This is a genomic window from Actinomadura roseirufa (assembly GCF_900659635.1).
In the GTDB taxonomy this organism is placed as follows: Bacteria; Actinomycetota; Actinomycetes; order Streptosporangiales; family Streptosporangiaceae; genus Spirillospora; species Spirillospora roseirufa.
On the sequence record NZ_CAACVB010000047.1, the window covers coordinates 1 to 40,580 of the forward strand.

A 40,580-nucleotide genomic window follows, 5' to 3' on the forward strand; every position below is an offset into this window, starting at 1 on the left:
CCGTGCAGGCGCGCCCGCGGGCGCAGCAGCGGCGGCAGCCGCCCGACTGCGCGCGGCTCAGGTGCGTGGCGCTGACGTTCGACGACGGGCCCGCCGAGAGCACCGGCCGGCTGCTCGACGTGCTCGCGGCCCGGCAGGTGCGGGCCACGTTCTTCCTGATCGGGGAGAACGCCGCGGCCCACCCCGAGATGGTGCGCCGCGAGGTCGCGGCCGGGCACGAGGTCGCCAACCACAGCTACACGCACGCCGACCTGGGACGGGCGTCCCAGAAGAAGATCATGTCAGAGCTGACCCGGACGCAGGACGCGGTGCGGCGGGCGTCCGGGGTGACGCCGGTGCTGCTGCGGCCGCCCTACGGGTCCACGAGCCGGCGGCTGACGAGGGACGCCCGGCGGCTGGGGCTGTCCCAGATCCTGTGGACGGTGGACCCACTCGACTGGGAGATCCGCGACACCGGCTCGGTGGAGCGGCGAGTGATGAAGGAGGTGCGGCCGGGGAACGTGGTGCTGATGCACGATATCCATCCGACGACGGTGGCGGCCGTTCCCCGGATCCTGGACCGGCTGTCGGCCAAGGGGTACGTGTTCGTCACCGTGACGGAGCTGTTCGGCGGCGAACTCGTCCCTGGGGAGCAGTACGTCCAGCGCTAACTCAGGGGCGCCTCAGGGTCATCCCGGATGGTTCCGGGGCGCGGGGCGGCGCACCATGAGGCCATGGACAGTTATGCGGTGGGGGATCTCCGGGTCTCGGACGCCGAGCGCGACCAGGTCGTCCAGCGACTCCAGGACGCGTACGCCGAGGGCCGCATCGACAACGACGAACTCGACATGCGCAGCCATCTGGCCATGACGGCCAAGACGCGCAGCGATCTGGGCGTGGTGACCCGGGACCTGGTGCCCGTCACGACCGGCGCCGTGACCCGTTCTGAGGAGCCGACCGGTGAGGACCGGATGCTCGCGGCGGCCGCGCACGCGGTCGCGGTGCCGACGCTGTTCGTCGGGCCCCTCCTGCTGATGCTGCTGAGCGGCAAGCGGTCGGAGTACATCCGGCGGCAGGCGCGGGAGGCGGTGAACTTCCAGATCACGCTGCTGCTGGTCACGATCGTGACGTTCGGGGTCGGCGGGCTGCTGTACGCGGTGGCGTGGATCCTGGCGGCGGTCGCGGCGGTGTTCGCGCTGACCGGCCAGACGTTCCGCTACCCCTGGATCCTGCGCCTGGTGAAGTAACGGCGCCCGCCCTCCGCATGTTTCGCCGCGCCGACGGCGCGGCGAACGTTTGTTTCCGCGGGTCCACGGGGAAAAGTCGACGTGGCCGCATTCGCGGTGCGGTCGCGACCTGGAGGGCCTCCGGTGCTGGACGAACGCTCTGTTGCTTTATTCCCTTCCCTGCCTGTGATGACCCTAACGTCCGACTTATATGGAACGTACATGGGATGATCGCTTAACTGTGTGAGGGAGGGGCAGATGACGGAGCTTGCGATCAAGGGCGATCACCAGCGGGCGGTGGAGACGCTCAGGAGGTCCTACGAGGCGATCCCGGCGGGCGCGCCGGTACGGCTGGCCAAGCGGACCTCGAACCTGTTCCGGTGGCGGGACCCCTCGGACGCGCCGGGCCTGGACGTGTCGGGCTTCGACCGGGTCCTGGAGGTGGACCCCGGGGAGCGGACGGCCCTGGTCCAGGGCATGACGACCTATGAGGACCTCGTCGACGCGACGCTCGCGCACGGGCTGATGCCCACGGTCGTCCCGCAGCTGAAGACGATCACGCTGGGCGGGGCGGTGACGGGCCTCGGCATCGAGTCGACGTCGTTCCGCGACGGGCTGCCGCACGAGGCCGTCCTGGAGATGGAGGTCCTCACCGGCGACGGGGAGATCGTCACCGCGACGCGCGACAACGAGCACGCCGATCTGTTCTACGGGTTTCCCAACTCGTACGGGACGCTCGGTTACGGCCTGCGATTGAAGATCGAACTGCGTCCGGTGCGCCCGTTCGTGCGGTTGCGGCATCTGCGGTTCGGGGACGCGGCGGAACTGGCCCGCGCGATGGCCGAGATCACCGAGTCGGGCCGTTTCGAGGGTGAGACCGTCGACTTCATGGACGGCACGGTCTTCGGCGCGCGCGAGCAGTACATCACGCTCGGCTTCTTCGCCGACTCGGCGCCCTACACCTCGGACTACACGGGTCAGAAGATCTATTACAGGTCGATTCAGGAGCGGTCCGTCGACTTCCTGACGATCCGCGACTATCTGTGGCGCTGGGACACCGACTGGTTCTGGTGCTCGGGCGCGTTCGGCGTCCAGAACCCCACGGTGCGGCGGCTCTGGCCCGACAAGGCCAAGCGATCCGACGTGTACCGCAAGCTGGTCGCCTACGACCGCCGGTATCACGTCTTGGCGCGCGTGGAGCGGTGGCGGGGCCTGCGGCCGCGCGAGGACGTCATCCAGGACATCGAGGTGCCGGTCGAGCGGCTTTCCGAGTTCCTGGACTTCTTCCACGAGAAGGTCGGCATGAGCCCGGTCTGGCTGTGCCCCCTGCGTGCGAAGGAGGAGTGGCCGCTCTACCCGCTGGAGACGGGGCGGACGTACGTGAACGTCGGCTTCTGGGGGACGGTCCGGCTGCCACCGGGGCAGATCCCCGAGTACCACAACCGTCTCATCGAGCGCAGGGTCGCGGCCCTTGACGGGCACAAGTCCCTCTACTCGACTGCTTTTTACAGCAGGGACGAGTTCTGGCGGTACTACGACGGGGAGACCTACCGGCGGCTCAAGGGGGCCTACGACCCCGGCGGGCGGCTGCTGGACCTCTACGACAAGTGCGTGCGCGGGCGCTGATCGGCGTCCGTCGCGATCGGGGGGGGAGGACCCCGGAAGGGGGACGGGCGGCCGACCATGCCCGTCCCGCCCGGGGGCGAGAGACAGGAGGGATCAAGATGACGCTGGCCAGGGTCTTCGAGCAGCTCGCCGGGGCTGAGGCGCCAGTGGAGTTCACGGCGTACGACGGGACGCGGGCGGGGGTGCCCGGCGCCGACATCAGGTTCGACGTTCGCTCGCCGTACGCGGTGTCCTATCTGGTGCATTCGCCGGGGGCGCTGGGGCTGGCGCGCGCCTATGTCAGCGGCATGATCGATGTCAGCGGGGACATGGTCACGGCGCTGACGACGATGCAGCAGGTCCTCGGGGACGTGACGCCGCGCGACAAGGCGCGGATCATCCGTTCGGTGCTGGGCGACCCGCTGCTGCGCGGGGCGATCTCCCGGCGGCTGGACCCGCCGCCGCAGGAGGCGCCGTTCAGCCGCGTCCCGACGTGGCTCCGGCACTCCAAGCGGCGGGACGCGAAGGCCATCTCGCACCACTACGACGTGTCCAACACCTTCTATGAGTGGGTCCTCGGGCCGTCGATGGCCTACACCTGTGCCTGTTACCCGACGGAGGACGCGACCCTGGAGGAGGCGCAGTTCTTCAAGCACGACCTCGTGGCCAGGAAGCTCGGGCTTGAGCCCGGCATGCGGCTGCTGGACGTCGGGTGCGGCTGGGGCGGCATGGTGATGCACGCCGCCAAGGAGTACGGGGTGCGGGCGCTCGGCGTGACGCTGTCGAAGCAGCAGGCCGAGTGGGCGCAGAAGGCCATCGCCGACCGGGGCCTGTCCGACCTCGCCGAGGTGCGCTTCCTGGACTACCGGGACGTGGCCGAGACGGGATTCGACGCGATCAGCTCGATCGGCCTCACCGAGCACATCGGCAAGGCCAACCTGCCGTCCTACTTCGGGTTCCTGCACGGCAAGCTGAAGAAGGGCGGGCGGATGCTGAACCACACCATCACCCGCCCGGACAACCTGGCCCCGTCCATCAAGCAGGGCGGGTTCATCAACCGGTACGTGTTCCCGGACGGGGAGCTCGAGGGTCCCGGCCACATCCAGTCGCAGATGAACGACGCGGGGTTCGAGATCCGCCACCAGGAGAACCTGCGCGAGCACTACGCGCGGACGCTCACGGGGTGGTGCCGCAACCTCGACGAGCACTGGGACGAGGCCGTCGCCGAGGTCGGCGAGGGCACGGCCCGCGTGTGGCGGGTGTACATGGCGGGCTGCGTTCTGGGCTTCAACCAGAACTGGATCCAGCTGCACCAGACGCTGGGCGTCAAGCTGGACGACGACGGGGAGAGCCGCATGCCGCTGCGCCCCACCTGGCTGGGGTGACGCGGGCTCCGCTCCCGCACGAACACCGAAGAGCCGGCAGGGTCCTCCCCGCCGGCTCTTCCGTGTTCCCGGACGCGCGTCACGGCACGGGTCCAGAGCACGGGCCCGGCAAGGGTCACAGCACCTCGAGGGTGCCCGTGATCTGATCGGCCTCCGGCGGCATCGTGCCCTCCTTGGCGGTGACGGTGAGGGAGCACGCGCGGCTGCCGTCGCCGACCTGGACCTGCCGCCCGGTGAGCGTCCCGGCGGCGGACCGGAGCGTGTAGGTGGTGCGGATGCCGGGGCGCCCGGCGACGGTGGTCCGGGTGATCTCGACGTCCTGGGCGCCGAGCTGGTTCATGCCGAGCCGGGTACCGGTCTCCAGCGCCTCGACCGAGGACGCGGGGGACGGGGTGCACAGCGCGTTGACGTTGGTGGCGTAGCCCTTCTGCGCGGACTCGGACTCGACGGCGTAGACGGCCTTCTGGCGGCCGAGCAGGGAGAGGCTCTGCCGCAGCAGCTCCTCGTTCGCGCCCTGCAGGCCGAGCCGCTTCAGGCCCTCCTCGGCCTCGCCGGAGGTGAGGTCGATCTCGACCCAGCCTTCGGGGACCGACATGCGCACGCCGTTCTCGGACCCGCCGATCGTCTTCCAGCCCGCCGGGACCCCGCCGGCGGGGGCGGCGGCCGGGGGGTCGGTGGGAGAGGCGGTCGCGGGCGGCGTCGGGGGGACGGCCCCTTCGACGGGTGCGGCCGGCGTGGCCGGAACGGGCGGCGGCGAGGCGCTCTGGTCGTCGCCCAGGCAGCCGGTGAGGGAGAGGGCGGCGGCGGCTCCCGCCACCGCGCAGGTGAGCACCCGGCGGACCATGATCGGTTCCTTTCGCTCCACAGTGTGTGAAAAGGGATGCAATGGACGATAACGGGGTTCGCTCGGCGAGATGTGCTCTACGTCACATGATCGCTCCGGTCCCTCGGCCAGGCGAGGCTCCGTTCGCTGACCTCATCCGGCCGGTCGAGATGGGGGAGGGGCCTGCGTCCAGGACGAGCGCTGCGCGCGGCCCCCCGGACAGGGTGGCGAGCAGGGCGCCCGAGGCGCCACCCGGGGGCGTGATGTCCGCACCGAGGCGGCCGTCCACCGAGCGCGCCGGACCGTTGTTCGATCCCGCCGTGGAGGACGGCGAGGACGGCGAGGACGGCGAGGACGGCGAGGACGATGAGGACGGTGAGGAGGACGGTGAGGGAGGTGGGGACGGCGAGGACGATGAGGACGGTGAGGAGGACGGTGAGGGAGGTGGGGACGATGAGGACGATGAGGACGGTGAGGAGGACGGTGAGGGAGGTGGGGACGATGAGGACGATGAGGAGGACGGTGAGGGCGGGGCGGTGAGGACGGTGAGGACGCGGCACGGGGTACTGCGCGTGCTCCTGGCGGGCCGGAGCTGCGCGACCGCCAGGCCCACCCGGCTCTGCGCCGGGTCCACACCCGAGCACAGCGACCACCGGCGGGCCGACACCGTCCTGGAGCACCTTGGGGCCGACCCCGCATCCCTGGAACTGCTCACCGGGAGCAGGCTCGCTTTGTACGGCCCCGCCGCGCCCGCCCGCTGACGGCCCGCCGGGGCGAGTCTCGTCGGCGGGCCGGCCGCGCCGCGACCTGGGCCCGGCACCTGCGTCCGGGCCCGTATCCCTCGGGCCGGTCTAGCGCAGCTCGCGCTTGAGGATCTTGCCCGTGGCGGTCATCGGCAGTTCCTCGCGGAACTCGACGATCCGCGGGTACTTGTAGGCCGCGAACTGCTCTTTGCCCCAGGCCACCAGCTCGTCCTCGGTGACGGTGGCCTCCGGCGCGCGGATCACGTACGCCTTGATCTCCTCGCCGTGGGTCGGGTGCGCGACGCCCACCACCGCGGCCAGCGACACCTGCGGGTGGGTCATGAGGACCTCTTCCAGCTCCCGCGGGTACACGTTGTAACCGCCCCGGATGATCATGTCCTTGGAGCGGTCGATGATGTAGTAGTAGCCGTCCTCGTCGCGGCGCGCCACGTCCCCGGTGCGGAACCAGCCGTCCCGCATCGCCTCGGCGGTGTCCTCCGGCCGGCCGTAGTAGCCCTTCATGACGTTGTGGCCGCGGATGGCGATCTCCCCGGGCCCCTCGCCCTCGATCTCCTTCCACTCCTCGTCGATGAGCCTCATCTCCACGCCCCACACGGGAAGGCCGATCGACCCGGCTCGCGCCGGGCGGTCGGGGCGGTTGAAGGAGGCCACCGGGGACGTCTCCGAGAGGCCGTAGCCCTCCAGGACGCCCACCCCGAACTTCTCCTTGACGCCCTTGAGGACCTCCATCGGCAGCGCCGCGCCGCCCGAGACCGCCACGCGGAGGTTGTCGCGGATCGTACTGACGTCCTCGGCCGAGGTGTCGTCGTTGAGCAGCGCCCAGTACATGGTCGGGACGCCGGCGAAGAAGTTCACCTTCTCCTTGACCATCAGCTCGACGGCCTGCTTCGCGTCGAACCGCGGCTGCAGCACCAGCGTCGCCCGCCGGTAGAAGCCGACGTTCTGCACGCACGTCTGCCCGAAGATGTGGAACAGGGGCAGCGTCACCAGGGACGTGTCGTGCAGCGTCCGGTAGAACAGCGTGTCGTCGACCATCGCGTTCATCAGCAGGTTGCCGTGGCTGAGCTCGGCGCCCTTGGGCCGTCCCGTCGTCCCGCTGGTGTAGATGATCACGGCGGTGTCGTCCGGCCCGGTCCGCGCGGTGTCGAACGTTCCGGGCAGGCCCGCCAGCGCCGACCAGAACAGCTCCGCGCCCGCGATCGGCGACTCGGCCGTCGCCAGGCTCGCCGGCATGAGGAAGAAGTGCTCGCAGGCCCCGGCCCGCTCGAACCCCGCGTACCCCATCTCGCCCAGCGGCAGTTCCGGCGTCCCCTCGAAGCAGAACAGCGCCTTGGCCTCCGAGTCGGCCAGGTGGTAGGCGATCTCCCGCGGCTTGAGCAGCACGTTCAGCGGGACGACGATCGCGCCCGCCTTGAGCGCCCCGAAGTACACCATCGGGAAGTACGGCAGGTTGGGGGTCGAGAGCGCCACCTTGTCGCCCGGTCCGATGCCGCGGGCCCGCAGCAGGTTCGCGACCTGGTTCGCGACCGAGTCGACGAAGGAGTACGAGAGCCGGATGTCCCCGAAAACGACCGCCTCGCGGTCGGGCGTCTCCCTGGCGGCGTCCTCCAGCAGCACGGACAGATTGAGCATGGCACTCCTCGTGCGAACGGGTCACCGCCGGTTGTTACCGACGAGTGTATGAATCGTTCCGCACATCCTGCTCCATGCTCTACTGCCTGCGTCAACACCTTGGCGGCAGCCGGACGCGCTCCGGCCGGCGTGCGCGGGGGCCGGAGCGCGGCGTGGAGAAGACCGCGGGGGCCGGTCGGGATGCGCGGTCCCGGCCGGCCCCCGGGCGCGGGCGGAGAGCGACGGTGCCCGCGGGAGGGTGGCCTTGAAGCCTCGGGACGTCAGCCGAAGTCGACGTCCGAGCACTGGTAGAAGGCGTTACCGGTGTCGGCGATGTCCCAGACGGCCAGGACGAGATGCCGGCCGTGCCTGGCGGGCAGTGAGCCGACATGGGAGACGGCCTGGGCGAGCTGCCTGCCCCGCCCGTTCACCTGGAGGAACGGTGTGAGGTCGAGGGAGGCGCGGGTGAGCGGCTGCGCCGGGTTCCAGCCGTCCTTGGTGAGGAAGTAGCGAAACGACGCGGTGGCGTGCGGCACGGTCAGGTTCCACGAGAAGGTGTAGGACTGGCCGCTGGTGAGCTTCGTCGCGGGCCACTGGCCTCCGCGCGGGTCGTCCAGCGGGGCCCAGCGGCCGTCGCCGGCGGCGCAGATCCTGCCGTCGCCGGGGCCGGAGCGGGGGAATCCCTTGGGGCCTTCGACGCTCATCGGCTCCCATTGGATGTCGCCGCAGTTCTTCACCGTGCCCCGTCCGCAGAGCAGGGACCGGCTGATGGGAGCGGTGGTGTAGCCGTGGGAGAGGGCCGGGGCCGCGACCGCGACGGTCAGGCCGGCCGACGCCACGGCGGTCAGGGCGAGTGTCCTCTTGCGTAAACGAGGAATCCGGGGGACGTGCGACGTGCTGGGCATACGCGAACCTCCTCGGCGGGGTGGCCAGGCGGGGGTGACCTGTGGGAGTCGGTAGCCGCTGCGGGGCGGGAGCCAGGGAGCGGGAACTTCTTATAGGAAACCTTCCTATTGATTCGGTGACCCCACCATGACGCCGGTCCGGCCGCGAACCCAAGCGATTGGCCGGATCCGGCCGCCGCTCGCGTCCGGCCGCCCCGGGGTGATCGCCGCCCGGCCCCCTCCCGGCCATGTGATCCCGTTACGATGTGCGGTCCCGGCGAGAAAGGGTGCGACATCTTGATCATTTTCGGCTGGCGGGTGGTCTTCTTCACCCTGACCAGGGGGGTCTTCCACTGTCCGGACTGCGGCGGGGATCGCGACTACCGCCGCCGGCAGGGCCGCAACTTCTTCACCCTGTTCTTCATCCCGGTCATCCCGCTGATGAAGACCGGCGGCGAGTTCGTCGAGTGCGACACCTGCCACGGCCGCTGGAGCCCCGGCGTCCTGGACGTCCCCACCACCGCGCAGCTCGCCCTGATGCCCGCGATGCTCCTGCGCATGGCCATCGCCCAGGTGCTGCGGTCCGGCGACTACACCCACGCCGCCGCCCGCACGCGCGCCGTCGGCGTCGTCCGCGAGGCGGGCGAGCGCGGCTATGACGACGCGGCGCTGAACGCCGACCTCGGCCGCCCGTTCGACGAGGTCCGCGTCGAGATGGGCCGGGCGTCCTCGGCGCTCGCCCCCGAGGCCCGGGAGAGCATCCTGCGCGCCGCGGCCGAGATCGCCCTGACCGACGGCCCGCTCAGCGTGTCGGAGGAGGAGACCCTGTCCGCGGTCGGCGCCGACCTGGGACTCACCCGCGTCCAGGTGACCGGCGTCGTCTCGCTCGCCCGGCAGGCGTCCGGGCACTGACCGCCGGCCCCCGGCGGCCGATAAACCCCCCGGGACGGCTTGCGGCTGCGCTATTCTTCCTGTATGCCAAGGCTGCTCCTCGACTGACCGCGCCGACGATCCGACGTCGGCGTGGTGGCCCCTCCTGTGCGAGGGGCCGTTTCATGTCGGGGGGCCGCCCCACCACCCTGTTGATGGAATCCGGAGTCTGGAAGCGTGAGCGACGAGCAGTACGACCCACGGGCGGTTCAGGACAAGTGGCAGGCCCGCTGGGCGGAGCTCGACCCCTTCGCGGCCGGCGGTGACGACGACGGCCGCGAGCGGCGCTACGCGCTGGACATGTTCCCCTACCCCAGCGGCGACCTGCACATGGGGCACGCCGAGGCGTTCGCCATCGGCGACGTCGTCGCGCGCTACTGGTTCCAGCGCGGATACGACGTCCTGCACCCCATCGGCTGGGACTCCTTCGGCCTGCCCGCCGAGAACGCCGCCATCAAGCGCGACTCGCACCCCGCCGAGTGGACCTACGCCAACATCGAGACGCAGGCCGCGTCCTTCCAGCGCTACGCGCCCTCGTTCGACTGGACGCGGCGCCTGCACACCTCCGACCCCGAGTACTACAAGTGGACGCAGTGGCTGTTCCTGCGCTTCTACGAGCGGGGCCTGGCCTACCGCAAGGGCGGGCACGTCAACTGGTGCCCGAAGGACCAGACCGTCCTGGCCAACGAGCAGGTCGTCGGCGGCCACTGCGAGCGCTGCGGGACGCTGGTCGAGAAGCGCGTGCTGACCCAGTGGTACTTCAAGATCACGGACTACGCCGACCGGCTGCTGGACGACATGGAGCAGCTGGAGGGCAAGTGGCCCGAGCGGGTGCTGCTGATGCAGCGCAACTGGATCGGCCGCTCCAAGGGGGCCGACGTCGACTTCGTCATCGAGGGCCGTGACGAGCCGGTCACCGTCTACACCACCCGTCCCGACACGCTGTACGGCGCGACCTTCATGGTCGTCGCGGCCGACGCCGCCCTGGCCGAGGAGGTCTGCGCCCCCGACCAGCGCGCCGCGTTCGAGGCGTACCGGGAGGAGGTCTCGCGCGAGAGCGAGATCGAGCGGCTGTCCGCCGAGCGCGAGAAGACCGGTGTCTTCCTGGGCCGCTACGCGGTCAACCCGGTGAACGGCGAGCGGCTGCCGATCTGGGCCTCGGACTACGTGCTGGCCGAGTACGGGCATGGCGCGATCATGGCGGTCCCCGCGCACGACCAGCGCGACCTGGACTTCGCGCTGAAGTTCGGGCTGCCCGTCCGGGTCGTGGTGGAGACCGGCCTGCCCGACCCGGCCGAGACCGGCGTCGCCGCGTCCGGCGACGGGCGGATCGTGAACTCCGGCCCGATCGACGGGCTGGACAAGGCCGACGGCATCGCCCGGATCATCGAGGTGCTGGACGAACGTGGCACCGGGCGCGCCGCGGTGAACTTCCGCCTGCGCGACTGGCTGGTGTCCCGGCAGCGGTTCTGGGGCTGCCCGATCCCGATCGTCCACTGCGCGGCGTGCGGCGAGGTGCCCGTCCCGGACGAGCAACTGCCCGTCCGGCTGCCGGAGGGCCTGCGCGGCGCCGACCTGGCGCCCAAGGGCACCTCACCGCTGGCCGCCGCCGCCGGCTGGGTCGACGTCGAGTGCCCCAAGTGCGGCGGCGCCGCCCGGCGCGACACCGACACCATGGACACCTTCGTCGACTCGTCCTGGTACTTCTTCCGCTACTGCTCGCCCCGTCACGAGGGCGGGCCGTTCGACGTGGAGCAGGTCCGCCGGTGGATGCCGGTCGACCAGTACACCGGCGGCGTCGAGCACGCCATCCTGCACCTGCTGTACGCCCGGTTCTTCACCAAGGTCCTGCACGACATGGGCATGGTCGACTTCACCGAGCCGTTCAACCGGCTGCTGAACCAGGGCCAGGTGATCCTGAACGGCAGCGGGATGTCCAAGTCCACCGGCAACCTGGTCGACCTGGGCGAGCAGATCGGCGAGTTCGGGGTGGACGTCGTCCGGCTGGCGATGCTGTTCTCCGGGCCGCCCGAGGACGACATCGACTGGGCCGACGTGTCCCCGCACGGCATGTCCAAGTTCCTGGCACGGGTGCACCGGATCGCGGCGGAGGTCACCTCCGCGCCGGGCACCGCCCCCGGATCCGGCCACGCCGAGCTGCGCCGTGCCACCGCCCGCGCCGTCGACGAGGCGACCAAGCTGGTCGAGGCGCAGCGCTTCAACGTCGCGATCGCCCGGATCATGGAGCTGGTCACCGCGACCCGCAAGGCCATCGACTCGGGCCCCGGCGCCGCCGACCCGGCCGTCCGCGAGGCCGCCGAGGCGATCACCGTGCTGCTGTCGCTGTTCGCCCCCTACACCGCCGAGGAGGCATGGGAAGTGCTGGGCGGCTCCGCGCCGGTCGTCCGCGCGGGCTGGCCGTCCGCCGACCCGGCGCTGCTGGTGGAGGAGTCGGTCACCTGCGTCGTGCAGGTCGCCGGCAAGGTCCGCGACCGGCTGGAGGTGGCGCCCGGCGTCTCCGGCGAGGAGCTGGAGCGGCTGGCGCTGGCCTCCGCCAAGGTCCAGGACGCGCTGGACGGCGCGGAGATCGCCAAGATCATCGTCCGCGCACCCAAGATCGTCAACATCGTCCCGAAGCGCTAGGACGCGCGAGGGGCCGCCGGGATCTCCCGGCGGCCCCTCGCGTTCCGGTCCCCGGCGCAGCCGGTGACCGGTCACTCGCCGTCACCGGTCACCGTGCGTCACCGGTGACGCGGTGTCACCTCTCGCGGTCTCACATCTTGCGCAGGACCGCCACCACGCGCCCGAGCACGGACGCCTCGTCGCCCGGGATGGGCTCGTAGGCGGAGTTCTGCGGCATCAGCCAGATGTGGCCGTCCTTGCGCTTGAAGGTCTTCACCGTGGCCTCGCCGTCGATCATGGCCGCGACGATGTCGCCCTGCTCGGCCACCGGCTGCTGGCGGACCACGACCCAGTCGCCGTCGGCGATCGCGGCCTCGATCATCGAGTCACCGGTGACCTTCAGCAGGAAGTGCGTGCCCTCACCGACCAGCTGCTTGGGCAGCGTGAACACGTCCTCCACCGCCTCCTCGGCCAGGATCGGGCCACCGGCGGCGATGCGGCCCACGAGCGGCACGTAGGCGGGCGCGGGCTGGGCGGGGGACTGCTGCCCGCCGCCGGCCTCGTAGGCGTCGGGCTCGGTGCGCACCGGCGTCGCGCCGGGCACGCGCACCTCGACCGCGCGGGGGCGGTTGGGGTCGCGCCGCAGGAAGCCCTTGCGCTGGAGCGCCCGGAGCTGGTGCGACACGCTGGAGGTGCTGGTCAGGCCGACGGCCTCGCCGATCTCGCGCATCGAGGGCGGATAGCCCCGGCGCTGGACCGAGTCGCGGATCACCTCCAGCACCATGCGCTGCCGTTGCGTCAGGCCCGTCTCGTCCATGGGCCCGTCGGGCAGCTCCCGGACCTTGCTCATCGCTCGTCGCCTCCCGGGCGCCTCGATCCGTCGTCACTCCTTGTCATGGAACGTTATCGCGTCCGGGCGGAATGATCAAACAATTGTTCGAAGATGTCCTCGCTTTTCGGTGACGGCCTGCGGTAGAACATCGTACAGGCGTTCGATCGAAAATTCATTCGAACACGAGGAGTGGTGACATGTCGGGTTCGCCCCGTACCGGCCACGCTCCACCGCGGCTCACCCGCCGGGGGCGCGCGGTGCTGATCTCCTTCGCCGCCGCCTTAACCCTGATGGCGCTGTGGCTCTCCGGCGGTCCCGGCGCGCTGGCCGGCGGGCGTGACGGCGGGCGGGAAGGGGTGCCCGACCGGCGCCGGACCGTCGTCGTCGGGCCGGGTGACACGCTGTGGGAGATCGCCTCCGCCGCCACGCCCGGTTCCGACCCGCGCCGCGCCGTCCAGCGGATCATCGACCTCAACGGGCTCGGCGGCGACCCCGTGGTGCGGCCGGGCCAGGAGCTGATCGTCCCGTCCCGCTAGGGGTCTGCGGCCGCCTCGCCTGGGCATATGTCCTGGTAGATCCGTGTTGTGGGCGACGCCCGGCGACACGCCCGGGCTGGTGCGCGAGAGGCTCGATGTGACCTGGGTCTACGCGCGGGACGCCCGTTCCAGGTTGCGTAGCCCTGTCCGGGCCCCTACGGTTGACCACAACATCTAGTAGTTACACCGATGGGATTTTCCACAGGTTGTGTTTCTTGTGGACCTTCTCCAGGGTGGCGCGATTACGTTCAGGGGAGGGCCGAGGCATGCACTGCCCGTTCTGCCGCAACCCTGACACGAAAGTGATCGACAGCCGTTCGACCGACGACGGCGCGGCCATTCGGCGCCGCCGGTCGTGCGCGGAATGCGGCAAGCGATTCACCACGCAGGAGAATGTGCTCGTCATGGTGGCCAAGCGCAGCGGGGTCACCGAGCCGTTCTCCCGGGAAAAGATCATTGCCGGGGTGCGCAGGGCCTGCCAGGGCCGCCCGGTCGACGAGGATGCGCTCGCGAAGCTGGGACAGCGGGTCGAAGAGGCGATCAGATCGTCCGGATCCGCGGAAATCCCCTCGCACGAGATCGGCCTCGCGATCCTGGGGCCGCTCGGCGAACTCGACGAGGTCGCCTATCTGCGATTCGCCTCGGTCTACCGGAGCTTCGAGTCGCTGGACGACTTCGCCAAGGAGATCGAGACACTGCGGAAGGCCGGTTCCTCGGGGGAGCCCGGCCCGCCCCGCTAGGGGCGGTTCCGGCGACAACAGCAGCACACGTGAAAGCGCCACCGCGCCGGGCATGGCCCGCGCGGCGGCGGAGTTGTTCCTGAACAGGGCCCGGCGGGAGGGCCCGAGAGGGGGAAGGTCATGACGGAGACGGTGAGCGGCTCGCCGGCACGGCGCGGCAAGGGGGGCCGCAAAGGGCTGAAGATCGAGCGCATCTTCACCACGCCCGGCGTGCACCCGTACGACGAGCTGCGCTGGGAACGTCGTGACGTCGTCATGACCAACTGGCGCGACGGATCGGTCAACTTCGAGCAGCGCGGCGTCGAGTTCCCCGACTTCTGGTCCCTGAACGCCGTCAACATCGTCACGTCCAAGTACTTCCGCGGCGCCGTCGGCACGCCGCAGCGCGAGTGGAGCCTCAAGCAGCTCGTCGACCGCGTCGTCCGAAAGTACGTGGACACCGCTCTCGAGCAGGGCTATTTCGCCACCGAGCAGGACGCGGAGATCTTCGACCACGAGCTGAAGTACGCGCTGGTCCACCAGCTGTTCAGCTTCAACTCGCCGGTGTGGTTCAACGTCGGGACGAAGTCGCCCCAGCAGGTCTCGGCGTGCTTCATCCTGTCCGTGGACGACACGATGGAGTCGATCCTCGACTGGTACAAGGAAGAGGGCGTCATCTTCAAGGGCGGCTCCGGCGCCGGCCTGAACCTGTCCCGCATCCGCTCCAGCAAGGAACTGCTGTCGTCCGGCGGCACCGCCAGCGGCCCCGTGTCGTTCATGCGCGGCGCCGACGCGTCCGCCGGGACGATCAAGTCCGGGGGCGCGACCCGCCGGGCCGCCAAGATGGTCGTGCTGGACGTCGACCACCCCGACGTCGCCGAGTTCATCCAGACCAAGGCGCGCGAGGAGGACAAGATCCGCGCGCTGCGCGACGCCGGGTTCGACATGGACCTCGGCGGCCGTGACATCGGCAGCGTCCAGTACCAGAACGCCAACAACTCCGTCCGCGTGTCGGACGAGTTCATGCACGCCGTCGAGTCCGGCGGCGAGTTCGGGCTGCGCGCCCGGATGAGCGGCGAGGTCGTCGAGACCGTCCGGGCCAAGGAGCTGTTCCGGCTGATGGCGCGGGCGGCGTGGGAGTGCGCCGACCCCGGCATCCAGTACGACGACACGATCAACGCCTGGCACACCAACCCCGAGTCGGGCCGCATCACCGCGTCCAACCCCTGCTCGGAGTACATGTCGCTGGACAACTCGTCCTGCAACCTCGCCAGCATCAACCTGCTGAAGTTCCTCACCGCCGCGGGGACCTTCGACATCGCCAGGTTCGTCAGCCTCACCGAGCTGATCATCACGGCGATGGACGTCTCCATCACCTTCGCCGACTTCCCCACCGAGAAGATCGCCGAGACGACCCGCGACTACCGGCAGCTCGGCATCGGCTACGCCAACCTCGGCGCCCTGCTGATGGCCACCGGCCACGCCTACGACTCCGAGGGCGGCCGCTCCCTCGCCGCCACGGTCACCTCGCTGATGACCGCCGTCGCCTACCGCCGCTCCGCCGAGATCGCCGGCGTCGTCGGCCCCTACGCGGGCTACGCCCGCAACGCCGAGGGCCACAAGCGGGTGATGCGCAAGCACGCCGCCGCCAACGACGACGTCCGCACCCTCGACGACATGGACAAGGCCGTCCACGCCGCCGCCACCAAGCAGTGGCAGGAGTGCCTCAAGATCGGTGAGAGGAACGGGTACCGCAACGCCCAGGCGTCCCTCCTCGCGCCGACCGGCACCATCGGCCTGATGATGGACTGCGACACCACCGGCATCGAGCCCGACCTCGCGCTGGTGAAGTTCAAGAAGCTCGTCGGCGGCGGCTCCATGCAGATCGTCAACAACACGGTGCCGAACGCCCTGCGGAAGCTCGGCTACCAGCAGGAGCAGATCGAGGCGATCGTCGAGTACATCGGCGAGCACGGCCACGTCGTGGACGCCCCGGGCCTGCGGACCGAGCACTACGAGGTGTTCGACTGCGCGATGGGCGAGCGGGCGATCAGCCCGATGGGGCACGTCCGGATGATGGCGGCCACCCAGCCGTTCCTGTCCGGCGCGATCTCCAAGACCGTGAACATGCCGGAGCAGGCCACCATCGAGGACATCGAGAAGGTCTACTTCGAGGGCTGGAAGCTCGGCCTCAAGGCCCTGGCGATCTACCGCGACAACTGCAAGGTCGGCCAGCCGCTGTCCGCCGCGGGCAAGAAGGAGGAGCCGAAGGCCGCCCCGGCGCCGGCCGAGGTCCGGCCCGTCCGCCGCCGCCTGCCCAAGCAGCGCCCCGCCACCGTCACCCGCTTCTCCGTCGCGGGCGCCGAGGGCTACATGACGGCCTCGTCCTACCCGGACGATGGTCTCGGCGAGGTCTTCCTGAAGCTCGGCAAGCAGGGTTCCACCCTCGCCGGGGTCATGGACGCCTTCTCCGTGGCCATCTCCATCAGCCTCCAGTACGGCGTTCCCCTGGAGACCTGGGTGGAGAAGTTCACCAACATGAGGTTCGAGCCCGCCGGCATGACCGACGACCCGGACATCCGCATGGCGACCTCGGTGATGGACTACATCTTCCGCCGGCTCGCCCTGGACCACCTCTCCTACGACGAGCGCGCGGGCCTCGGCATCTTCACCGCCGAGGAACGCGCCATGCAGGCCAACGGCGAGGACCCCGCCACCCTGCACGCCGAGGAGGAGGTCGACCGCGAGACCCTCGCCCAGTCCGCGGCGATCACCCGTCCTGCGGCCCCGCCGTCCCAGGAGGCGCACTCCTCGATGGAGGTCATCGAGAGCCGCCAGGGCCGCACCGCCGACGCGCCGCTCTGCCTGACCTGCGGCACGAAGATGCGCCCCGCGGGCAGCTGCTACGTCTGCGAGGGCTGCGGCTCCACCAGCGGCTGCAGCTGAACGCGCGCGGATTCGCCCGTGACGCGGCACCCGGCCTGATCGGCGTGAAGCCGTAAGAGCAGGTCGGCGAGGGGGAGACGGCCATGGCCGTCTCCCCCTCGCCCACGCCATCACTTGGGGCCGTCCGCGGTGGTGGATGAGGCGCGACGCCGGATGGCCGGTCTGAGCGTCGGTGCTTTGTGATCGTGCCGGGGGAGACGTCGCGGATCCATTGTATGCTTTGCATGCAATGGAGGTGGGATGCAGGTCGACGTGGTGTACCGCAGGCTTCGCGAGCTGATCGTCGCGGGTGCGCATCCGCCGGGCGCGCGGCTCACGGAGATGGCGCTGAGCGAGGAGCTGGAGGTGAGCCGCACCCCGGTCCGCGAGGCGCTGCGCAGGCTGGAGAGCGACGGGCTCGTCCACGGTGCGGGACGCGGCGTGGTGGTGAACGCGCTGACGCCGGAATCCCTCGCCCACGCCTACGCGGTGCGGGCCGCGCTGGAGGCGCTCGCCGCCGAGCTGGCCGCCGGCCGGCAGCGCGCGGGACGGATCGCCCCGGCGGCGCTCGCCGACCTGGAGCGCGACGCGCTGCGGCTCGAGGAGGTGACGGCCGCGGGCGACCTGGACCGGGCGATCGAGCTGAACCGGCGGTTCCACCGCGGCATCGCCGAGCTGGCCGGCAACCCCATCGCGCTGGAGACCCTCGACCGCCTCTGGGACCGGATCGTCATCTCCACCCGGGCCTCGCTGGTCCCTCCGGACCGGCCGGAGACGGTGGCGGCCGAGCATCGGGAGCTGCTCCGGGCGATACGCGACGGCGAAGGCGCGGTCGCCGCGCGGATCGCCGGTGACCACGCGCGCGGCACGAACGCGACGCTGACGTGATCGGGGAGGACGAAGTGACGAGGACCCATCACTACGAGGTGACCGTCACCTGGACGGGCGACAGAGGTGCGGGCACCGCCTCCTACCGCGCCTACGACCGGGAGCACGAGGTGGAGTCGGGGGACAAGCCCGTGATCGGCGGCAGCTCCGACCCCGCCTTCCGCGGCGACCCGGACCGCTGGAACCCGGAGGAGCTGCTGGTCGCGTCCTTGTCGCAGTGCCACATGCTCTGGTACCTCCACCTGTGCTCGGTCGAAGGGGTGGTGGTCACCGCGTACCGCGACACCCCGCACGGGACCATGATCGAGACCGAGGACGGCGGGGGACGGTTCGAGGAGGTCGTCCTGCGTCCCGAGGTCCTCTTGGCCGATCCGGGACAGGCGGGGCGGGCCGCGAAGCTGCACGACCGCGCCCATGAGCTGTGCTTCATCGCCAACTCGGTGACGTTCCCCGTGCGGCACGAGCCGGTGGACGCCGTCAGCTGACGATGCTCTCGATCTCGCGATGGTGAGATCCTGGCACGATGATGAGTTCTCGCCAGCTCGAATACTTCCGGGCCGTCGCGCGTGAGCTGCACTTCACGCGGGCCGCGGAGACGCTGCAGATCGCGCAGCCGGCGCTGTCCCAGCAGATCCGCAAGCTCGAACGGCAGCTCGGCATCGCCCTGTTCGAGCGGAACAACCACCGGGTGGCGCTCACTCCGGCGGGGAGCGCGCTCCTGGAGCACGCCGAGCGTGTTCTGGCCGACATCGAGGCGGTGGAGGAGGAGATGCGCGGCTGGGCCCAGGGAACGCGCGGACGGATCCGCCTCGGCGGCGCGCGCGGGCTGACCGCCAGGCTCGCCCGTCTGCTGGCGGAGTTCTCCCTGGAGTTCCCCTCGGTCACGGTGGAGCTTCGTGAGATGAACACCGAGGAGATGGTGGCCGGGTTGCGCGGTGGGCGTCTCGACGCCGCGACCCTGGTACGGCTCCCCACCCAGGAGGAGGGGCGGTGGCTGGAGTCCATGGCGCTGGGGGAGGAGCCGCTGGTCCTCATCACCTCCACGTCGGCGCCCCTGGCCGGTGAGTACCGCGTGCCGGTCGCCGCCCTCGACGGCGCCGACCTGGTCTGCTACTCGCCCGGGTCGGTGATCCGCGAGATCGTGCTCTCGGCGCTCGCGGACGCGGGCGCCACCGCCAGGATCCGCTTCGAGACGCGCGAGTACAGCACCGCGCGGGCCATGGCGAGCGTGGGCCTGGCGGCGGCCGTCCTTCCGCGGTCCGTGGCGGAGGAGCCGGGGCAGCCGGTGGCCGTCGTCCGGCTCGACCCGGAACCGTCCTGGGCGCCGTCGCTCGCCTGGCCCGCCGGTCGCCGGCCGGGACCGGCGCTGACCGCCTTCCTCGGCTTCGCCGCCCGGCACCCCGAGCTGGCCTGGGTCGGAGGTCATAAGCATTTCATCTGACCAAGACTTGTTTCAGGTCTTGGTCATCTGACGGTGCATGGGCCGTGCCAAGCGCGGGCGACACGAACACGAGGGGCTGACGGGCGCGGCGCGCCACAGGACCGGCTCGGCTAGGTGCTGAGAACGTCTCCACCGCTGTACGAGGCGGTCGCCGAGGCCCTCGGCCGGATCCCACCGGCCGAGGGCTGAGCGGGTCGGGCGTGCCCTACCGGACGCGGCCCCGCGGCTTGAGCGGGGTGGCCGGCATCGCGGGCGCGGGCAGCGGCGGCCCGTCGTACCCGTGGACGGTCCCGAAGCGGTCGCCGGACGTCCAGTCGGCGCGGGCCTGCGCGATCTCCGTGCCCGACCGCGCGACGAAGTTCCACCACATGACGAGCTTCTCCGCGAACGGCTCACCACCGAGCAGCACCAGGCCGGCGCGTCCCTCGGCCCGCAGCGGCACCTCGCGGCGGCCGCACCCGAGATAGAGCATCGAGCCCGGCTCCAGGCGCACGCCGTCCACCACCGTGATCCCCGACATCGTCAGCACCGCGTACTCGAAGTCGGGCTCGACGGGCAGCCGCACGTCGGCGCCGTCGTCGAGCGCCAGGTCGGCCCCCACGATCGGGGTGAACGCCGTGCCGGGCGAGATGGCCCCGTCCAGTTCCCCGAGGATGACGGTACCGCTGAACCCGGGCCCCTCCACGACCGGCAGGTCCGGGTGGTGCTCGAACGCGGGCTCGGTGTGCCGGTGCCCGTCCGGCAGGGCCACCCAGAGCTGCGCGCCGTGCAGGAGCGGCGCGTGGCCGCGCGGGGACTCCTCCGAGTGGGCGATGGCCCGCCCGGCCGTCATCAGCCCGAGCTCCTTCGGCCGGACGGTCTGTAGGCTCCCCAGGCTGTCGCGGTGCAGGACCTCGCCCGCGTGCAGCCAGCTGACGGTCTGCAGGCCGATGTGCGGATGCGGCGGCACCTGCATCCCCGGCCGGTCCGCGATGTCGTCGGGCCCGTAGTGGTCGACGAAGCACCAGGCCCCGACCATCCGCCGCCCCAGGCTGGGCAGCAGCCTGCGGACGACCGTGCTCTCGCCGAGCGGTACCCGCCGGGGCCGCAGCAGCTCGCGCACCGGCCGCGCCGACACGTCGTCCCGCCCGCCGCACAGCACCGGCTCCGGCCGGACATCGAGATCGCTCATGTGGTCCTCCTCGCCCCTTGACCCACCGGCAACAATGCCCCATCGCCGCGGTCGCACCCGCCTCGCCCCTCGCGGACGCCGAGCCGGGCACGTCCAGAGACCAGGCTCACGTGCGCTCGGGCGGAGCGTGCGGAATCGGTCGAGGGGCCGCCGGGTTGGCATGGAGGTGATGCACGGTGAGTACAAGGTGCCGGGCGGCAAGCTCGTCGTCGCGGACGTCGACGTGGTGGACGGCCTGCTGAGCGGGCCGCGGATCAGCGGTGACTTCTTCATGGAGCCGGACGAGGCGCTGGAGTCCATCAACGCTCTCCTGGACGGGCTGCCCGCCGCGCTCGACGCCGCCGAGTTCGGGGCGCGCGTCCAGGCGGGACTGCCGCGCGAGACCGTGATGCTCGGGATCACCGCGGAGGCCGTCGGGATCGCGGTGCGGCGGGCCGTCGCGCGGGCGTCGGACTGGCGCGACCACGACTGGCGGCTGATCCATGAGCCGCCGCAGGCCCCGGCGCTGCACATGGCGCTCGACCAGGTGCTCGCCGAGGAGGTCGGCGCGGGGCGGCGGCCGCCGACGCTGCGGGTATGGGAGTGGGCGTCGCCCGCCGTCGTCATCGGCAGCTTCCAGTCCCTGCGCAACGAGGTCGACGCGGAGGAGGCCGCGCGGTACGGGGCGGACGTGGTGCGCCGTATCAGCGGCGGCGGCGCGATGTTCGTCGAGCCGGGCAACACGATCACCTACTCCCTGTACTCGCCGGAGACGCTGGTGGCGGGCATGTCGTTCGCCGAGAGCTACGCGTTCCTCGACGACTGGGTGCTGGGCGCGCTCGGCGAGCTGGGGATCAGGGCCTGGTACCGGCCGCTGAACGACATCGCCTCCGACGAGGGCAAGATCGCGGGGGCGGCGCAGAAGCGGCTGGCGGCGGGCGCGGTCCTGCACCACGTCACGATGTCGTACGACATCGACGCCGGGAAGATGCTGCGGGTGCTGCGGATCGGCCGGGAGAAGCTGTCCGACAAGGGGATCGCCAGCGCGGCCAAGCGGGTCGATCCCCTGCGCCGCCAGACGGGCCTGGCCCGCGAGGAGATCATCGACCGCATGATCGGGCACTTCCGGGCCCGGTACGGGCTGGTGGGCGACCGGCTGGGCGAGGACGAGCTGCGGCTGGCCGAGAAGTACGTCGCCGACAAGTTCACCACCCCGGAGTGGATCGCCCGAGTGCCCTGAGGACGGCGGGAGCGGTCCGCGAGGAGATCGCCGCGTGCGGGCTTCATGGCCGGGCCGGGTTCTTCACGTCTTCCCGGGTGGCCGGGTGCGGCGTGGACGGGGCGGGTGCGGCGCGTTCGGGGCGGGAGATGAGCCGCCAGGCGGCCAGGGCCCCGGCGAGGTAGGCGGCGCCGATCAGGAGGAAGGCGACGCGGACGCCGATCGTCCAGTCGTGGATTCCGCCCAGGACGGCGCCGACGACCGCGATGCCGACCAGGGTGCCGATCTGGCGGTTGGCGTTGAGGACCGACCCCGCGACGTCGCCGTGGCGGGGGCCCGCGGAGTCGACCAGCGCCGCCGTCATCGCCGGCGAGGTGATCCCGCCCGCGATGCCGCTGGCGGCCAGGAGGACGGCGGTGGGCCAGTACGCGCCGCCGGGCGCCGCGAAGGCCAGCGCCGGAGCCGCCGCGGCGGCGGCCAGCAGCGCCGTGACCAGCAGCGGGCCGTTGGCGACGCGCGCGGACAGCCGGGTGAAGACGATGTTGCTCAGCGGGATGAAGAGCGTCAGCGGAAGGATCTGCAGGCCCGCCCGGAGCGGCCCGGCCCCGCCGGCCCTCTGGAAGTACAGGCCGACCAGGAAGAGCGTCCCGTAGAGGGCGCCGTTGAAGAGGAAGCCGATGGCGTTGGCCCCGGCGAAGCGGGGCTCGCGGAACAGTCCCCAGGGCATGACGGTCGTCCGGGCGCGGCGTTCCCGGAAGGGGAGGAGCGCCGCGACCGCCAGCGCGAGCGCGATCGAGACGAGGACGGGCCCGGAACCCCAGCCGCGGTGCGGGCCCTCGATCAGGGCGAAGCTCAGGGCGGCCAGGCCGAGCACCAGCGCGGCGTGCCCGGAGACGGCGAGCGGCGCCCGGCGGCCCGGGACGGCCGCGATGTACCGCCGGGTCAGGGCCATGCCCGCCAGGCCCAGCGGGAGATTGATCAGGAAGATGGAGCGCCAGCCGAACGCGTCCACCATGACGCCGCCGACCGTCGGGCCGAGCGCGATGGCCGAGGACACGACCGCCGACCACAGCCCGACGGCGCGGGTCCGGTCCCGGGAGTCGGGGAAGGCGTGGACGAGCAGTGCCAGCGAGCTGGGCATGAACAGGGCGGCCCCCACGCCCTGGGCGAGGCGGGCGGCGATCAGCGTCTCGATGGTGGGGGCGAGCGCACTGGCCAGCGAGGCGAGGAAGAACACCGCCATTCCCCACTGGTAGACGGTCCGCGCCCCGGCCCGCCCGGCGAGACCGCCGGCCAGCATCAGCAGCGCCGCGAACATCAGGACGTAGCCGTCGACCGCCCAGGTGAGCTGGCTGAGCGTGCCGTGCAGGCGCCGCTGGACGGTCGCGCCGGCGATCTGCATGACGGTGGCGTCGACGCTCGCCATCACGAAACCGGCGGCCAGCGCCGTGATCTTCATCCCGGGTGAACCGCGGTCCGCCGTGCCCGAACCCATGAGCTCTCCTCGCCGATAACCGGACGACTGCCGTCCGCTTGAGCCTCACGCTAGCCGAAGCGGACGCGTCGCGTCCACTTGATCCGGAAGGCAAGCGTCCGCTTATCGTTAGGATGGCCTCATGAGCACCGCACCGAGCGCCGTCGACCTGCTGCTGGAGGACGGGTCGGGCCGCCGGCCGCGCGCCGACGCCAGGCGCAACGTGGAACGCCTGGTCCGGGCGGCCCGCGAGGTGGCGGCCGAGGGCGGCGGCGAGATCACCGCCCACGAGATCGCCCGCCGGGCCGGGGTCGGCGTCGGCACGTTCTACCGGCGCGTGAGCACGCTGGAGCTGCTGCTCGAGGCGGTGCTCGCGGAGGTGCTCGGCGAGATCATCGTGCGAGCCGACGAGGGGCTGGCCCACCCCGATCCCTGGGAGGGCTTCAGCGCGTTCGCCTCGTCCTACATCCGGCTGCGCAACGAGCTGTGCGACCTCAACCACGCGCTCGGCGGCACGCTCGACCACGCCCGCGCCGAACTGCGCGACCGCATGAGCATGCTCGTCGGGCGCGCCCAGGACGCCGGGCTCATGCGCGCCGACATCACCTGGGAGGACGTGGCCTTCCTGCTCGTCTCGGTGTCCACGGGAGGTCACACGGTGGGGCTTCGGGCCGGTGAGCTGCAGTGGGACCGCAACCTCCGGGTGATCCTGGACGGCCTCCGCACCCCCGAGCCCGCCCCCCTGCCCGGCTCTCCGCCGACCGCCGCGGTCCTCACGGGCTGACGCGGGCCCCGCGGAACTACCGGACGGCTCCGTCCGTCCTCCCCTCGTGGCAGGTCGCGGGGCCGGCCGCCTGCCCGTAGGTTGGTGACGTCGGCCGATGATGAGGAGCGTTCATGTCGATGCAGAAGGGCGCCAACACGGCGGTGCCGGTTCCCTCGGTCCGGGTCGAACTGGGCTGGCAGGGCGGTCCGGGCGTGCCCGACGCGGACGCGTCCGCGCTCCTGCTCGCCGAGACGGGGCGTGTGCGGTCGGACGACGACTTCGTCTTCTACAACCAGCCCGCGCACGTTTCCGGGGCCGTCCGGCACGAGGGCAAGCGGCAGGGGCCGACCGTCCTGGACGTGCTGGCGGTCGACCTTGACCGCGTGGAACCCGGCATCGAGAAGATCGTGATCGCGGCGTCCTCCGACGGGGGGACGTTCGGCCAGTTCCAGGGCCTCTACGTGCGGGTGGTGGACGCGGCGGGCGGCGCGGAGGTCGCGCGGTTCGACAGCCAGGGCGCCGCCACCGAGACCGCGTTCGTGCTGGGCGAGCTGTACCGGCGCCAGGGAGCCTGGAAGTTCCGCGCGGTCGGTCAGGGGTACGACTCCGGGCTCGCCGGCCTGGCGACCGACTTCGGCATCTCCGTCGACGATCCGGGTCAGGAGACCGCGCCGCCGCCTCCGGCGCCGCCGCAGCCTCCGGCCGGTCAGTACGCGCCGCCCCCGCAGGAGCAGTACGTTCCGCCGCCTCCGGGAGGCCAGTACACCCCGCCCCCGCCCGGCCAGTACGCGCCGCCTCCGGCCCCCGGCCAGTACCCTCCGCCTCCGCCGCCCGGCCAGTACACGTCCCCGCCTCCTCCGCCGCCGCCCGGTCAGTACGCGCCCCCGCCCCCCGGCGGTCAGTTCGCTCCGCCGCCTCCGCCGGGTCAGTACGCGCCTCCGCCCGCACCGGGCCACGGCCAGGCGCCGCAGGCGCCGCAGCCGCAGCAGCCGCAGCAGCCGCAGCAGCCGCAGCAGCCGCAGCAGCCGCAGCAGCCGCAGGGCGGCAAGATCTCCCTCACGAAGAACGCGCCCTCGGTGTCGCTCACCAAGCACGGCGCGACCTCGGGCCACATGCGCGTCAACCTCAACTGGACGGCGCGGGAGGGGGTCGCCAAGGGGCGTCTCGGCAAGCGCCGCCGCGGCGTCGACCTGGACCTCGACCTGTGCTGCCTCTGGGAGCTGCAGGACGGCCGTAAGGGCATCATCCACGCGCTGGGCGACATGGGTGCCCTGGAGCGCGCCCCCTACATCAAGCTCGACAAGGACGACCGCACCGGCGCGGTGGAGGCCGGGGAGAACCTCAACATCAACCTGGACCACACGGCCGAGTTCAAGCGGATCCTGGTGTTCGCCGAGATCTACGACGGCGCCGACGACTTCCGCGGGCTGGACGCGATCGCCACGCTGTTCCCGGTGGGCTCGCCGCCGATCGAGATGCGCATGGACGACTGCGTGGACAACTCCCGGGACGCGGTGCTCGCGCTCATCGAGAACGTCGGCGGCGAGCTCGTCGTGCGGCGCGAGGGCCGTTACGTCCCGCCGCCGCCGGGACGCCCGCGCTGGGGGAAGATGACGGTCGACCAGGCGTACGGCTGGAACCTGGACTGGGTCGCCTCCCGCGGCAAGGACTGAGCGCGCCGGAGCGCGGGCCCTCCGCCGCCCCCGGCGTCCCGGGGGCGGCGGAACCTCGGCCGATCTCGCCGGTTGTCGGGGCGCGGTGCGGCGGGATAGGAACGGGTGCATGAGCACACAGCGGCAGTACCCGGTCGTCCCCGCGCCCCGTTTCGACGTGCCGGGCGACCAGGCGGTCCAGCGGGCGCAGGCGTTCGCCGACACGATGACGTCGCGCCGCACCGTGCGCGACTTCTCGCCGCGGCCCGTGCCGCGGGAGGTCATCGACCACGCGGTCCGCGCCGCGGCGACCGCGCCGAGCGGCGCGAACCTGCAGCCGTGGCGGTTCGTGGTCGTCACCGACCCGGAGCGCAAGCGGCGGCTGCGGGCGGCGGCGGAGCAGGAGGAGCGGGAGTTCTACGAGCGGCGCGCGTCGCAGGAGTGGCTGGAGGCGCTGGCGCCCCTGGGCACGGACTGGCGCAAGCCGTTTTTGGAGGACGCGCCGGCGGTCATCATCGTCTTCGAGGTGCACAAGGGACCGGAGACGCCGCGACCGTACTACGTAAAGGAATCGGTCGGCATCGCCGTCGGGTTCCTCCTGGCGGGGCTCCACCAGGCGGGTCTCGCGACCCTGACCCACACGCCCAGCCCCATGCGCTTCCTGAACGAGGTGTGCGAGCGGCCGCAGGAGGAGCGCGCGTACGTCGTGATCCCGGTCGGCTACCCGGCCGACGACGCGATGGTGCCCGACATCACCCGCAAGGCGGTGGACGAGGTCATCGTCCGGATGTGACGTCCCCGGCCGTCCGGCGACGAGGGCCGGGCGGCCGGTCAGGCGGCCTTGACGGTGTCCGCGAGCCTCTTGTCCCGGCTCACCCTGACCAGGGCGGCGGTCAGCCGGGCCAGGTCCTTGTCCGGCACCTTCGAGGCCAGTTCCTCCGGGTCGCTGGGCAGGCCGACCCGCTCGGCGCCCTTCTTCACCTGGGAGTCGACGTAGGGGCGCAGCCAGGGCCACATGGCCTGGACCTCACGGCAGAAGATGTCCACGCCGGTGGGGCCGATGCCGGGGAACTCCCTGAGCAGGCGGGCCGCCTTCCGCGGGTCGCGGCCCGCCTCGATGGCGAGCTTGCGCAGGTCGCCGTCGTACTTGTCCAGGACGGCGTGGGCGGTCTCGCCGAGGCGGGTCGCGGTGCTCTCGTCATAGCGGACGTAGTGGCCGCGTCCGAGCGCGTCCACGCGCTGCTGCCAGGTCAGCTTGGCCATGCCCCGCGCGGTGCCGCCGCCCGCGTCGAACAGCTCCCGCGCCGCGGCGAGGGCGATGCCGGAGGAGATGCGGGCGCTGAGCAGGTTGGCCACGACCAGCAACTTGAAAAGCGCGGCGGGCTGGTCCTTCAGAGGCACCCCCGCCTCCTCGGCGAACGTCTCACCGGACTCTTGCAGCAGCTTCCTCACGACAGCATCCATGATGTGCACCTCCGTTGAACGCGGCTCTACCCCTGAACGTGGAGATGACGCACGGGCACGGTGGAGTGCTAGAGGAGGCTGAGCTGGCCCTCACCGGCGAGGGGGTCGCGGTGCCGCTTCAGGTGCCGCCAGCGAGGCAGATCGTCCAGGTAGGACCAGGACAACCTGTGATGAGGGGTGGGGCCCGACTCCTCCAGCGCACGCTGGTGGACGGGTGATGGGTATCCGGCGCTGTCGGCGAAGCCGTATCCGGGGAATTCCGTGTCCAGGTCCGCCATCAGGCGGTCCCGGTGGACCTTGGCCAGTACCGAGGCGGCGGCGACCGTCACCGAGCGCTGGTCGGCCTTGACCTCGCAGCGCACCCGCCAGGGGCTGCGCAGGAAGTCGTGCTTGCCGTCCAGGAGCACGACGTCGGGCGCGAAGGGCAGGGCCTTGAGGGCGCGGACGGCGGCGCGCCGCAGGGCCTCGGTCATGCCGACCTCGTCGATCTCCTCCGGAGTGGACGCGCCGATGGCGTGCGCGTCGAGCCAGGCCGGCAGGAGCTCGGCGAAAGACTCCCGGTGCGCCTGGGTAAGGAGCTTGGAGTCGGTCAGCCCGATCGTTCTCTTACCGCGCCCTGGGAGGACGGGCGGCGGGCTCAAATCGGTCACGGCCGCGCACACGACGACGGGGCCTGCCCAAGCTCCGCGGCCCACCTCGTCCACTCCGGCGATCCTGACATCACGGCCGCCGGGGAGCGCGGTCCGCAACTCGTCCTCGATCTCGTAACCGGCGACGCGCGGTGCGCCCTCCTGGGGAGTGGTGGCCGGGTCTAGGCCGGGCAGTGCACCGCTCGCGTCGGACAAGAAGGCTCCTCTGGACGTGTTCCCCGCTCGGCGCCCCGTCAGGGCGCGGCGCCTCGATCGTAGGGGCTCGCCGCCCAGCACGCCCGGGATCAGAGCCAGCCGTTGTGGCGCGCCGTGCCGACGGCCTCGATGCGGTTGCGCGCGCCGGTCTTGCCGATCGCCGCAGACAGGTAGTTGCGGACGGTGCTCTCCGACAGGTGCAGGCGCCCGGCGATGTCGGCGACGGTCGCGCCGTCGGCCGCCGCGACCAGCACGTCGCGTTCGCGCTCGGTCAGCGGGTTCGGGCCCACCGACAGTGCGGCGGCAGCCAGCGCGGGGTCGACGACCCGCTCGCCCGCGAGGACGCGGCGCAACGCCGCGACCAGGTCCTCGATCGGGCCGTCCTTGACCAGGAAGCCGCCGGCGCCCGCCTCCATGGCGCGGCGCAGGTAGCCGGGGCGCCCGAAGGTCGTGACGATGAGCACCTTGCAGGCGGGCAGCTCGCGGCGCAGGTCGGCGGCCACGTCCAGGCCGCTTCGGCCGGGCATCTCGATGTCGAGGACGGCGATGTCGGGCCGGGTCCGCAGCGCCTCGGCGAGGACCCCGGCTCCGTCGGCGACCTGCGCGACGACCTCCAGGTCGTCCTCCAGGCCGAGCAGCAGGGCGAGCGCGCTCCGCATCATGCCCTGGTCCTCGGCGAGCAGAACTCTGATCACGTGCTTCCTCCCCGCCCCATTCTCCTCGATGATCACGGGGCCCTGAGGACGGGGACGATCACCGTGAGCAGGAAACCGCCGCCCGGTGCGGTCCCTGCCTCGACGGTTCCCGCGACGGCCCCCATCCGTTCGGTGAGCCCGCGCAGACCGTGGCCTCCGGACCCGGCGGAGAGGGCGTGCGAGCCGTTTCCGCCGGGGTCGTCCGGCAAGGGGGAGCCGGGCGCGAGACCCCCGCCGTCATCCCGGATCTCCAGCACGGCGCGGTCGCCGTCGTTCAGGACGGTGATCTCGCAGTGGCGGGCGCCGCTGTGCCGGATGACGTTCGTGACGCCTTCGCGCACGGCCCAGCCGAGCAGCGCCTCCGCTTCGGGGGGAAGCGCCGGTCCGGCGCGCCGGACCGCGGCCACCACGTCAGCGTCGGCCAGGGCCGTGCGCGCCGCGTCCAGCTCGTCCGACAGGCCGCGGCCGCGGTATCCGCTGACGGCTTCGCGCACCTCTCCCAGCGCCTGCCGTCCCACCGCCTCGATGTCGGCGGCCTGCGCGGCGGCCAGCGCCGGGTCGCGTTCGGTGAGGCGCCGGACGGCCTGGGCCTTCACGACCATGAGCGACAGGGTGTGGCCCAGCAGGTCGTGCAGGTCGCGGGAGAAGCGCAGCCGTTCCCGCGCGACGGCGGCCTCGGCCAGCTCCTCCCGGGCGGCGCGCAACAGGCCGATGACGGCGACCAGCCGGAGGATGACCGCGGTCACCATTCCGGCGGTGACCGTCCCGTACCAGGCGGGCAGGACGCCGGCGCCGTTCCCGCCGCCCCAGATGACCAGGGCGCACAGGAGGGAGACCCCTCCGATTCCCACCAGTATCGGCAGGTCCGGTCCCTTGCCGTTCCGGGGAGCGTGCCCGGCCACGACGCCGGTGGCGATGCCGAGCAGCGGGAACAGCGCGTACCAGGGGCTGCCGAAACCGAGACAGGCGGCGGAGGCCGCGCCCGCTCCGACGATGAGGAGCCCTGCCGGCACGCGCAGCGGCACGCTCCCGTCGAAGGCGGTCCGGATGACGGCGACGTACACGACGGCGAACGCGAGGACCGCGATGACCCCGAGCCAAAGCGGCCGGGTGCCCCCGTGGACCAGGTCCAAGATCGGCCATATGAGGAGGACGAGCCAGAAGAGGAACGGACGCTCGCCCGGTCCCTGCCCGTCCATCCGCTCAAGGTCCAGGTCGGGGACCCGTTTACTCGCGGGTCCCTTGAGGACGTTCACCTGCCGCTCTCCTCGCTCACGGGGACACGGTATGCGGATGCCTCGTTCACGCCGAACGGGCCGAGCGGTGGTGGCCGTGCACTTCCCGGACGGCCACTTCCGGCTGCCTGCACATGCCCTCCGGTGTAACGGAGTCCAGTAGGAGACCGAGCGGCATCGCTAGGAGTGTGGGCTCGTCCGCGCCGTTCGGTGCGGCCGAGGCGGGCCGGGCGAGGCGCGGATCGATTCCGTCCACGGCCTGCACGGTTCCGTGGCGTTCGGCCACTCCGCCGAGCATGGCCGCACCGCGCGTTCGTCTCGTCTCCGTTCGCATGGCACCGACGTTATGGATTCGGCTGGTCCCTCTTGCAGAGCCGGAAACCCCGCCTCGGACAGTACAAATGTCCTGGTCCGTGTGGTCCGCAGTGCGGTGGATCTTCCCAGACGGGATCAGCAGGACCGAACGAACCGCGTGTGAGGAGTCCCGTTCCGGCGGGTCCTGCGCTTTACTCGGATTTGATGTCTTCGTTCGACAGGTCCCGCTCCCGCCCGGCGAAGGGCGCCGCGGCACGGGATCTCTTCGAGCGCCTGCGCTGGCGCTACTTCCAGATCCCGCCCGGGCTGCGTTTCCTCGGCGGGCTGCTGCTGGTCGCCCTCGGAGGGGCGGCCACCGTCGTGGTGAACGGTCCCGTCCTCGGCGCGGTGGCGTTCACGGCGATCCTGCTCATCGTCGTCCACCTGACCCTGCGCTCTCCCACGGGCATGGCGGTCATCGCCGTGGTCATGGCGTGGCTGGTGCTGTCGATACCTCTGGGCAGGCTCTACCCGGACGACGGATACCCGTCGTACGTGAGCCCCGCGCTGCTGCTGGCGATGCTCGCCCTGCCGGTGGCCTTCGTCGCCTTCCGCCTGCGCGGGTACGCGCCCTGGCGCACGGCGGTGCTGGCGCTGGGCGGGGCCGGCGTGGTGACGGCCGCCGCCGCGAACCCGCTCCCCGAGGCGAGCGTGGCCCCCGGCTGGGCCACGGCTCTGGCCGTCCTGGCGTACCGCTGGGACCAGGCGAGGCGGTCGGTGCCCGCCGAGGCGTACGACACCGGCTGGGTCCAGGAGCAGGCCGGTCCGAAGGGCGAGGTCTCACTCCGCAAGAACCTGAACGACAGGCGCGACCGCCCCGACCGCCGGGGCGGCGGAGGCTCCGGCGGGGGCGCGCCCGGAGGGTCCGCGGGACAGGACGGGGACGCGGCCGGAGTGCCCGCCGCGACCCAGGCCGCCTACGACCAGCGCGCCGCGGCGCAGGCCGCCGACGCGCCGCAGATCCCCGAGCCCGCGCCGTCCCGGGACGCCCGCGCCGACGACGCGCCCGGCATCTCCGTGGCCGAGGCGCTCGCCGAGCTGGAGGCGATGATCGGCCTGGAGCCGGTCAAGCGGCAGGTCCGGTCCATCGCCGCGTCCATCGAGGCGGCGCATCTGCGCGCCGCGGCCGGGGTCCCGACCGAGAAGCCGATGCGGCACTTCGTCTTCGTGGGGCCGTCCGGTACCGGCAAGACCACCGTCGCCCGCGTCCTGGCCAAGATCTTCTACGCGTTCGGGCTGCTCCCGGAGCCGGCCGTCGTCGAGGCCCAGCGCGCCGACCTGGTGGGGGAGTTCCTGGGCGCCACCGCCATCAAGACCAACCGGCTCATCGACTCCGCGCTGGGCGGGCTGCTGTTCATCGACGAGGCGTACGGCCTGGTCAACTCCGCCGAGGGGCAGCCCGACCGGTTCGGTGACGAGGCGGTGCAGACGCTCCTCAAGCGCGCCGAGGACGACCGCGACAACCTGGTCATCATCCTCGCCGGGTACGACGCGCAAATGGAGGAGCTGCTCGACTCCAACCCCGGGCTGGCCTCGCGGTTCGGCACCCGCGTGCACTTCCCGTCCTACCGGCCCGCCGAGCTTCTGCAGATCGCCGACTACCACACGGGGCTGCGCGAGGACCGGCTCGACGAGGAGGCGCGGCGCAGGCTCGCGGACTGCTTCGAGGACATCGAGCGGCGCGGCATCATCGACGAGCTGGGCAACGGGCGGTTCGTCCGGACGCTGACCGAGGCCGCGGCGCGCGCGCGGGACGTCCGCGTGGTGGAGGCCGTCTCCTCGCCCGGTGATCCGGCGCGTCCCACCGCCGACGACTTGGTGACCCTGCGGGCGGAGGACATCGATACCGCCTTCGCGGAGGTCACCGAGCGCTACCGCGGCTACGCCGAGACCCCGACGCTGGACGAGGCCCTCGGCTCGCTGGACGCGATGATCGGGCTGGAGCCGGTGAAACGGCAGATCCGCGAGATCGCCGCCCAGCTGCAGGTCGCCCGCATGCGCCGCGAGCAGGGGCTCGTCACCCGGCCGCCCACGCGGCACTTCGTCTTCACCGGCCCGCCCGGGACGGGCAAGACCACCGTCGCGCGGGTGCTCGGCCGGATCTTCGCCGCGTTCGGCCTGCTCACCCGCCCCGAGGTGGTCGAGGCCCAGCGCGCCGACCTGGTCGGGGAGCATCTCGGCGCGACGGCGCTGAAGACCAACAAGGTGATCGACTCCGCGCTCGGCGGCGTCCTGTTCGTGGACGAGGCGTACGCGCTGAACAACCCGGGCTACTCGGGCGGCGACGCGTTCGGCGCGGAGGCCGTGCAGACGCTCCTCAAGCGCGCCGAGGACGACCGCGACCGCCTCGTCGTCGTGCTCGCCGGGTACGAGGCGGACATGGACCGGTTCCTGGCGTCCAACCCGGGGCTCTCCTCGCGCTTCGACCTGCGCGTGGACTTCCCGTCGTACGGCCCGGACGAGCTCCTGCGCATAGCGCAGGTCATCGCCGAGCAGGGCGGTGACCGGTGGGAGGAGAGCGCACTGGACGATCTGGCCCTGGTGTTCCAGCGCGCCTGCGGGACGGGCCGGATCGACGAACTCGGCAACGGGCGCTTCGCCCGCTCCCTCTACGAGAAGGCGTGCGCCTGCCGTGCCCTGCGCGCCGCCGGGCTGGGGTCCGCGGCCACGGCGGACGACCTGACGCTGCTCACCACGGCCGATGTCCGGGACGCCTTCGCGGAGCTCACCCACCGCCTCGCCTGATGTAATCGCCGCATGACCTCGGTGACATGGCCTCAGGTTCTCGCCTGGCGGATGCGGCGGCAGTTCGTCGAGCGGCCCGGGAACGCGACGGCCGTGCAGGTCGCGCGGCGACTCGCCGGCGTGCAGGCGCAGGTCGCCTCCGCGGCCGAGTTCGCCGTCGCCGTGCGGCAGGAGGCTTCCGAGGCCGGTGCGGTTTCCCGGGCTCTGCTGGAGGAACGCGCGCTCGTCAAGACGTGGGCCATGCGCGGAACCCTCCATCTGCTCCCCGCGGACGAGGCCGCCGCCTATCTCGTCCTGTGCTCGGCGATCCGCAACTGGGAGAAGGGCAGCTGGCAGAGGACGTTCGGGGCCACTCCCGCCGACCTGGAGGCGATCGCCGCGTCGGCCAGGGACGCCCTGGCGGACGGCCGGACGCTGACACGCGAGGAGCTGACCGCCGCCGTGGTGGAGGAGACGGGATCACGGCACCTCGCCGAGGTCCTCGGCTCCGGTTGGGGAACCCTCCTCAAACCGCTCGCCTGGTGGGGCGTGCTCTGCCATGGCCCATCGCGGGGCAACCTCGTCACCTTCGCCGCCCCGGAGCGATGGCTGCCCGGTTGGACGGGCCTCCCTCCGGTGGAGGAGGCCGCACGGACGGTTGTGCACGCCTACCTCGGCGCGCATGGTCCCGCCACGCCTGACATGTTCGACACCTGGCTGATGCGCAAGGGGAACCGGAAGAAGGACCTCAAGGAGTGGTTCGCCGCAGCAGAGGACGGCTTGACCACCATCGAGGTGGAAGGCGTCCACATGCACGTCTTGGACGAGCACAAGGACGAGCTGCTCGACACCGAGCCCAGCACGTCTGTGCGGTTGCTGGGAGGGTTCGACCAGTACGTCCTCGGGGCGGGTACCAGCGCGGCCTATCTGGTCTCGCCCGAGCATCGCGGCAAGGTGAGCCGTACCGGCGGCTGGATCTCCCCGGTCGTCCTGTACGAAGGCCGTGTCGCGGGCGTGTGGGAGCCCACCGGTGAGGACGTGACCGTGACCGCGTTCGAGGACGTCCCCACCGGTCCGCTCAAGGCCGCGATCGCACGCGTGCAGCCGCTGCTGGCCTGACCGGACACAGAACCCCAAGAGGCCATGCCGACCATAGAGCCGACCGCACCCGATCCGATCACCACTGGCCCGAGCACGACTGGCCGGACCGACCGGACCGGGCCCATGTTCGCGCCGCGACCGCCGCGCGCGCTCGCGGCGGCCTGCTTTCTCAGCAACCTCGACCGTTTCGCGGTCGGGCCGCTTCTGGTGGCGATCGCGGCGACCACGCACACCCGGCTCGGTGCCGCGACGATGGTGGCCAGTGGTCACGCGGTCGCCTACGGTCTCGGCCAGCCGGTCTGGGGCGTGCTGTCGGACCGTCTCGGACGCGTGCGCGTCATGACGGTCGCGCTTCTGGCGGCCGGCGCGGCGGGCCTGGCGTCGGCGTTCGCGCCCACCCTGGCCGCGATCGTCGTGTTGCGCACGCTCACCGGTGCGTTCGCCGGTGCCATCGTGCCGACGTCCCTGACCTACCTGGGCGACACCGTGCCGGTGGAGCGGAGGCAGCGCGCGCTCTCGGACCTGATGGCCGCAATGGGGCTGGCGACCGCGCTCGCGACCCTCTTCGGGGGCGTCGTCGCGCATCTGGTCGGGTGGCGGGTGGTGTTCGCCGTCCCCGCGACGTGCGCGCTGCTGGTCGCGCTCGTGCTGCACAGGCTTCCCGAACCTCCCCGTGAGGTCGTCCCCATCCGCCCTTGGGAGGTGCTGCGGGAGCGCTGGGCGCTCGTGGTCATGGCGCTGGGATTCCTTGAAGGGGGACTGTTGCTCGGCGGGATGACGTTCGTCGCCCCGGCCCTTCAGGACGAGGGCGCCGGTGAGGCCCTCGCGGGTGCCGTCGCCGCGTCCTATGGCATCGGGGTGATGGCCCTGACGCAGGTGGTGAAGCCCGCGTCCACACGCCTGCCCGCGTGGACCCTCGCGGCCATCGGCGGCGCGCTCATGACCACCGGCCTTTCACTGGTCGCCCTGGACCGGCGTGCCGTCACGGTCGCGATCGCCGGGGTCCTCCTCGGCGGCGGCTGGGCCTTCCTCCACTCGACCCTGCAGACGTGGGCGACGACCGTGGCACCGCGCGCCCGGGGGACGGGCGTCGCCCTGTTCGTGACCGCGCTGTTCGTCGGCAGCGCCGCCGGGTCCACCGCCGGGGCGCCACTGGCGCAGGACGGGCGGTTCGGTGCCCTGTTCGCCGTCGCCGCGGCGCTGGCCGTCCCGCTGACCGTCGCGGCCGCGCTCGCCCGCCGCCGCTACCGTCCGCCGGGCTGACCCCCGCGAGCGCGATCGATATGGGCGCGATCAGTTGAGGCGGAAACGGACCGTCTGCCCCGGCCGTAGCTGGGCGGCGCGGGGGACCTCGGCCGAGGCGAGGACCCCGATGACGGGGTAGCCGCCCGTCGTCGGGTGATCGGCCAGGAAGACGATGGGCAGCCCGCTGGGCGGGACCTGCACCGCGCCCGTCACCATCCCCTCGCTGCTCAGTTCGCCCTCCCGGGTACGGGCCAGGGGCGCGCCGTCCAAGCGGATGCCCACCCGGTTGGTCTCCGGCGTCACCGTGTAGGGGGTGGAGGTGAGGGCGGTGATGGCGTCCGGCCCGAACCAGTCGTCGCGCGGTCCGGGCAGGATCCGCAGGACGGGCGAGGCGGGTAGGGGCGGTGCCGGGGCGAGGTCCACGGTGATGTCGTCCAGCCCCTCGGTCCCCCCGACGGGCAGCCGGTCACCGGACGTGAGGGCGGCGGGGCCGAGGCCGGACAGCACATCGGTGGAGCGGCTTCCGAGCACCCGGCCCACCATGAGCCCGCCCCGCACGGCGAGATAGCTGCGCAGGCCGGACGGCGGCGTGCCGAGCTCGACCGCGGCGCCGGCGGGGACGTGGCAGGGGGCGTGCGCGCCGGATCCGCGCCCGTCGACGCGCAGGAACGCCGGTGCTCCGGTGACGGCGATCCACGCGGGCGAGTCGAAACGGAGCGTTGCGCCGCCGAGCGTGAACTCCACGCAGGCCGCGCCCTCCGGATTGCCGACGAGCCGGTTGGCCAGCCGCAGAGCGCGCTCGTCGGCCGCCCCTGAGCGCGGGACGCCGAGGTGGGCGTGGCCCGGCCTGCCGAGATCCTGCACGGTCGCCAGCGGGCCCGGACGGATGACCTCGATCACGGGGCGGCCTCCGGCACGAACCGGACGCGCGTCCCCGGCCGGAGGAGGGACGGGGGATCCCGCGTGACGTCCCACAGCACCCGCTCGCTGCGGCCGAGCAGCCGCCACCCGCCCGGCGACGGCGACGGGTAGACGGCCGCGTAGGGACCCGCGATGGCCACCGAGCCCGCCGGGACCGCCGTGCGCGGCGACGCGCGGCGCGGTACCCGCAGGGCGGGGTCGAGCCCCGTCAGGTAGCCGAAACCGGGGGAGAAGCCCAGGTAGGCGACCGTGTAGGAGGCGGAGCAGTGGCGGCGTACGACCTCCTCGCGCCCCAGGCCGGTGAGCGCCGCCACCTCGCCGAGGTCCTCGCCGTCGTACACGACGGGAATCTCCACCGGTTCCGCGTCCGGCCCGGTGCCCGGAGGCGGCGGCAGATCCGGAAGGCGGGCGGCGAGCCGGTCGAGGTCGGCGGACGGCTCGGTCACCACGAGCACGGTCCGCTCGCCCGGGACGACGTCCACGACCCCCGGCAGCCGGGCCGCCCGGATCGCCGCGTCCAGGCGGTGGGCGTCCGTGAGGCCGCCGGTCTCCACGAGCAGCGCCGCGTCACCGGCCCGCAGGATCCTCACGCGAACGGCTCCAGCCCCACACCCGCGCCTGACAGCGCGGAGCGGACGGCCCGTGCCAGCGCCACGGCCCCCGGGGTGTCACCGTGCACGCACATGGAGCGGGCCTGGAGCGGCACCTCCGTGCCGTCCACCGCGACGACCGTGCCTTCCACGGCCATCCGCACCGCCCGTTCCACGACGACCTCGCTGTCGTGGACGACGGCTCCGGGTTCACGGCGCGACACCAGCGCGCCCGAGGCCGTGTACGCCCTGTCGGCGAAGCATTCGGCGACCACGGTCAACCCGGCGGCGGCGTCGTGGACGGCTGAGCCCGGCAGGGTGAGCAGCGGCAGAGACGGATCGTAGGCGCGCACCGCGTCCCCCACGGCCCGAGCTTGAACAGGGTCACGAGCGACCCTGTTGTAGAGCGCACCATGCGGTTTCACGTAGGCGACACGTCCGCCTTCGGCGCGCGCGATGCCGTCCAGGGCCGCGAGCTGGTAGAGGATCTCGGCCTCCAGTTCGGGGGCGGCGACGTCCATCTCCCGGCGGCCGAAACCGGCGAGGTCGCGGTAGGACACCTGAGCGCCGATCGTCACCCCGCGCTCGACCGCCGCGGCGCACACCCGCCGCATGATCAGCGGATCGCCCGCGTGGAAGCCGCACGCCACGTTCGCGCTCGTGATCACCTCGAGCAGCGCGAGGTCGTCGCCCAGCTCCCATATGCCGAACCCCTCGCCCAGGTCGGCGTTGATGTCGATGACCGCCATTCCCAAGAACTATCACCGCTCGCCGCGCGCGCTCTGCGCGGGGCAGGAGCGTCTCAGACGGCTTTCTCCCTGAGGGCGTCGACCTCGCCGCGCGGAGCCCAGGCCTGATACACACCCCGGTCGAACGGCTTGAGCCCGAGGCGCTCGGCCACCGGCGCCCTGCCCCCGGTGTACTCCACCCAAAGCCAGTCCTCATGCTCGCCGAGCACCAGGAACGGCTCGCCCTGCCAGGTGCAGTACGTGCTCACGTACACCAGCCGGTCGACCTGTGACCGCGGCACCACCTGGACGTACCGGTCGTGCGCGACCCGGTGGAACCCGTCGGCCTCCTGCGCCAGGTACAGCCGGACGCGCTCGCCGTCCGGGCTGGCCTCGTACTCCGTGCCCCGCCACCCGGCGTAGAAGCCGTGCCTGATGCTCATTCCCGCCCTCCCGGCAGCCGCACGAGCCACCTGCGCAGATCGGCGTCGTACTCGGCCACGAGCGACGCCCCGCCGTCCCCGGCGAGCCGGCGCAGCTCCGCCCCGTGCGGCAGCCGCTGGCTCTCGATCCTGAACTCCGGAACCGGGACGCCCTCGCCCGGCGCCTCCTCCACCTCGGAGGGCGGCGCCGTCTCGGCCATCTCGTCCTCCCGACGCCGGAACAGCGGCGGCTTCACGGCGGGCCAGCGGACCACGAAGACCTGCTCGTCCGCCTCGGTGAACGGCGAACCCTCGGACACCAGCCCGAGCGCCCTGAGCAGGGCTGCGGGCGTGGTCAGGTTCCGCACGTCCTCCAGCCGGTGGACGAATCCGGCGACGAGCCCGTAACCGCCCTTGAGGTAGTCGTCGACGTGACCGGCCTGGATCACCTTCTGCATGATCACATCCTGGGGCGGGCCGGCCCCGGCGGCCGGGCCCGGCGCTTCGGCCGCCCGCGCGAGCGGCTGAGGCGCCGCAGGACGGCCTTCCGGGCGTCCGGGGTCCCCGTGGGAGTCGCCCGTCCCGCCGGGCCGCTGAGCGGGCGGCGACGGCCGCGCGTGCCGGGGTGATCGGCCGGGCCCGCCCTGCGGCGGGCCCGGGGCGGCGTAACGGCCGCCGAGGGAGGGAGCCTCGACCGGGGGTGAAGTACCGGGTGGCGAAGGGCGGGCGGGCGCGCGCGGCGGGGCGAGGCGCCGGGGCCGCGAACCGGCGACGCGCACGTCAGCCGGGTCGGGCGCGCCAGAAGGGACGGACGGGGCGGCGGGCGCCGGCCGCGTCCCGCCCATCGGCGCGGCGGACGGGGCGTCCGGCTCCGGGATCGCCGGAGGGATGCCGAGGCCGGGCAGTTTGAGGAGCGTCGCACCACCCCCGGAACGGCCCGCCCGGTACACGAGCTCCAGCGGAGAGCCGGCACCGTAGACGTCGCGGAGCGTGCCGACCATCAGCCCCGCGAGCAGGGCGCAGGACTCCAGACGCTGCGCGGGGGCGCGCCGGCCGCGTTCGCGGTGGGTGTAACGCTGCCACCAGTTGTGCCGCTCGTCCTCTGGCGGTTCCCAGCCCAGAACCCTGAGCCGCCGCTCCTGAGCCGGTGCCAGGGGACGGGGCAGGCACGCGCTACCCGCCGCCTCCGCGTGGAGGACCCCGGCGGAGCGCATGGCCTGGACATAGGGCCCATCCGCCGCTTGGACGACGAGGGAGGACTTGACGGGCAGCCGCGAGAGTTCCAGGGTGAGCCGCTTGCCGAAGTCGATCCAGTCCAAACCGGGTTCACTCTCACAGCCGGGGGCGGCGGGCTTGCCGTACTCGACGGTAGCCGAACGCTCCGTCACTCGCCCCGGGAAGCCGGGCCGGTGTCCGTCCCGATCGGAGTCCAGACGCCGCTGACGGCGTCGTACACGGCCAGGGGCGTCTCCTCACCGTCGCCGGTCGACTGATAGAGCCGGGTGCCGTGCGGAGGCTGGAGAGGAATGGCGCCGGTGTGTTCGCGGGCGGTCGTGTCTCCGGTGGGGGCGCCGAGCGGAGCCGCCGCGACCTCCGGTTCTCGCACGGGCACGAGCGGATGAGCCTGTGCCGGAGACGGATCCTGTTCCGGCGGAGCGGTCCCGCCCGACGGTCCCGCGTGCTCGGGGGCCCGGGGCGGCCGAGTCCGTTCCGAGGACGGAGGCTGGGCGGGCGGTGCCTGCTCGGGGGGCTCCGCGATGGGCAGGGGCTCTGCCGCGGGCAGTGGCTGTGGTGAGGGGCTCGCCTGGGCAGGAGGCGGGACCTGCACGGGAGGCGCCTGTGCCGGCGGCCCAGGCTGCTCTGCGGGCGGCTCCTGCGCGGGTCGGCCGTGCGCCGGAGGCCGAGCCTGCGAAGGAGGGTGGGCCTGTGACGGAGGCTGAGCCGCTCCCGGAGGCTCGGCCTGAGACGGAGGCAGAGGCTGTTCCTGGGGCGGAGCATGTTCGGCCGGCTGGGGCTGAACGGGCTCGGGCGGGATGGGAACACCGCGCCCGGGCGTCACACCTCCGGACTCCAGGGCGGCCTGGAGGTCGGCCACGGTGTAGGAGTCGATGGCCGTGTGAGCGTCGTCGCTGTAGGGCGCGCCGTTGCTGGCGGCCCGGGAGCCGTTCGCCGAGGGGAGAGAACCTCCGGCGACGGGATTGGGGCCGGATAGCGCGTTGGGATCGACCGCGCCGTAGGGATTGGACACGTCCGGCTCCGGGGCGGGAGTGGCGCGCTGGGAGCCGCCCAGGCGGGCGATGGCCGAGGCGTCCAGATGCACCTCGCTCGGCAGGCCGGGGTTGATGGCGAGCTGCCATTCGGGGTCGGGCCACCCCGCGGCGAGCGATGCAAACGAGGTGCGCCGGTAGAGGCCGGGGTGCTGGTCCCCGGCGCGGGCGAGCGTGCCCGGGGAGGTGAACACGGTGACGTAGATGCCGGAGCCGATGGTGATGGTCGGCAGCTCCGCGCGGTCAGGGTCCTCTACTGCGGGGCCCGTCGCGGGCAGGACGAGATCGGCGCTCTCCAGCAGGCTGAAGTACGTGGTGTGGTCGCCGCGCTCCTTCGCCTCGGCGAGGCGGGGCTCCAGCAGGTCGGCCTGCGTGGCGGGCGGGCCGCCCGCCGGCATCGAAGGCGGCCCGGACGGTGGTACGGACGGCGGCCCGGTGGGGGGCGCGGTGGGGGGCACGGAAGGCGGGACGGACGGGGGCGGCGTCCCGACCGGCGGCGGGCCGGTGACCGGCGCGCCGGGCACGGCGGGCCCCGGAACGGAGATCGGAAGAGCACAC

At 72.3% G+C, this 40,580-nt stretch carries 37 protein-coding genes; 20 read left to right on the forward strand and 17 right to left on the reverse strand.

What is annotated here, in order from left to right:
* The 4 genes from E1291_RS13175 to E1291_RS13190 form a co-directional block, all read left to right on the forward strand.
* Positions 1 to 650, forward strand: a 650-nt coding sequence (locus tag E1291_RS13175; protein WP_306434460.1) for a polysaccharide deacetylase family protein, incomplete at its 5' end; no start/stop codon positions are given.
* 63 nt (positions 651 to 713) lie between these two features.
* A complete protein-coding gene (locus E1291_RS13180; RefSeq protein WP_131738062.1) occupies positions 714 to 1,226 on the forward strand; it encodes a DUF1707 and DUF4870 domain-containing protein in 513 nt (170 codons plus the stop codon).
* A gap of 237 nt (positions 1,227 to 1,463) precedes the next feature.
* Positions 1,464 to 2,831: an FAD-binding oxidoreductase gene (locus E1291_RS13185; RefSeq protein WP_131738063.1), complete on the forward strand. Its 1,368-nt coding sequence runs from the start codon at positions 1,464 to 1,466 to the stop codon at positions 2,829 to 2,831.
* A 98-nt stretch (positions 2,832 to 2,929) separates the two neighbouring features.
* A complete protein-coding gene (locus E1291_RS13190; protein ID WP_131738064.1) occupies positions 2,930 to 4,195 on the forward strand; it encodes a class I SAM-dependent methyltransferase in 1,266 nt (421 codons plus the stop codon).
* Between the two features lie 115 nt (positions 4,196 to 4,310).
* Here the strand turns inward: E1291_RS13190 and E1291_RS13195 are convergent, their stop codons facing one another.
* Both E1291_RS13195 and E1291_RS13200 read right to left on the reverse strand, forming a co-directional pair.
* Positions 4,311 to 5,039 (reverse strand): hypothetical protein, encoded by a 729-nt coding sequence (locus E1291_RS13195; RefSeq protein WP_131738065.1) that lies wholly within the window; start codon positions 5,037 to 5,039, stop codon positions 4,311 to 4,313.
* A gap of 77 nt (positions 5,040 to 5,116) precedes the next feature.
* Positions 5,117 to 5,578 carry a hypothetical protein gene (locus E1291_RS13200; RefSeq protein ID WP_131738066.1) on the reverse strand — a complete coding sequence of 154 codons (462 nt, stop codon included), beginning with the start codon at positions 5,576 to 5,578 and terminating at the stop codon, positions 5,117 to 5,119.
* Here E1291_RS13200 and E1291_RS13205 point away from each other — a divergent pair.
* Positions 5,564 to 5,779: a hypothetical protein gene (locus E1291_RS13205; protein ID WP_131738067.1), complete on the forward strand. Its 216-nt coding sequence runs from the start codon at positions 5,564 to 5,566 to the stop codon at positions 5,777 to 5,779. The two genes, E1291_RS13200 and E1291_RS13205, sit on opposite strands and share 15 nt — an antisense overlap.
* A gap of 90 nt (positions 5,780 to 5,869) precedes the next feature.
* Here the strand turns inward: E1291_RS13205 and E1291_RS13210 are convergent, their stop codons facing one another.
* Together E1291_RS13210 and E1291_RS13215 are read right to left on the reverse strand one after the other, a co-directional pair.
* Positions 5,870 to 7,414: a long-chain-fatty-acid--CoA ligase gene (locus E1291_RS13210; RefSeq protein ID WP_131738068.1), complete on the reverse strand. Its 1,545-nt coding sequence runs from the start codon at positions 7,412 to 7,414 to the stop codon at positions 5,870 to 5,872.
* 260 nt (positions 7,415 to 7,674) lie between these two features.
* Positions 7,675 to 8,298: a lytic polysaccharide monooxygenase auxiliary activity family 9 protein gene (locus tag E1291_RS13215; RefSeq protein WP_131738069.1), complete on the reverse strand. Its 624-nt coding sequence runs from the start codon at positions 8,296 to 8,298 to the stop codon at positions 7,675 to 7,677.
* A gap of 276 nt (positions 8,299 to 8,574) precedes the next feature.
* On the opposite strand from E1291_RS13215, the gene E1291_RS13220 reads away from it, so the two are divergent.
* Entirely contained in the window at positions 8,575 to 9,189 is a 615-nt protein-coding gene (locus E1291_RS13220) for a TerB family tellurite resistance protein (RefSeq protein ID WP_131738070.1), read from the forward strand.
* Between the two features lie 195 nt (positions 9,190 to 9,384).
* Positions 9,385 to 11,850 (forward strand): leucine--tRNA ligase, encoded by a 2,466-nt coding sequence (leuS, locus tag E1291_RS13225; RefSeq protein ID WP_131738071.1) that lies wholly within the window; start codon positions 9,385 to 9,387, stop codon positions 11,848 to 11,850.
* Positions 11,851 to 11,980: 130 nt separating this feature from the next.
* Here leuS and lexA read toward each other — a convergent pair whose 3' ends face one another.
* Positions 11,981 to 12,679, reverse strand: a complete 699-nt coding sequence (gene lexA / locus E1291_RS13230) for a transcriptional repressor LexA (RefSeq protein ID WP_131738072.1) — start codon at positions 12,677 to 12,679, stop codon at positions 11,981 to 11,983.
* A gap of 179 nt (positions 12,680 to 12,858) precedes the next feature.
* Here lexA and E1291_RS13235 point away from each other — a divergent pair, with 179 nt between their 5' ends.
* The 6 genes from E1291_RS13235 to E1291_RS13260 all read left to right on the forward strand — a co-directional run bounded on the left by E1291_RS13235 (position 12,859) and on the right by E1291_RS13260 (position 19,170).
* Positions 12,859 to 13,197, forward strand: coding sequence for a LysM peptidoglycan-binding domain-containing protein (locus tag E1291_RS13235; protein WP_131738073.1), 339 nt, complete (start codon positions 12,859 to 12,861; stop codon positions 13,195 to 13,197).
* A gap of 266 nt (positions 13,198 to 13,463) precedes the next feature.
* Positions 13,464 to 13,937, forward strand: a complete 474-nt coding sequence (gene nrdR, locus E1291_RS13240; protein WP_131738074.1) for a transcriptional regulator NrdR — start codon at positions 13,464 to 13,466, stop codon at positions 13,935 to 13,937.
* A gap of 120 nt (positions 13,938 to 14,057) precedes the next feature.
* The gene (locus E1291_RS13245; RefSeq protein WP_131738075.1) at positions 14,058 to 16,862 is read left to right on the forward strand and encodes a vitamin B12-dependent ribonucleotide reductase; all 2,805 of its coding nucleotides are present in this window, start codon (positions 14,058 to 14,060) and stop codon (positions 16,860 to 16,862) included.
* Between the two features lie 240 nt (positions 16,863 to 17,102).
* Complete coding sequence (locus tag E1291_RS13250; RefSeq protein WP_131738076.1) at positions 17,103 to 17,729, forward strand: GntR family transcriptional regulator; 627 nt, start codon at positions 17,103 to 17,105, stop codon at positions 17,727 to 17,729.
* Between the two features lie 14 nt (positions 17,730 to 17,743).
* Entirely contained in the window at positions 17,744 to 18,214 is a 471-nt protein-coding gene (locus E1291_RS13255) for an OsmC family protein (RefSeq protein ID WP_131738077.1), read from the forward strand.
* A 38-nt stretch (positions 18,215 to 18,252) separates the two neighbouring features.
* Positions 18,253 to 19,170, forward strand: coding sequence for a LysR family transcriptional regulator (locus E1291_RS13260; protein ID WP_131738078.1), 918 nt, complete (start codon positions 18,253 to 18,255; stop codon positions 19,168 to 19,170).
* A gap of 205 nt (positions 19,171 to 19,375) precedes the next feature.
* Here the strand turns inward: E1291_RS13260 and E1291_RS13265 are convergent, their stop codons facing one another.
* Positions 19,376 to 20,341 carry a pirin family protein gene (locus tag E1291_RS13265; protein WP_131738079.1) on the reverse strand — a complete coding sequence of 322 codons (966 nt, stop codon included), beginning with the start codon at positions 20,339 to 20,341 and terminating at the stop codon, positions 19,376 to 19,378.
* A 169-nt stretch (positions 20,342 to 20,510) separates the two neighbouring features.
* Here E1291_RS13265 and lplAB point away from each other — a divergent pair, with 169 nt between their 5' ends.
* A complete protein-coding gene (lplAB, locus tag E1291_RS13270) occupies positions 20,511 to 21,560 on the forward strand; it encodes a lipoate-protein ligase LplAB (RefSeq protein ID WP_131738080.1) in 1,050 nt (349 codons plus the stop codon).
* Between the two features lie 43 nt (positions 21,561 to 21,603).
* Here lplAB and E1291_RS13275 read toward each other — a convergent pair whose 3' ends face one another.
* Positions 21,604 to 23,034, reverse strand: coding sequence for an MFS transporter (locus E1291_RS13275; protein ID WP_131738081.1), 1,431 nt, complete (start codon positions 23,032 to 23,034; stop codon positions 21,604 to 21,606).
* A 121-nt stretch (positions 23,035 to 23,155) separates the two neighbouring features.
* On the opposite strand from E1291_RS13275, the gene E1291_RS13280 reads away from it, so the two are divergent.
* From E1291_RS13280 to E1291_RS13290, 3 genes are all read left to right on the forward strand, one after another.
* Positions 23,156 to 23,797, forward strand: a complete 642-nt coding sequence (locus E1291_RS13280) for a TetR/AcrR family transcriptional regulator (RefSeq protein WP_131738082.1) — start codon at positions 23,156 to 23,158, stop codon at positions 23,795 to 23,797.
* A gap of 113 nt (positions 23,798 to 23,910) precedes the next feature.
* Positions 23,911 to 25,452 (forward strand): TerD family protein, encoded by a 1,542-nt coding sequence (locus tag E1291_RS43895; protein WP_131738083.1) that lies wholly within the window; start codon positions 23,911 to 23,913, stop codon positions 25,450 to 25,452.
* A gap of 109 nt (positions 25,453 to 25,561) precedes the next feature.
* Complete coding sequence (locus E1291_RS13290; RefSeq protein WP_131738084.1) at positions 25,562 to 26,224, forward strand: nitroreductase family protein; 663 nt, start codon at positions 25,562 to 25,564, stop codon at positions 26,222 to 26,224.
* A gap of 38 nt (positions 26,225 to 26,262) precedes the next feature.
* Here the strand turns inward: E1291_RS13290 and E1291_RS13295 are convergent, their stop codons facing one another.
* The 4 genes from E1291_RS13295 to E1291_RS13310 all read right to left on the reverse strand — a co-directional run bounded on the left by E1291_RS13295 (position 26,263) and on the right by E1291_RS13310 (position 29,691).
* Positions 26,263 to 26,895 carry an HhH-GDP family DNA glycosylase gene (locus E1291_RS13295; protein ID WP_131738085.1) on the reverse strand — a complete coding sequence of 211 codons (633 nt, stop codon included), beginning with the start codon at positions 26,893 to 26,895 and terminating at the stop codon, positions 26,263 to 26,265.
* Between the two features lie 68 nt (positions 26,896 to 26,963).
* Positions 26,964 to 27,719 carry a ribonuclease HII gene (gene rnhB, locus E1291_RS13300; RefSeq protein ID WP_131738095.1) on the reverse strand — a complete coding sequence of 252 codons (756 nt, stop codon included), beginning with the start codon at positions 27,717 to 27,719 and terminating at the stop codon, positions 26,964 to 26,966.
* 110 nt (positions 27,720 to 27,829) lie between these two features.
* Positions 27,830 to 28,435, reverse strand: a complete 606-nt coding sequence (locus E1291_RS13305; protein ID WP_131738086.1) for a response regulator transcription factor — start codon at positions 28,433 to 28,435, stop codon at positions 27,830 to 27,832.
* A gap of 32 nt (positions 28,436 to 28,467) precedes the next feature.
* Positions 28,468 to 29,691 (reverse strand): sensor histidine kinase, encoded by a 1,224-nt coding sequence (locus E1291_RS13310; protein WP_207400714.1) that lies wholly within the window; start codon positions 29,689 to 29,691, stop codon positions 28,468 to 28,470.
* A 498-nt stretch (positions 29,692 to 30,189) separates the two neighbouring features.
* On the opposite strand from E1291_RS13310, the gene E1291_RS13315 reads away from it, so the two are divergent.
* From E1291_RS13315 to E1291_RS13325, 3 genes are all read left to right on the forward strand, one after another.
* Entirely contained in the window at positions 30,190 to 32,769 is a 2,580-nt protein-coding gene (locus E1291_RS13315; protein WP_131738087.1) for an AAA family ATPase, read from the forward strand.
* Between the two features lie 12 nt (positions 32,770 to 32,781).
* Positions 32,782 to 33,867: a winged helix DNA-binding domain-containing protein gene (locus E1291_RS13320; protein WP_131738088.1), complete on the forward strand. Its 1,086-nt coding sequence runs from the start codon at positions 32,782 to 32,784 to the stop codon at positions 33,865 to 33,867.
* Positions 33,868 to 33,972: 105 nt separating this feature from the next.
* Positions 33,973 to 35,112, forward strand: coding sequence for an MFS transporter (locus E1291_RS13325; protein WP_131738089.1), 1,140 nt, complete (start codon positions 33,973 to 33,975; stop codon positions 35,110 to 35,112).
* A gap of 30 nt (positions 35,113 to 35,142) precedes the next feature.
* Here E1291_RS13325 and E1291_RS13330 read toward each other — a convergent pair whose 3' ends face one another.
* The 6 genes from E1291_RS13330 to E1291_RS13355 form a co-directional block, all read right to left on the reverse strand.
* Positions 35,143 to 35,994 carry a 5-oxoprolinase subunit C family protein gene (locus tag E1291_RS13330; protein ID WP_131738090.1) on the reverse strand — a complete coding sequence of 284 codons (852 nt, stop codon included), beginning with the start codon at positions 35,992 to 35,994 and terminating at the stop codon, positions 35,143 to 35,145.
* The gene (gene pxpB, locus E1291_RS13335; protein ID WP_131738091.1) at positions 35,991 to 36,605 is read right to left on the reverse strand and encodes a 5-oxoprolinase subunit PxpB; all 615 of its coding nucleotides are present in this window, start codon (positions 36,603 to 36,605) and stop codon (positions 35,991 to 35,993) included. The genes E1291_RS13330 and pxpB overlap by 4 nt, the downstream gene beginning before the upstream one ends.
* Complete coding sequence (locus E1291_RS13340; protein WP_131738092.1) at positions 36,602 to 37,354, reverse strand: LamB/YcsF family protein; 753 nt, start codon at positions 37,352 to 37,354, stop codon at positions 36,602 to 36,604. The genes pxpB and E1291_RS13340 overlap by 4 nt, the downstream gene beginning before the upstream one ends.
* Positions 37,355 to 37,407: 53 nt before the next feature.
* The gene (locus E1291_RS13345) at positions 37,408 to 37,776 is read right to left on the reverse strand and encodes a UCP033725 family protein (RefSeq protein WP_131738093.1); all 369 of its coding nucleotides are present in this window, start codon (positions 37,774 to 37,776) and stop codon (positions 37,408 to 37,410) included.
* Positions 37,773 to 39,143 carry a TY-Chap domain-containing protein gene (locus E1291_RS13350; RefSeq protein WP_131738094.1) on the reverse strand — a complete coding sequence of 457 codons (1,371 nt, stop codon included), beginning with the start codon at positions 39,141 to 39,143 and terminating at the stop codon, positions 37,773 to 37,775. Before E1291_RS13350 ends, E1291_RS13345 begins: the two co-directional genes overlap by 4 nt.
* On the reverse strand, positions 39,140 to 40,580 hold a 1,441-nt coding region (locus E1291_RS13355; protein WP_207400715.1), incomplete at its 5' end, for an SseB family protein. The genes E1291_RS13355 and E1291_RS13350, both read right to left, overlap by 4 nt.

Coding starts and splice junctions, on each gene's coding strand:
- E1291_RS13180 (WP_131738062.1), top strand. CDS start 714: ATGGACAGTTATGCGGTGGGGGATCTCCGGGTCTCGGACGCCGAGCGC.
- E1291_RS13185 (WP_131738063.1), top strand. CDS start 1,464: ATGACGGAGCTTGCGATCAAGGGCGATCACCAGCGGGCGGTGGAGACG.
- E1291_RS13190 (WP_131738064.1), top strand. CDS start 2,930: ATGACGCTGGCCAGGGTCTTCGAGCAGCTCGCCGGGGCTGAGGCGCCA.
- E1291_RS13195 (WP_131738065.1), bottom strand. CDS start 5,039: ATGGTCCGCCGGGTGCTCACCTGCGCGGTGGCGGGAGCCGCCGCCGCC.
- E1291_RS13210 (WP_131738068.1), bottom strand. CDS start 7,414: ATGCTCAATCTGTCCGTGCTGCTGGAGGACGCCGCCAGGGAGACGCCC.
- E1291_RS13215 (WP_131738069.1), bottom strand. CDS start 8,298: ATGCCCAGCACGTCGCACGTCCCCCGGATTCCTCGTTTACGCAAGAGG.
- lexA (WP_131738072.1), bottom strand. CDS start 12,679: ATGAGCAAGGTCCGGGAGCTGCCCGACGGGCCCATGGACGAGACGGGC.
- E1291_RS13235 (WP_131738073.1), top strand. CDS start 12,859: ATGTCGGGTTCGCCCCGTACCGGCCACGCTCCACCGCGGCTCACCCGC.
- nrdR (WP_131738074.1), top strand. CDS start 13,464: ATGCACTGCCCGTTCTGCCGCAACCCTGACACGAAAGTGATCGACAGC.
- E1291_RS13245 (WP_131738075.1), top strand. CDS start 14,058: ATGACGGAGACGGTGAGCGGCTCGCCGGCACGGCGCGGCAAGGGGGGC.
- E1291_RS13250 (WP_131738076.1), top strand. CDS start 17,103: ATGCAGGTCGACGTGGTGTACCGCAGGCTTCGCGAGCTGATCGTCGCG.
- E1291_RS13260 (WP_131738078.1), top strand. CDS start 18,253: ATGATGAGTTCTCGCCAGCTCGAATACTTCCGGGCCGTCGCGCGTGAG.
- E1291_RS13265 (WP_131738079.1), bottom strand. CDS start 20,341: ATGAGCGATCTCGATGTCCGGCCGGAGCCGGTGCTGTGCGGCGGGCGG.
- lplAB (WP_131738080.1), top strand. CDS start 20,511: ATGCACGGTGAGTACAAGGTGCCGGGCGGCAAGCTCGTCGTCGCGGAC.
- E1291_RS13275 (WP_131738081.1), bottom strand. CDS start 23,034: ATGGGTTCGGGCACGGCGGACCGCGGTTCACCCGGGATGAAGATCACG.
- E1291_RS13280 (WP_131738082.1), top strand. CDS start 23,156: ATGAGCACCGCACCGAGCGCCGTCGACCTGCTGCTGGAGGACGGGTCG.
- E1291_RS43895 (WP_131738083.1), top strand. CDS start 23,911: ATGTCGATGCAGAAGGGCGCCAACACGGCGGTGCCGGTTCCCTCGGTC.
- E1291_RS13290 (WP_131738084.1), top strand. CDS start 25,562: ATGAGCACACAGCGGCAGTACCCGGTCGTCCCCGCGCCCCGTTTCGAC.
- E1291_RS13295 (WP_131738085.1), bottom strand. CDS start 26,895: ATGGATGCTGTCGTGAGGAAGCTGCTGCAAGAGTCCGGTGAGACGTTC.
- E1291_RS13315 (WP_131738087.1), top strand. CDS start 30,190: ATGTCTTCGTTCGACAGGTCCCGCTCCCGCCCGGCGAAGGGCGCCGCG.
- E1291_RS13320 (WP_131738088.1), top strand. CDS start 32,782: ATGACCTCGGTGACATGGCCTCAGGTTCTCGCCTGGCGGATGCGGCGG.
- E1291_RS13325 (WP_131738089.1), top strand. CDS start 33,973: ATGTTCGCGCCGCGACCGCCGCGCGCGCTCGCGGCGGCCTGCTTTCTC.
- E1291_RS13340 (WP_131738092.1), bottom strand. CDS start 37,354: ATGGCGGTCATCGACATCAACGCCGACCTGGGCGAGGGGTTCGGCATA.
- E1291_RS13345 (WP_131738093.1), bottom strand. CDS start 37,776: ATGAGCATCAGGCACGGCTTCTACGCCGGGTGGCGGGGCACGGAGTAC.